General features: G+C 60.3%; 32 protein-coding genes and 1 tRNA gene. 27 read left to right on the plus strand and 6 right to left on the minus strand.

The window, feature by feature from the left end:
* Positions 1–290: 290 nt before the first annotated feature.
* Both HMPREF2919_RS08815 and HMPREF2919_RS08820 read left to right on the plus strand, forming a co-directional pair.
* Complete coding sequence (locus HMPREF2919_RS08815; protein ID WP_070667260.1) at positions 291–1,286, plus strand: HNH endonuclease; 996 nt, start codon at positions 291–293, stop codon at positions 1,284–1,286.
* 277 nt (positions 1,287–1,563) lie between these two features.
* Complete coding sequence (locus tag HMPREF2919_RS08820) at positions 1,564–2,931, plus strand: hypothetical protein (RefSeq protein WP_070667262.1); 1,368 nt, start codon at positions 1,564–1,566, stop codon at positions 2,929–2,931.
* A 384-nt stretch (positions 2,932–3,315) separates the two neighbouring features.
* On the opposite strand, the gene hrpA is transcribed toward HMPREF2919_RS08820, so the two are convergent.
* On the minus strand, positions 3,316–7,791 hold the full coding sequence (gene hrpA / locus HMPREF2919_RS08825; protein WP_070667264.1) for an ATP-dependent RNA helicase HrpA: 4,476 nt from the start codon (positions 7,789–7,791) through the stop codon (positions 3,316–3,318).
* 285 nt (positions 7,792–8,076) lie between these two features.
* Between hrpA and HMPREF2919_RS08830 the strand changes: the two genes are divergently transcribed.
* Entirely contained in the window at positions 8,077–8,538 is a 462-nt protein-coding gene (locus HMPREF2919_RS08830; RefSeq protein ID WP_044150579.1) for a helix-turn-helix domain-containing protein, read from the plus strand.
* A gap of 69 nt (positions 8,539–8,607) precedes the next feature.
* On the opposite strand, the gene HMPREF2919_RS08835 is transcribed toward HMPREF2919_RS08830, so the two are convergent.
* From HMPREF2919_RS08835 to HMPREF2919_RS08845, 3 genes are all read right to left on the minus strand, one after another.
* Entirely contained in the window at positions 8,608–9,852 is a 1,245-nt protein-coding gene (locus tag HMPREF2919_RS08835) for an alpha/beta hydrolase family protein (RefSeq protein WP_049350336.1), read from the minus strand.
* Between the two features lie 14 nt (positions 9,853–9,866).
* Positions 9,867–10,814, minus strand: a complete 948-nt coding sequence (locus tag HMPREF2919_RS08840; RefSeq protein WP_049350335.1) for an NADP-dependent oxidoreductase — start codon at positions 10,812–10,814, stop codon at positions 9,867–9,869.
* Positions 10,815–11,122: 308 nt separating this feature from the next.
* Positions 11,123–11,196, minus strand: a tRNA-Arg gene (locus tag HMPREF2919_RS08845).
* A 74-nt stretch (positions 11,197–11,270) separates the two neighbouring features.
* Here HMPREF2919_RS08845 and argS point away from each other — a divergent pair.
* The 9 genes from argS (at position 11,271) to HMPREF2919_RS08890 (ending at position 24,848) form a co-directional block, all read left to right on the plus strand.
* Positions 11,271–12,935, plus strand: coding sequence for an arginine--tRNA ligase (gene argS, locus HMPREF2919_RS08850; protein WP_070667266.1), 1,665 nt, complete (start codon positions 11,271–11,273; stop codon positions 12,933–12,935).
* A gap of 82 nt (positions 12,936–13,017) precedes the next feature.
* Positions 13,018–14,538 (plus strand): diaminopimelate decarboxylase family protein, encoded by a 1,521-nt coding sequence (locus HMPREF2919_RS08855; protein WP_070667267.1) that lies wholly within the window; start codon positions 13,018–13,020, stop codon positions 14,536–14,538.
* A 301-nt stretch (positions 14,539–14,839) separates the two neighbouring features.
* Entirely contained in the window at positions 14,840–16,129 is a 1,290-nt protein-coding gene (locus HMPREF2919_RS08860; protein WP_012903775.1) for a homoserine dehydrogenase, read from the plus strand.
* A 173-nt stretch (positions 16,130–16,302) separates the two neighbouring features.
* Positions 16,303–17,403 carry a threonine synthase gene (thrC, locus tag HMPREF2919_RS08865; RefSeq protein WP_070667269.1) on the plus strand — a complete coding sequence of 367 codons (1,101 nt, stop codon included), beginning with the start codon at positions 16,303–16,305 and terminating at the stop codon, positions 17,401–17,403.
* 122 nt (positions 17,404–17,525) lie between these two features.
* Positions 17,526–18,494 carry a homoserine kinase gene (thrB, locus tag HMPREF2919_RS08870; protein ID WP_070593477.1) on the plus strand — a complete coding sequence of 323 codons (969 nt, stop codon included), beginning with the start codon at positions 17,526–17,528 and terminating at the stop codon, positions 18,492–18,494.
* 511 nt (positions 18,495–19,005) lie between these two features.
* Entirely contained in the window at positions 19,006–21,174 is a 2,169-nt protein-coding gene (gene rho / locus HMPREF2919_RS08875; protein WP_049352983.1) for a transcription termination factor Rho, read from the plus strand.
* Positions 21,175–21,317: 143 nt separating this feature from the next.
* Complete coding sequence (gene prfA / locus HMPREF2919_RS08880; protein ID WP_049337341.1) at positions 21,318–22,400, plus strand: peptide chain release factor 1; 1,083 nt, start codon at positions 21,318–21,320, stop codon at positions 22,398–22,400.
* Between the two features lie 152 nt (positions 22,401–22,552).
* Entirely contained in the window at positions 22,553–23,461 is a 909-nt protein-coding gene (prmC, locus tag HMPREF2919_RS08885) for a peptide chain release factor N(5)-glutamine methyltransferase (RefSeq protein WP_049340673.1), read from the plus strand.
* Positions 23,462–23,642: 181 nt separating this feature from the next.
* Positions 23,643–24,848 carry an L-threonylcarbamoyladenylate synthase gene (locus tag HMPREF2919_RS08890; protein ID WP_049352981.1) on the plus strand — a complete coding sequence of 402 codons (1,206 nt, stop codon included), beginning with the start codon at positions 23,643–23,645 and terminating at the stop codon, positions 24,846–24,848.
* A gap of 162 nt (positions 24,849–25,010) precedes the next feature.
* Here HMPREF2919_RS08890 and HMPREF2919_RS08895 read toward each other — a convergent pair whose 3' ends face one another.
* Positions 25,011–26,012 (minus strand): NAD-dependent epimerase/dehydratase family protein, encoded by a 1,002-nt coding sequence (locus tag HMPREF2919_RS08895; protein ID WP_070667271.1) that lies wholly within the window; start codon positions 26,010–26,012, stop codon positions 25,011–25,013.
* Positions 26,013–26,441: 429 nt separating this feature from the next.
* On the opposite strand from HMPREF2919_RS08895, the gene HMPREF2919_RS08900 reads away from it, so the two are divergent.
* From HMPREF2919_RS08900 to HMPREF2919_RS08960, 13 genes are all read left to right on the plus strand, one after another.
* Positions 26,442–28,409, plus strand: a complete 1,968-nt coding sequence (locus HMPREF2919_RS08900) for a glycosyltransferase family 2 protein (RefSeq protein ID WP_070667273.1) — start codon at positions 26,442–26,444, stop codon at positions 28,407–28,409.
* Positions 28,409–30,367 (plus strand): polysaccharide biosynthesis protein, encoded by a 1,959-nt coding sequence (locus HMPREF2919_RS08905; RefSeq protein WP_070667274.1) that lies wholly within the window; start codon positions 28,409–28,411, stop codon positions 30,365–30,367. Before HMPREF2919_RS08900 ends, HMPREF2919_RS08905 begins: the two co-directional genes overlap by 1 nt.
* A 256-nt stretch (positions 30,368–30,623) precedes the next feature.
* Positions 30,624–31,913 (plus strand): MraY family glycosyltransferase, encoded by a 1,290-nt coding sequence (locus HMPREF2919_RS08910; protein ID WP_049358658.1) that lies wholly within the window; start codon positions 30,624–30,626, stop codon positions 31,911–31,913.
* A complete protein-coding gene (locus HMPREF2919_RS08915) occupies positions 31,913–32,479 on the plus strand; it encodes a hypothetical protein (RefSeq protein WP_052265079.1) in 567 nt (188 codons plus the stop codon). The genes HMPREF2919_RS08910 and HMPREF2919_RS08915 overlap by 1 nt, the downstream gene beginning before the upstream one ends.
* A 28-nt stretch (positions 32,480–32,507) precedes the next feature.
* Positions 32,508–32,768, plus strand: coding sequence for a hypothetical protein (locus tag HMPREF2919_RS08920; protein WP_049347487.1), 261 nt, complete (start codon positions 32,508–32,510; stop codon positions 32,766–32,768).
* A gap of 112 nt (positions 32,769–32,880) precedes the next feature.
* Positions 32,881–33,672, plus strand: coding sequence for a F0F1 ATP synthase subunit A (gene atpB, locus HMPREF2919_RS08925; RefSeq protein WP_049347485.1), 792 nt, complete (start codon positions 32,881–32,883; stop codon positions 33,670–33,672).
* Between the two features lie 143 nt (positions 33,673–33,815).
* Positions 33,816–34,019, plus strand: coding sequence for an ATP synthase F0 subunit C (gene atpE / locus HMPREF2919_RS08930; protein WP_005506461.1), 204 nt, complete (start codon positions 33,816–33,818; stop codon positions 34,017–34,019).
* A gap of 51 nt (positions 34,020–34,070) precedes the next feature.
* The gene (locus HMPREF2919_RS08935; RefSeq protein ID WP_049326923.1) at positions 34,071–34,628 is read left to right on the plus strand and encodes a F0F1 ATP synthase subunit B; all 558 of its coding nucleotides are present in this window, start codon (positions 34,071–34,073) and stop codon (positions 34,626–34,628) included.
* A complete protein-coding gene (locus tag HMPREF2919_RS08940) occupies positions 34,628–35,440 on the plus strand; it encodes a F0F1 ATP synthase subunit delta (protein ID WP_049347483.1) in 813 nt (270 codons plus the stop codon). The genes HMPREF2919_RS08935 and HMPREF2919_RS08940 overlap by 1 nt, the downstream gene beginning before the upstream one ends.
* Positions 35,441–35,627: 187 nt before the next feature.
* Entirely contained in the window at positions 35,628–37,253 is a 1,626-nt protein-coding gene (gene atpA, locus HMPREF2919_RS08945) for a F0F1 ATP synthase subunit alpha (RefSeq protein ID WP_049340655.1), read from the plus strand.
* 75 nt (positions 37,254–37,328) lie between these two features.
* Positions 37,329–38,270, plus strand: a complete 942-nt coding sequence (locus tag HMPREF2919_RS08950; RefSeq protein ID WP_049340654.1) for a F0F1 ATP synthase subunit gamma — start codon at positions 37,329–37,331, stop codon at positions 38,268–38,270.
* Positions 38,271–38,326: 56 nt separating this feature from the next.
* Complete coding sequence (gene atpD / locus HMPREF2919_RS08955; protein WP_005507810.1) at positions 38,327–39,790, plus strand: F0F1 ATP synthase subunit beta; 1,464 nt, start codon at positions 38,327–38,329, stop codon at positions 39,788–39,790.
* A gap of 2 nt (positions 39,791–39,792) precedes the next feature.
* Entirely contained in the window at positions 39,793–40,050 is a 258-nt protein-coding gene (locus HMPREF2919_RS08960) for a F0F1 ATP synthase subunit delta/epsilon (RefSeq protein WP_049340652.1), read from the plus strand.
* 261 nt (positions 40,051–40,311) lie between these two features.
* Here HMPREF2919_RS08960 and nucS read toward each other — a convergent pair whose 3' ends face one another.
* A complete protein-coding gene (gene nucS, locus HMPREF2919_RS08965; RefSeq protein ID WP_005506450.1) occupies positions 40,312–41,025 on the minus strand; it encodes an endonuclease NucS in 714 nt (237 codons plus the stop codon).
* Between the two features lie 227 nt (positions 41,026–41,252).
* Here nucS and HMPREF2919_RS09065 point away from each other — a divergent pair, with 227 nt between their 5' ends.
* Together HMPREF2919_RS09065 and HMPREF2919_RS08970 are read left to right on the plus strand one after the other, a co-directional pair.
* A complete protein-coding gene (locus HMPREF2919_RS09065; protein ID WP_080562540.1) occupies positions 41,253–41,579 on the plus strand; it encodes an ATP/GTP-binding protein in 327 nt (108 codons plus the stop codon).
* 84 nt (positions 41,580–41,663) lie between these two features.
* A partial coding sequence (locus HMPREF2919_RS08970; protein ID WP_070667276.1) for an alpha/beta hydrolase occupies positions 41,664–42,330 on the plus strand: 667 nt, incomplete at its 3' end.

Here is a 42,330-nt window from a genome sequence, read left to right on the forward strand (position 1 = left end):
ACGAACTTATGGGGGAGGGGCTGTCGCCTTCTCAATCTTTTGCTGGCTCCGCCGGGTCTACGTTCGTAGGGCGTGCATCTTACACACTTCCTCCGCGCCGTCGCAGGGGACCCGCCCTCGCTTCGCTTCGGGCACCCTGAGGGCGCATCCGGAAGGTGTAAGTCTGCCGCCGAACCTCTTCAATAGCTCACCGATATGATCAAATGCTTTGCGCACCGCCCCTACCTCCGATACCCTAATGGAGGAAATCTACACTCACAGATACACCGCCGTATCGCAAAGGAAAACCCGTGAAATCCTCCCTCAAAGGGTTTGGCATCTTCTTCGCCGTATGCCTCGCCTTCTCCCTCTGGTACGTCATCCTCGGCGTCGTCATCATCATAGTCATCGTGGGCATTGTCCTGACCATCCGCAAAAACCGGTACTTCACATCCCCCGAATTTCAGACGCACCGCCAACGCACCGCCACACTCGCCAGCGAATACAACGAAATCGCCAGCTACGTACACGACATCTACACGCACGGAATCTACGAACTCGGCACCTCCACCAACGGCATGTACAGCCACCTCGCCACCGTCGAAATTCAACAACCCAAAACCTGGCAGACACTGCTGCAGAAGAAGCCCGAAGAACGCCACCCGCACGTCTACAAGGCCTCCCAACAGGTCGTTCTCGAAGCCGAGCGGGACCCCATCGGCAACCTCACCAAATACTTCCACATCGAAGCCGACCTGCAAACCCTCAAAGACGTACAACGCCTCTCCGACGATATCGCGCGCCTTGAAACCGCAATCGATAACGTGCGACGCCGCGAAGAGGATATGATCGCACACATCAACCCGCCCCAGTTCATCACCAAGCAATACGCCAAGGAGTTCTGGGCCAAACTCAATGTCTGCCACGTGGGGCTGACCGTGCCATACCCCGTCTACCGCTTCGAATACGCCTCACCCGGCGGCAAAGAAAACCGCGCCGTCACCGTCACCCTCGACACCCCAACCCTCGATGCGCTCTCCGAAACCCTAGAACGCAAAATACGCTGGGCATGGCCCGAAGGTGGCAAACGCACCCTCCTGACCGCGCAGCTACGCCAACGCATCAAAGAACGCGACAACTACACCTGCCAAAACCCCGGATGCGGCAACTCTATCATGCGTGAACGAATCCTCATCCTCGAGGTCGTTCACAAGGTCCCGCTATCCGAAGGCGGTAACAACGAGCCCGAAAACCTGCAGACCCTCTGCTGGCGTTGCGTGCGCGGACGGAACCTGCGGCTCGCATAAAGCCGCACCTTCCGAAAGCGACATCAGGGTGCCCGCCCGGGCGCTCTCCGCAGTGAAGCAAGGAAGAGCGGAGCGTCCGGGGGCGGCGGGTTCCCCTGCAGGAGCGAAGGAAGGGAGCGGCGCGAGGTGTCCTAAAGCTCCCGCACAGTGGGCTAGCCAGGGATTTATGTTAAAGCTGAGGTTCAAGGTATGCTTTTCCTCGGCGTCCGGGCGCAGGCCTGCAGGCTCCCGCATCCGCGCCACAAACACATCACCCCACCCGAATAAAGGGCATACCATGTCTACATCTCTGACCCGCCGCAAGCTCGTCGCCGGTGCAGCCTGGGCGGCACCCGTCGTCGCCGCCTCCGCAACCATCCCCTCCTACGCGGCATCCGTCGCCGCAACCAACGACTGCACCCTCGCCGCGCACCCGGCGTACAACATCTCCGGCACCGAAGAAGGCACCAAGACCGTGCAGAGCTTCGCCGTGCCCAACAACGTCCACAAGCTCCGCTTCGAACTGGTCGGCGGCGCAGGTGGCACCAACAACCGCATGACCCCCGCCGGCTCCGGTGCGAAGGTCAGCGGCATCATCCCCGTAACCCCCGGCTCCACCGTACAGATCATCGCCGCGGCAGGCGGTATCGGTGACGGCTCCCTCACCCCCACAGCCGGTGGTGAAGGCTACGGCAACGGCGGCGCCGTACCCGCCTACACTATCCCCGCCACCATCACCGCGCAGGTCGACGCCAAGTACGCGGACCCGGCAAACTCCAAGACCCAGGCGTACGCTGCATCCGGCGGCGGCTCCTCCGCGCTGCTTATTGACGGCGTCGTCGTAGCTGTAGCAGGCGGCGGTGGCGGCGCGGGCATGACCACCTCCGGCGTGTCCTACGCAGACCCCTGGTACTCCAACTTCAACGGCCAGATCGACGCCGGTGTGGCACCCCTCGGCTCAGACGCATCCCCGCAGTTCGACGCAGCGGGTAGCGCCTCCGCAGCGGCAGGCTCCAACGGTACCTCCGGCTACGAAGTCTACAACGCTGAACGCTCCAAGGTCCTGACTTATAACTCCGGTTTCGGTGGCGCAGCGGGCGTTGGCGGTGCCGGTGGCGCGGCGGGCACCCTGCCGGCAAGCGGCCCCATCATCGGCTTTGAAACCACCAACAACCAGGTACTGTTCAGCCAGTTTGTTGCCGGTAACGCGGGCACGAGCGGCTTCGCGGGCAACGGCGGCGATGGTGCGGGCGCGTACTCCTACCAGCTGGATGAGAACCCCGCCAGCGTGCACGAGAAGGGCACCTACGAGGACCGTAGCTGGGACCTGGACATCTACCATGACGAGGGCGCGTACGCGCAGAACTTCAACGGCTACCAGTCCGTGGTGTCCGGTGGTGGCGGTGCAGGCTACGGTGGTGGCGGTTCCGGTGCGGCACAGTCTGTCTCCTCGATTGTGCTGACTCAGAAGTGGCTGAACAGCCCGACTGGCGTGCGTCAGGGTATCGGCTACACGATGCAGGGCGGCGCAGGTGGCGCGGGCGGCTCGTACATTGCACCGTCCGTGAGCGAGGGGGCGATTGTTTCGGCTGAGAACGCGCCGCAGTGGATGCGCGAGCGCGGTAACGGTTCGGTGACGGTAACTTTCTGCGAGGCGGCTGTCTAAACGCTTCTCCCGCTGAGAGGCGGTGTTCGTCCTCGCTCCTACAGGGGCACCCGCCCTCGCAGAGCTCGGGCACCCTGATGTCGCTACGGACGACACCGCCTTTCCGTGCTAGGTTCCCGGCTTAGCTTGCGCTGTGAACGGCAAAGAGCCCCCACACGATTACCTCGTGTGGGGGCTCTTTGCTTGTGCTGCAGGTGCAGCCGTGTTTTCCGGAAGCGCCCTCAGGGTGTCACCCCGGACGCTCTCCGCAGCGAAGCAAGGAGAGGACGGAGCGTCCGGGTGACGGGTGCCCCTGCGTAGGCGCGGAGGAAACATGCGGCGCACCTACACCTGAGTAGGAGCGAGGACGAACACCGCCGTCCGCACAACCGGTAGCCTCACAATCTAACGCTTGATGGCGTCTAGCGCCTCACGCTGAGCCTTCGCAATGCGCTTCTCAGACACCGTGTAGGCGGTACCAAGCTCCTGGGCGAAGAAGCTGACGCGTAGCTCCTCAATCATCCAGTTCACGCGGCGGAGCGCATCCGGAACGATGGTGCCGGCCGGCAGCGACTTGACCGCGTTATCGTAGGAATCCTCAAGATCCTGCACCGTGAGCATCAGCTGGTTGTCGCGGTGTAGGTTCGGGCCGAGCTTCGTCAGGCGCACCTGGGCGGCCTTCAGGTAACGCGGTAGGTGAACCAGCTGGTCGTAGCCGGTCTGCGCCACGAACCCGGGGTAGACGAGGTTCTCCATCTGTGCCTTCACGTCGGAGACGGCGTGCATGGTCGTCAGCGAGGTTGCCTTTTTGATTGCCTTCTTCAGCGCGGTGGCTTCGGAGAGGATTTCGGCGACGAGCTTGGTGACGTCGAAGACCGTCTCGATGAGTTCGGCACGCACGTGCTCGTAGAGTTCGCTGTATTCGGTGTGAGTGAAGATGGGGGTGTGCGGCACGAGGTGGTCGAGTGCCGCGACGGTGCAGTCGCGGATGAGTTCGTCGATGGAGCCGTGCGGGTTCTGCGTGAAGACGATTTTCTCCTTGTGAGAGAGGTGTTCGCTCACGTAGCGTACGGGCGAGGGCACCTGCAGTTGGAGCAGGCGGATGATGCCGCGGCGCTGTGCGTGGAGCTGTTCGGCTTCGGTAGGGAAGATGCGCAGGCCTACGCTGGTTTCTTCGTCGACGAGGGCGGGGTAGCCGTTGACCGCTTGAGTGGCGATGATGCGCTGTACCTTGCGGGGGATTTCTCCGTTGGGGAAGAGGTCGGCGGGGAATTCGGTGAGGCCACTGATTTCGCGTACTCCGCCGGATGCATCCGCGTTGGCAGGGGTACCCGGGCTCTTCGCGCCCTTCTTGGCAGAAGCCGCGGAGCTGCCCGAGCCGCCCGAGTTGCCTGATCCACCCTGCGCGAGCGCAACCATCTTCGCCATGGCCTCATCGGATGCGCCGAGGGAGTCGGCAAGGGCGCCGCGGATTTCCTTGTGTAGCTGTTGCTGCAGGGCTCGCAGGTCTTTGCCCTCACCCAGGATTTTGTTGCGTGCGTTGCGCACCTGGAATCCCATTTTCAGGTGTTCGGGCACGGCGTCCCAGTTGAAGGCTTCGGGCTCGACAACGACGCCGCGCAGGCGGCGTAGTACGAGTGCCAGGGAGGGGATGAGCTCGTCGGTTGCGGGGGAGTAATCCTCCTCCAGGGCGGCGCAGGCGGCGCGTGCCACGTCGGGCGCGGGCACGAAGTTGCGGCGAATCGCCTTGGGCAGCGACTTGATGAGCGCGGTGACGAGTTCGTGGCGCAGGCCGGGAATCTGCCAGCGGAACGGTTCGGGGTTCAGCTGGTTGAGGAACAGGATGGGTACCTGGACTGCTACGCCGTCGCGCTTGGCGGCGTCGGTGCGTGCGCCTCCCACGCCGGCGGTGGGGGCGTATTCGTAGCGCAGGTCGAGGGTCAGTTCGCCGCTGTCGGTGCGCTGCACCCACTGGCGGGGGAACTGCGAGTCGTCGTAGTCGGCGGCTTCCTCATTGATGAGCTTTTCGGGGTTGAAGTCCAGGTAGTTGTCGTCTTCGAGACGTGCCTGCTTCCACCACTTGTCGAAGGCGCGCACGTCGGTCACGTGGGCGGGGATGCGTGCGTCGTAGAAGGCGAAGAGCACGGAGTCGTCCACGCGCAGGTCGCGGCGGCGCAGGCGTGCCTCAAGCTCTTCAACCTCGGCGAGGGCGCGCTGGTTGCGCAGGTAGAACTTGTGCTGGGTGTGCCATTGGCCTTCGACGAGGGCGGACTGGATGAACAGTTCGCGGGCTGCGGCGGCGTCTACGCGGGCGTACTGTACGGGGCGGTCGGCGTAGATGGTCAGACCGAAGAGGGTGCCCTTGGCGTAGGCGACTGCCGCGCCGGAGCTGAGGGACCAGTGCGGTTCGGAGTATTGCACGCTGATGAGGTGCTTGCCGATTTCTTCGATCCACTGCGGGTCGATGGAGGCGTTGGTGCGCGCCCACAGGCGGGAGGTTTCGACGAGTTCGGCGGAGAGCACCCAGTCGGGGCTCTTTTTGAACAGGCCGGAGCCGGGGAAGATCGCGAACTTGGTGCCGCGTGCGCCGAGGTATTCGCGGGGGCCACGGTTGCGTCCCTTGGAGTCCTTTTCGCGTTCTTCCTTGGCGCCCACGTGCGAGAGCAGGCCGGATAGCAGGCTCTTGTGGATGTCGATTTCGTGGGCGGAGGCGTTGATGTCCCTGCCGCCGCTGGCGTGAATGTTGGCGGTGCGTCCCATTTCACGCAGCTGGGCGAAGAGGTCCTGCCATTCGCGGATGCGCAGGTAGTTGATGTATTCGCGGTGGCACATTTTGCGTAGCTGCGAGGAGGACAGCGCCGCCTGCTGCTCGTTGATGTAGTCCCAGAGCAGCAGGAAGGAGGAGAAGTCGGAGGTGTCGTCGACGAAGCGGGCGTGCATCGCGTCGGCTTCTGCGCGCACGTCGGCGGGGCGCTCGCGCGGGTCCTGGATGGTCAGGGCGGCGGCGAGCACCATCATTTCCTTGGCGCAGTTGCGGCGGCCGCCTTCAATGATCATGCGGGCCAGGCGCGGGTCCACGGGGAATGCCGCCATGGCTCGGCCGATGGCGGTGAGGGTTGCGCTATTGCCGCGGCCCTTGCGGGGGCTGCGGGGGCGTTCGGTGAGCGCGCCGAGCTCGCGGAGCAGGTTCACGCCGTCGTTGATAGCGCGGGATGCGGGCGGCTGCACGAACGGGAAGCGGGAGATGTCGCCGGGTTCGCGAACCACGCCGATTGCGATCATCTGTAGGATGACGGCTGCGAGGTTGGTGCGCAGAATTTCGGGGTCGGTGAACTCGGGGCGTGAGTTGAAGTCTTCCTCGGAGTAGAGGCGGATGGCGATGCCGTCGCTGACGCGGCCGCATCGGCCCGAACGCTGGTTGGCGCTGGCCTGCGAGATACGCTCGATGGGCAGACGCTGAACCTTGGTGCGCGCGGAGTAGCGCGAGATGCGGGCGGTGCCGGTGTCGATGACGTACTTGATGCCGGGCACGGTCAGCGAGGTTTCAGCAACGTTCGTGGCGAGCACGATGCGCGGGCGCGATCCGGGGGAGAACACGCGGTGCTGTTCGGCGAGCGAGAGGCGCGCGTACAGGGGCAGCACTTCGTAGTTCAGTCGCGGCGACTTGAGAACCATTGCCTCGATGGCGTCCTTGGCGTCGCGGATTTCGCGCTCGCCGGAGAAGAAGATGAGGATATCTCCGGGTGCCTCCTTGGAGAGCTCCTTGATGGCGTCGAGAATCGCGTCGGTGGGGTCGCGGTCTTCGGCCACTTCCTCGTCATCCAGGTAGAGCTCGTCGCCTTCGAGGGGGCGGTAGCGGATTTCCACGGGGTAGGTTCGGCCGGACACCTCAATGATGGGTGGCGCATCGTCGGGCAGAATCGCTTCGGCGATTTCGCGTTCTTCGGCGCTGAGGTTTTCGTCGACGATGCCCTTGCCCGGCACGTAGCTGGGGGAGAAGTGGCGTGCGAAACGCTCCGGGTCGATGGTCGCGGAGGTGATGATGACCTTCAGATCCGGGCGCTGCGGCAGGATGCGCTTGAGGTAGCCGAGGATGAAGTCAATGTTCAGGCTGCGTTCGTGCGCCTCGTCAATGATGAGGGTGGAGTAGCGGCGCAGCAGCTTGTCGTTCTGAATCTCGGCGAGCAGAATGCCGTCGGTCATGAGCTTGATAGCGCTGTGTTCGCCCACTTCGGAGGTGAATCGCACCTGGTAGCCGACGGTTTCGCCGATTTTCTGGCCGAGTTCTTCGGCGATGCGTTCAGCGACGGAGCGTGCGGCGAGTCGGCGCGGCTGGGTGTGGCCGATGAGGCCCTTCTCTCCCAGGCCCAGGTCGAGGCACATTTTGGGGATCTGGGTGGTCTTACCCGAGCCGGTTTCACCCGCGATGATGACGACCTGGTTGTCGCGGATCGCGTTCATGATGTCTTCGCGGCGTTCGCTGACGGGCAGCTCTTCAGGGTAGGTGATGACCTCGGGAATGAACGGCTCGTAGCGGCGCGGTGCCGGGCGGTTCTGCTGGCTGCTCTTGTTGTCGCCCTGCTGGTTGCCCTGCTTGCGGGCACGGTTGTTGGCGCCTGCGCGTCGATTGGAGCGGGAGGCGTTGGAGTTGCGTTCGGAGGCGCCGCGGGAGGAGTTCTTGCGGTCTGCGTTATTCTTCGGGGTGCTGTTCTTCTGTGCACCCTTTTTTACCGCATTGTTCTCAGTAGTTTTATCTGCGGTTTTTTCGGCGGATCGTACCTTTGCCGCGTGGATTGCGGCGGCCATGCTCGCCATGGTGGGGGCGGTGCGGGGGGCCTTAGAAGTATCTGCGTGTTTCTTCGTGGATTTCTGCTCAGACATATCCTATCCAGTGTACTCGCCTTGCCTGCGGTGGGCTTGGGGTGTGCTTTGTTTGTCATATTTGGGTTTGTTCGCGGGAACCCCGGGGTGGGCGGTGGCGGAATACAGGCCCCAAGAGAGCAGTTAATATACAATAAATGACATCAAATGCTATTAAGAGAGTTAATAATTATTCATCTGAATTTTATGCGCCGTAGATGCGAATTAACTGCGCTTCTTAACTTTCTTTCGATAGTTTCGTTCAACTGCTACAGTGGTGAATAACACAGTAACGAAGGAGTGACTATGCCATCACCAAAGACGTACCCGGCAACACGTGTTGCAGTGTTGGATTGCTACGAAGACGGACAGCACGAAGAAATTCACCACCGCTGCGAAGAACTCTTCCAAGCCCTCGTTCACGCGAGTCTGCGCACCCACTTCGACCGCCTCAGCGCCGAAGAAACCCTCTACCTGGTCACCGGCGACGGCGAGCGCGTACAGATTTCCCCCGAAATGTACGGACCCCTCACCTCCGTAGCGCGCGCATTCGCCGACCGTAAGGATGTCTGTGTGGTACGCCAGGACCGCCTCATGACCACGCAGGAGGCGGCAGACTACTTGGGCGTATCCCGCCCGACCGTTGTTCGCCTGCTGGAGCGCGGAGATATTCCGTTTGAGCGCATTAACACGCACCGTCGCGTTGCTTTTGATGACCTCGAACGCTACCGCCTTGAGCACGAATACGTGAACCGCCGCGTTCGCTAAACCCGCATCTGGTCGATTACTTTCTGATCAATCACTCGGGTCAGACAATACGGTTCAGACAGCGCGGTTCTAGAAAGCGCGGTTGAACTGAACAGCGCGGTTGAGAAATAGCAACATCTGCTGAACAATATCGGGGCTAAAACAGCGCGAATCCCCGTGTTCGGCATCCGGAACCAGCACCAAATCGGTAGGCACCTGCCGCGTGCGCAGCGCCTGATACACCCGCACCGATTGCTGGTACGGCACACACGAATCACTAATACCGTGCACGAGCATGAGGGCAGTGGCACCGCCGCTCACTCCCTGTGCAGAGGCACTGTCGACCTTTTCCACTTGTTTCTGGGGGCGTACCACATCAATAGGATGTGCACGCTCCCAGTTCTTTTGGGCACGCTCGATGCAGACACCCGGAACCGCCCGCTCGCCCTTGGAAACGTCGATAGTAGACGCATCTGCGGGCACCGGGTAGGTGCTTCCCAACAGTCGCCATTCGGCGCCATCATCCTCGGGGTGGTCGAGAGCATAGCCAGCCAGGGGACGGTCGGTGAAGATGGTCCTCAAATCGCTGACCCCGTAAAACGAAACCGCCGCCGCCACCTGCGAACTATGGGACGGGTAGGCGCTCGCCGCCCTGCCTTCAAAGTATTCGTCGTGCTCGGGTGCGCTCGCAGGATCCCCACCGCTACCGTCACCGGCGGCGGAATCTCCCGTATGCGCAACCATCATGCTCAGGTGCCCGCCGGCGCTTCCGCCCGCTACCGCGATGCGCTGCGGATCAATACCGAATTCGTGCGCGTTGGCGCGGAAGAAACGCACGGCCTCCTTCACATCGTGCAGGGCACCCGGGAAGAGTGCCTGATGTGAATACCGGTAGTTGATGGATGCGACCGCCCAACCTGCCTGCTGAAAAGCGGCGCGCATGAGCGCCTGCGTATTGGGCTGCTCCCCGCCAGGGGTGCGCAGGATGATGTCGCGTAGGGCCTGGTTGGTGCCGAAGCGCCAGGCGCCACCGTGAACCCACACCAGCAGCGGCGCGGGGGAAGAAGCCTCGACAGTTGAAGCTTCGGCAGTTGAAGAATCGGCAGCGGCGGGGAAGAAATCGTAGGCGAACGCCTCGCGAGTTACCGGTGACTGCGCGCCGTAGTCGGGTAGTGAGTGGGCATCGTAAAAGCCCGCCTCGCGGTAAAAACCGGAGCAGTACTCGGTGCCCTCAACCTTCGGCGCGCCCTCAGTGGTCAGTGCACCCTCTACATTCGGCGTGCCCTCAGTATTCAATGCGCCCTCAACCTTCGGCGCGCTCTCAGAAATCTGCATGAATCAGCACCTCGTTAGGGAACCAGTACGATCTTGCCGCGGGTGCGACCCGTCGCCACCAGTGTGTGAGCCTGCGCAGCCTGCGAAAAATCAAGCACCTGATCCACGTGCACCTTCAACAGGCCCAAGGACATGAGGCGGGCAATCTCCTGCATCTGCGCGCGGTCCGGGTGAACCGTCAGCCACTGCGCCTCGAAGCCGCGCTCACGCGCAACATCCAGCGGGTCGGGGCTGGTCAGCGTGACAATGCGGCCGCCGGGAACCAGCACCTCCAGCGAATCGAGGAAGGTCTGCTGACCGGTGGAATTGAGCACCACATCCATGGTCTGACCCAGTACGGTACGGAAATCCTCGGTGCGGTAATCAATAGGCTGGGCACCCAGCGAGCGCACAAACTCGTGGTTCGCCGCGGAGGCGGTCGCAAAAACCTGAGCGCCAGCCTGCGCCGCCAGCTGAACGGCGAGGTGACCGACGCCTCCGGCACCGGCGTGAATGAGTACGCGCTCGCCTTCCTTCAACCGCGCCACTTCGAAGAGCGCCTGGTATGCGGTCAGTGCCGCCAGGGGAGCGCCACCCAATTGCGCGCAGGGAACATCGGCGGGCACCTTCACCAGCTGATGCGCCGGGGCGAGAACATACTCGGCGTACGCACCGGCGGGGGAGGGAAAAGAAACAAGACCAAATACGCCGTCGCCCACCTTGAAACCCGTGTAGTCGCCGGCGGTAGCAACCACCGTGCCGGCAACATCCCAGCCGGGAACGAAGGGCTTGTACGACGGATCTGCCAGCTGAGCGGCGGGACCCAGACCCTTGCGGGTGGTCAGATCAATCGGGTTGACACCGGCGGCAACCGTCTTGATGAGCACGTGACCGCGCACCGGCGAGGGGATAGGTACGTTTGCTTCGTGCAGAACGCTTTCGTCGCCCCATTCGGTGAGCTGAATCTGGCGCATGGTGGTCATCGGGTTACCTCCGCTGTTGTGGCTTGAAGCCGTGCTGATGTGACGGGTGTGCGCGTTTTCCCATTCTCTCAAGGCTGTTAGCGTTGCCACAACAGGTAGGCGGGTAGTGTCCACCCTCTGAGGTTGAAGCCTGAGGTTGAAGTCTGAGGTTGAAGAGGGAGGTGGCGGGAACGGTCGCCCGGCGCAGGCTTTATGCACAACAGGGTGAGCGGCTCAATAAAGTTGAGTTGTTAAATAAAAAGGAGCCGATACCCGAACAATACGCCTCGGATATCGGCTCCCGTGTTCCCTCTCGAATAAGAACATCGTGCCCCTGAAAGGATTCGAACCTTCGACCCCCAGTACCGGAAACTGGTGCTCTAATCCGCTGAGCTACAGAGGCAACCCACCTATGGTATCAGATAAGCACTAGATAAAGGGTCAGGTACCTGCCAAGGCTTGCTAGAATAGTTTGTTATGACTCCTGAAGAACTCTCCGAAGCCATTGCGCTTGCCCTTGAAGAAACCATTTCCTCCGGCCAGCTGACCCTCGTGGAGGGCGCTGAACTGCCCGCCGTCCGAGTGGAGCGCCCCAAGTCCCGCGAACACGGCGACTGGGCAACCAACGTCGCTCTGCAGCTCGCCAAGAAGGTGGGCAAGAACCCGCGTGAGGCAGCAGCTCTTCTGGCAGAGAAGATTGGTGCCATCCCCGGTGTCGCATCCGTAGATATTGCTGGCCCCGGCTTCCTGAACATCACCCTGGACGCCGCAGCCGCTGGTGAGCTTGCCGCCACCATCGTTGAGGCTGGCGAAGCATACGGCCGCAGCGACAAGTTCGCCGGTAAGACCATTAACCTTGAGTTCGTCTCCGCGAACCCCACCGGCCCCATCCACCTGGGTGGTACCCGCTGGGCTGCCGTCGGTGATGCGCTCGCCCGCGTCCTTGAGGCTGAGGGTGCTAACGTCGTGCGTGAATACTACTTCAACGACCACGGCACCCAGATTGACCGTTTCGTGCGCTCTCTGATTGCCGCTGCCCGCGGCGAGGAGACCCCCGAGGACGGCTACGCTGGAGCGTACATTGTTGACATTAAGGACCAGATTCTGGCTCAGCGCCCCGACGCGCTTGAGGCTGAGAACCCCGAAGAGATTTTCCGCGAAATCGGTACTCACCTGATGTTCGATCAGATCAAGGAGTCCCTGGCGGCATTCGGCACCCACTTCGACGTGTTCTTCCACGAGAACTCCGTGTTCGAAGGCGGCAAGGTGGACGCCCTGCTCGACACCATGCGTGAGAACGGTCAGCTCTTCGAGGCTGACGGCGCATGGTGGATGCGCACCACCGACTACGGCGACGACAAGGACCGCGTGGTCATTAAGTCTGACGGCAACCACGCCTACGTGGCGGGCGATATCGCCTACTACCAGGACAAGATGACCCGCGCAGTAAACCCCGCCGACGTGGCGATTTACATGCTCGGTGCTGACCACAACGGCTACGTGGGCCGTCTGAAGGCTATCGCCCAGATTCTTGGCTACCGCGCCGACCAGATTGAGGTCATGATCGGTCAGCTGGTGAACCTGGTCAAGGACGGCAAGCCCGTCCGCATGTCCAAGCGTGCCGGCACCGTGGTCACCCTCGAGGACCTGGTCGAGGCTGTGGGCGTTGACGCGGCTCGCTACGAGCTGACCCGCTACTCGGTGGACACCCCCATCGACATTGACCTGGGCCTGCTGACTTCCAAGAGCAACGAGAACCCGGTCTACTACGTGCAGTACGCTCACGCACGTACCGCCGCTGTGGCACGTAACGCCGCGGAGGCTGGCGTGAAGGTTGAGGACGGCGTGGACACCTCCCTGCTCGACTCGGCTGCTGACGGCGAGCTGCTGGCTGTACTCGGCCAGTTCCCCGCTGCTGTGCGTGATGCCGCGAAGTTCTACGAGCCGCACCGCGTGAACCGCTACCTGGAGCAGCTCGCTTCGGCGTACCACAGCTGGTACGGTGTCTCCCGCGTCGCCCCCAAGGCGGACGAGGAAGTCACCGACCTGCACCGTACCCGCCTGTTGTTGAACAACGCGGCGCAGCAGGTGCTGGCTAACGGCCTGAACCTGCTGGGTGTGAGCGCACCCGAGCGCATGTAATACTCTCGTTTCAACCCCCGACCCGGTGCTACCGGGGCGGGGGTTGAACGTATGCCGGCAAGATAGCTAAGAAAGAGACACGATGAGCGAAGCCCGCGCCCTCTACGCCCCCGAATGGCTCACCTACCCCGAGCATCCCGAGGCACTGTCCCGCACCATCTGGACCGACTCCTTCACCCGCAATGAGCAGGGCGAGCTCTGCATTGACGGCATGACCGTCAGCGACCTGGTTGATGAGCACGAAACCCCGCAGTACGTCTTCTCCGAGACGACCTTCCGCGCCCGCGCCCGCGCCTACCGCACCGCTTTTGAGCAGGCTTTCGCCGCGCACGGTGCGAAGGTGAGCGTCTACTACGCCGGTAAGTCGTTCCTGTCCACTGCCGTGGCGCGCTGGGCGACCGAGGAAGGCCTGTGCCTGGATACCGCCTCCGGTGGTGAGTTGGCGTTGGCTCTGCGCGCACAGGTGCCCGGTGCGAACATCGCCCTGCACGGTAATAACAAGTCGGAGGCTGAGCTTGCCCGCGCGATCCGTAACGGCCTGGGCCGTGTGGTGGCTGACTCGGTGGATGAGCTCAAGCTCATTGAGTGCGTGTACGCCGAGCTTGCCGCCGAGCGTGTGGCTGAGGGCGAGGAGCCGTACGCCCCGGTTCCGGTGCTGATTCGCATCACCCCCGGCGTGCATGCCTCGACCCACGAATCCATTGCGACCGCGCACGAGGATCAGAAGTTCGGCATGTCCCTGCAGCCCGGCACCGCCGCGCTTGCTGGTCTGGATGAAGAGGAGCTGGAGCACTGGGGTGTTGAGTCTACCGATTCTTACGCGGCTCTGGCTGCCGCGATTCTGAATGCGACCGATTCCCTGGATTTCCGCGGTATTCACTGCCATATTGGTTCGCAGATTTTTGAGGCGGAGGGCTTCGAGCAGGCGGCTACTACCGCCCTGGAGTTCATGAACCGTCTCAACCGTGACCTGGGTGTGACCCTGCCGGAGCTGGACCTGGGTGGTGGCTACGGCATCGGCTACACCGAGGCGGATCACCCCCGCTCCATTACCGAGGTGACCGAGTCGATTGCCGCTTCCGTCGCGGCGACCTGTGAGCGCCTGGGCATGGCGATTCCGCACATGTCGTTCGAGCCGGGCCGTTCCATTTCCGGTCCTTCGGGTGCGACCCTGTACACGGTGGGCACCATTAAGAACGTGAGCATTGAGGACGAGAACGGCGAGATTCGCGTGCGCCGCTACGTTTCGGTGGACGGCGGTATGAGCGATAACGCCCGCCCGGTGCTGTACGAATCGGATTATTCGGTGACCCTGGCGAATCGTGCTCCGGCGGGGGAGCAGGTGCTCTCTCGCGTGGTGGGTAAGCACTGCGAGTCTGGCGATGTGGTGGTTCGTTACTGCTACCTGCCCGCTGACCTGCAGGCTGGCGATATTCTGGCGGTTCCGGCGACCGGCGCGTACTGCTATGTGCTGGGTTCGAACTATAACTTCTTGACTCGCCCGCCGGTGATTGCCACTGCTGAGGGTAAGCCTTCTCGCATGATGATTCGCCGTCAGCGTGAGGAGGATATGTTGGCGCTGGATATGGGGTCGGAAATCTAAGAACCCTGTCTGACATCATGAAAAGCCGTGAAGTTCCCGTTTCTACAATGCGTGCCGTGAGGTGGCGGTTGCGGGCGGGGCTTCACGGTTTTGCGCGTTCACAACATGACAGAAGATAAGGTTCACCTCATAACTGTGAGGGATACCTCATCTCAGAGAGTAAAAGTCGCAGCTTGAGGCTGCTGAGCCGTCCCCGCCTCTTGATAAAGTGGTTGTTGAGTGCGTGCTCTGCGCCGCATCCACACCGTAGCCCGAAGAGATACCGGGGCGAACCCGGAACAGACCGTAGAAAGAGACTATCGTGGCTGAAAAGATCAAAGTAGCACTGCTTGGTGCCGGTAATGTCGGTTCCCAGGCTGCTCGCATCCTGGTAGAGGATAACGCTGTCCTTGAAAAGCGCATTGGCGCGCCCGTGGAGTTGATCGGTATTGCTGTGCGCGATACTAATGCATCCCGCCACTGGAATGCGGACCCCTCGCTGTACACCACCGATGCTGACGCTCTCATCGATGCAGCGGATGTGGTCATCGAGCTGACCGGCGGTATTGAGCCGGCTCGCACTCGCATTCTGCGTGCTCTGAAGGCGGGTAAGTCCGTGGTCTCCGGCAACAAGGCGCTGCTGGCTAAGCACGGCGTGGAACTGCAGGCTGCCGCTGATGAGTCCGGTGCTCAGCTCTCTTACGAGGCTGCTGTTGCGGGTGCTATCCCGATTCTGCGCCCCCTGCGTGACTCCCTGGCTGGTGACCGTGTGACCCGCGTTCTGGGCATCATGAACGGCACCACCAATTACATTCTTGACCAGATGGACACCACCGGCGCATCCTTCTCGGACGCGCTGGCTGAGGCTCAGAAGCTCGGCTACGCGGAGGCTGACCCGACCGCTGACGTTGAGGGCCACGACGCCGCGTCGAAGGCTGCGATTGTTGCTTCTTTGGCGTTCCACTCGACGTTCACTATTGATGACGTGCACACCGAGGGCATTACTTCCATCACCGCTGATGATGTTGCTGCCGCGGATGCTGATGGTTACGTCATCAAGCTGCTGGCTATTTGTGAGCGTGAGGGTGAGAACGGCGCGAACATTCGCGTGAACCCGACCCTGATTCCTCGTCAGCACCCGCTGGCGGGCGTGCACGGTGCGTTCAACGCTGTGTTCGTTGAGGCGGAGAACGCTGGCGAGCTGATGTTCTACGGTCCCGGTGCGGGTGGCGCTCCGACTGCTTCGGCTGTTCTGGGTGACTTCGTGTCCCTGGCTCGTCGTCTGGTGCTGGGTGGTCCCGGTGTTCCGGAGACTTCCCACGCTCAGCTGCACGCAACCGGTCTGGATAACGTGGTGTCTCGCTACTCGGTGGGTGTTTTGGTGGAGGATCGCCTGGGCGTTCTGGCGAATATTACCCGCATCCTGACTGAGCACGGCATTTCTGTTGATTCTCTGCGCCAGTCCGCCCCGAAGGAGGGTGTGGCTCAGATTCGTATGGTCACCCACTCTGCGAAGGACGCAGATTTGCGCCGTGCGATTGCTGTGATTGACGCTCTGGACACTGTGCGTGAGGTGAACTCGGTCATCCGCGTGGAGTCCGAGAAGCACTAGGCACTGAGAAGCACTAGGCGCTTAGCGCTAACTGATGTGCGGCACGCGCCGCTCACTAAACGTGCGATGCTCGCGTGTAGAAGCATCGCTCACGAACGAACCCGCGTACCCGCTACCGCGCCGGACCCATGGGAGGATCGGCGGGCGGGGCGCCAAGATTGAAGGAGAAGCCAATGGCACACGTGTGGCAGGGCGTTATCAATGAGTACCGTGACCGTCTGCCCTTCGCAGACGATGTGAAGGCTGTGACCCTGGGCGAGGGCGGCACCCCGCTGATTCACGCGCCGGCACTGTCTGCTGAGACCGGTAACACCGTTTACCTGAAGTTTGAGGGTATGAACCCGACCGGTTCGTTCAAGGACCGCGGTATGACCAGCGCGATGACCGCCGCTAAGCGTGACGGCGCGAAGGCTGTTGTGTGTGCTTCGACCGGTAACACTTCCGCTTCGGCTGCTGCGTACGCTCTGCAGGCTGGTATGCGCTGTGCGGTGCTGGTTCCGGACGGCAAGATTTCTATGGGTAAGCTGTCTCAGGCTATCGCTCACGGTGCTGACATCATTCAGATTGACGGCAACTTCGATAACTGCCTGGAGATTGCTCGCAAGCTTAGCGAGAACTACCCGGTGTTCCTGGTGAACTCGGTCAACCCTTACCGTATTGAGGGCCAGAAGACCGGTTCGTTTGAGGTTGTTGACACCCTGGGTGACGCTCCCGATTACCACCTGCTGCCGGTTGGCAACGCGGGTAACATCACCGCGTACTGGAAGGGCTACAAGGAGTACTCGGAGCCTTACACCAACCGTGACGGTAAGGTGCTGGAGCCGGTTGCGACCAAGCGTCCGATCATGTGGGGCTTCCAGGCTGCTGGTGCTGCACCGATCGTTGCTGGTCACCCGATTGAGGCTCCTGAGACCATTGCGACCGCGATCCGTATCGGTAACCCCGCGTCGTGGGAGAAGGCTGAAGCTGCTCGTGATGAGTCTGGCGGCGTGATTGAGGCTGTCACCGATGAGGAGATTCTGGAGGCGCACCGCTGGCTGTCTTCCCGCGAGGGTGTCTTCGTGGAGCCGGCTTCGGCTGCCGGTGTTGCGGGTCTGCTGAAGAAGCACCGCGCCGGTGAAGCTCCCGAGGGTAAGACCATCGTCATCACCGTGACCGGTCACGGTCTGAAGGACCCGCAGTGGGCTCTGCAGGCTGTGAACGGCGTGAAGGTTGAGCCGACTAAGGCTCCCTTCGACGTGGTTGCTGTGGCAGATATTCTCGATTTGCACTAGCCTATTCATACTACGTTGTGCACTCCGTCCCGATTTTTCGGGGCGGGGTGCACCTGCATGACAGCCCTTTTTGTATCTTTCACCTATTCACTCATTACGTCACCGATCGCGAGGTTCTTCTCATGTCTTCCCTGCATATTTCTGATATTCCGGTGGGCGCGTCCGTTAAGGTCCGCGTTCCCGCTACGAGCGCTAACCTGGGTCCCGGCTATGACAGCATGGGTTTGGGTCTTGGCTTCTATGATGAGCTGGTTGTTGAGCGTATTGAGTCCGGCCTGGAGTTTGAGCTCAGCGGTGAGGGTAGCGCGGATGTTCCTCGCGACGAGAGCCACCTGGTTTTGCAGGCGATGAAGGCTGGTTTTGCGGCGGCTGGTTTGGATGAACTGCCGCCGGTGAAGCTGATTGCTGATAACAAGATTCCGCATTCTCGCGGTATGGGTTCTTCGGCGTCGGCTATTGTGGCGGGTGTGGCTGCGGCGAGCGGTCTGCTGCCGGAGGAGCACCGTCTGAGCCGTGAGCAGATGCTACAGGTCGCCTCCGATATGGAGGGCCACCCGGATAACGTGGCTCCGGCGATTTACGGCAACCTGTCGGTGTCCTGGGGCGAGATGGGCAACTGGAAGACCTTGATTATTCCGGTGCATCCTGATGTTCACCCTGTGGTGGCTGTGCCCGATTATGAGGTGTCGACGAAGCTTGCTCGTTCGCTGATTCCTGAGGAGATGCCCCACGTTGAGGCGGTGGCGAACTCCGCTCGTGCGGCGTTGCTGGTGCGCACTCTCTCTGATGCTCCCGAGTACCTGATGGATGCGACCGTGGATTACCTGCATCAGGGGTACCGCGTGACCGCGATGGAGCCGTCGGCTGCGCTGGTTGCGTACCTGCGCGGTCAGGGTTTTGCGGCGGTGATTTCTGGTGCTGGCCCGACCGTTTTGATCTTTGCGCGCGGCGATGAGCAGGTGCGACAGGTTCAGGACGCTATTGCCGAGTTTGAGGCGACCCACCCTAGTAGCGTTATTGCGGATCGCCGCCTGAACTGGCGGGTTCTTCCCCTTGAAATTGACACTGAAGGTGTTATAGTTACTCAGTAGGACGTTATTAGTTCGTCCTACGTTGAGGTTCGCCCGTCGTTCAATGTAGACCGTCGATACTATCCTTCGTAACGTACTTCCGTTTCCCCTGATGCCTCAGATGCTTTTTGTGTCTGAGCGGGAACCGGCAAGGTTCGGGGGAGTGCCTTTGGGATTCACGTCTTCTTTATTTCTGACGCATAGGGAAGACTTTTCTGAGGGTTCGGTTTCGCGGCGGGTGCCCTTTCAAAGTGACCAATCCATCCTCTTCATCTCGCGTAGATGGTTTGTATAGATGATGGTTTGGGCTTGCCCACATTTGTGATAGAGCGCCTTATCTTCCGTGTGTGCTCGCTGTGTCTGAATCAGCGGGTACGGTAAGAGACGCGAACCGCCTCCAGCGCGGTTCGAGGGAGTCGAAGGTGCAGACTGCTGTTTTCTTTCGGCAGTGTCTAAACCTTTGACCGCGCTATAGCGCCCGCCCGATCTTTATTCTGAAGATTTTCAGGGCTTATAACCAAAGGAATTGTAGTTGGCAAAGAATATTGTTGTCACCGATGAGTACGGTACGGCAGCTGCCGCACCGGAACTTGCAAACTTGAAGGTCGCGCAGCTGCGTGTCCTCGCCCAGCAGCTTGGTATCCGCGGCTATCTGAAGTTGAAGAAGGCCGAGCTGGTTCAGGCTCTTGAAGAGCATCAGCGTGGTGGCGCCGTAGCCGCTCCTGCTGCGCCCAAGTCTGAGGCACCTAAGTCTGAGGCTGCTGCTGAGTCTGCCCAGACTCCCGCTGCTGAGACGACTGAAGAGTCTAAGCCTCGCCGTACCCGCCGTACTCGCGCCCAGAAGGACGCCGAGGCAAAGGCTGAGAAGACCGAAAACGCTGAGGCTACTGAAGCCCCCGCTGAGGGCGCTGAGAAGGCTGAAAAGTCTGAGAAGCGAACCCGCTCTTCCCGTTACGAGACTCCCGCTCAGAAGCGTGCGCGCGCTCGCCGTGCCGCTGAGGGTGAGGACGCATCGGCTGAGAAGTCCGAGAAGACTGAGAATAACGAGAAGCCGGAGAAGCGTACCCGCCGCACCCGCACCCGTAAGGACGAGAAGCCCGCTGAGCTTCCTCCGCTGGATGTGCGCGCTGAACTGGCTGCTGAGCGTATTGGCGAGCGTGCGGAGCAGGTTGACCTGCCCGGTAACTCTGCTGAGCTGAAGGCTACTACCGCTGACGGCACCGCGAGCCTGGACAGCCTGAACGCTGCCCTGGACATGACTTTTGGCACCCCCGACGGTGAGAAGAGCTCGAAGCGTACCCGCACCCGTGAGCGTCGCCGCGACCAGGATGGTGAGCGTACCGAGCGTCGCACTAAGCGTGACCGTCAGGCTGAGCGTGCAGAGCGCAACACTGAGCGTAGTGAACGTGCCGAGCGTAAGGCTGCTGAGCGTGCAGAACGCGCAGAGCGTGCCGAGCGCACCGAGCGTACTGAGCGCCGTTCCAAGCGCGACCGTCAGGCTGAGCGCACCGAGAAGCAAGCTCGCCGCCGCGAGGAGAACGAGCCTCGCCTGAGCGAAGACGATGTGCTGGCACCGATTTCGGGTGTTCTGGACATTCTCGACAACTACGCTTTCGTGCGTACCACCGGCTACCTGCCCGGCACCAACGACGTGTACGTCTCCCTGGCTCAGGTGAAGAAGTACAACCTGCGTAAGGGCGACCACGTGCTCGGTGCGATTCGCGTGCCGCGTGAGGGTGAGTCGAGCAGCCGCCAGCGTTTCAACGCGCTGGTTCAGGTTGAGGCGATTAACGGTCAGAGCGTTGAGGAAGCAGCGAACCGCCGCGTCTTCTCGAAGCTGACTCCGCTGTACCCCAAGGAGCGTCTGCGCCTGGAGACCACCCCGAAGAAGCTGGGCACCCGCGTGGTGGACCTGGTGTCCCCGATTGGTAAGGGTCAGCGTGGTCTGATTGTGTCCCCGCCGAAGGCGGGTAAGACCCTCATGTTGCAGTCCATTGCGAACGCGATTACCGTGAACAACCCGGACGTGTACCTGATGATGGTCCTGGTGGATGAGCGTCCTGAAGAAGTGACCGATATGCAGCGCACCGTCAAGGGTGAGGTTATCGCCTCGACCTTCGACCGCCCGGCTGAGGATCACACCACTGTGGCTGAGCTGGCTATTGAGCGTGCGAAGCGTATGGTGGAGCTCGGCTACGATGTGGTCGTGCTGCTGGACTCCATGACCCGCCTGGGACGCGCATACAACCTGGCGGCTCCCGCATCCGGTCGTATCCTCTCCGGTGGTGTGGATTCTGCCGCACTGTACCCGCCGAAGAAGTTCTTCGGTGCTGCCCGCAACATTGAAGAGGGCGGCTCGCTGACCATTCTGGCTACCGCCCTGGTTGAGACCGGCTCGAAGATGGATGAAGTGATCTTCGAAGAGTTCAAGGGCACCGGTAACATGGAGCTGCGCCTGTCCCGTCAGCTGGCGGATAAGCGTATCTTCCCGGCGGTTGATATTAATGCTTCTGGTACTCGCCGCGAGGAGAACCTGCTCTCCCCGGATGAGATCAAGATTATGTGGGGTCTGCGCCGTGCCCTGGCGGGTATGGAACCCGAGCAGGCTCTGGGTGTTCTGACCAACCAGCTGCGTAAGACTGAAAGCAACGTGGAGTTCCTTCTGACGGTTCAGAAGAACGGTCTGCGTCTGGTCGACTAAGGCTCGTATCTCACGCGCCCCACCTCCTCATTGTGGGTGGGGCGCGTGAGCCGTTCGTTTTGTGCATCCCCGTTGTGAGGGGTGTGAGATGTCTAGTGCCTGCCCGTGCGGCGTAAAGTGCGGGAGATGGAAGAGAGAACAGAATGTTTGAATCTATTCAGGTTCTGCTGGATGAGCACGCTGACCTGCAGAATCAGCTGGCTGACCCCGCCGTGCAGGCGAATCAGGGTAAGGCACGCCGTGTGGGCCGCCGCTACGCGGAGCTGACCGGTATTGTGACTGCATACAATAAGTACACTTCGCTGAAGGATGACCTTGAGGCTGCTCGCGAGATGGCTGATGAGGATCCGGATTTCGCGGCGGAGATTCCCGGTCTGGAGGAGGAGCTGGAGGTTGCTCAGGAGAAGCTGCGCCGCCTGCTGATTCCGCGTGACCCGGATGATGGCCGTAACGTCATTCTTGAGGTGAAGGCTGGTGCCGGTGGTGACGAGGCGGCTCTGTTCGCTGGTGACCTGCTGCGCATGTACATGCGTTATGCCGAGAACAAGGGCTGGAAGACTGAGATTATTTCTTCGACCAGCACCGATGTTGGCGGTTACAAGGACGCCCAGATTGCTATTAAGGGCTCCTCGAATGAGCCGGCTGAGGGCGTGTGGGCGCACCTGAAGTATGAGGGTGGCGTGCACCGTGTGCAGCGTGTTCCGGCGACTGAGTCTCAGGGCCGTATCCACACCTCCGCTGCCGGTGTTCTGGTGTTCCCCGAGGTGGATGAGCCGGAAGAAATCGAGATTAACCAGAACGACCTGAAGATTGACGTGTACCGTTCTTCGGGCCCCGGTGGCCAGTCGGTGAACACCACCGACTCGGCGGTGCGTATTACCCACCTGCCCACCGGTATTGTCGTGGCGATGCAGAATGAGAAGTCTCAGCTGCAGAACCGTGAAGCTGCAATGCGCGTGCTGCGTGCGCGACTGCTGGCTCACCAGCAGGAGCAGATTGACGCTGAGAACGCGGCGCACCGTGCTTCGCAGGTGCGTACCATGGACCGTTCGGAGCGTATCCGTACCTACAATTTCCCAGAGAACCGCATTGCGGATCACCGTACCGGCTACAAGGCGTACAACCTGGATGCTGTACTGAATGGTGACCTGGAGCCTGTGGTTCAGTCCGCTATTGAGATGGATGAGGCGCACCGCCTCGCTCAGGTGGGCCAGGAACAGAAGTAGTTCTGTGCAGACGTAGGTTCTGTATATAGACTCTTGTCGATTCACTGAATCGACGTGAGATGTTGGTGAGGGGCTCGCCGCTACGGCGGTGGAGCCCCTCACCTGTATGCCGCGATAGGCTTTGAGCCGTTGAGAGATGAAAAGGAGAGCTCATGAAGGTGAATGTGCACGACCCCCGCGGGGAAGAACTCGCGCAGGTACTCACGCGCGCCACCGCGGCACTGGCGCAGGTGCCCAGCCCCCGCGTGGACGCCGAGCTCCTCGCCGCGCACCTGCTCTACGACGGCTCACGCTCACGCCTACAGCACGCCGCGCTCATGGGGGAGCGGCTCACCCCCGCACAGGTCGCAGAGTACGAGGCGCTGGTCGCCCGCCGCGCCTACCGCGAACCGCTGCAGCACATCACCGGCTCCGCTCCCTTCTACCGCCTAGAACTGGCAGTCGGACCGGGCGTGTTCGTACCCCGCCCCGAGACCGAGCTACTCGTCGAAGAAGCCCTCAAGGTGCTGACCGCACGCACCGATTCGACAACCGGTCAGCTGCGCATCGTCGACCTGTGCACCGGCTCCGGGGCTATCGCGGCGGCAATTAAGAGCGAACTGCCGAACGCCCAGGTGTTCGCGGTGGAACTCTCCGAAGACGCCATCCCCTACACCCGTAAGAACCTGGAGCCGCTCGGCGTACACCTGGTTCAGGGGGACGCCCTCACCGCCCTGCCCGAACTTTCCGGAACCTTCGACGCGGTGCTCTCGAACCCTCCGTACATTCCGCCGGCGAACGTACCCGCCGACCCGGAAGCCGCCCTGCACGACCCGGACATGGCTCTGTACGGCGGGGGAGAGGACGGCATGCAGATGCCCTCCGCGATTGCCGCCCGCGCCTTCGAACTTCTTACCCCCGGCGGTCTGTTCATCATGGAGCACGACGACACCCAGGAAGAAGCCGTCGCCGAGCTGTTGGCACGTGTCGGCTTCGAGGACTGCTACCCGGTGCGTGACCTGAATAATCGTCCGCGTCATAGCGTCGGTTATAAACCGCGCCCACTAGAGCCTTTAGACTAGTAAATGCACCACCTAGCCCGTGCCGGGCTGCATGAAGGCAACGCGTCCGCCCCAGTAGTCAGCTCAGTAGCCAGCTCAGAGCCGGCGAAATACGGTGAACCCCCGGAAGAGTGCTTCCACATGGCGCGTTGTGGGTGCCGGTGTCTCGCCGCATCCAGAAAAACATGAGAGAATAAGACCCGTGACTGCAAAGCTGTACCCCGTAACGACTGAAACTGAGACCCGCGAGGCCATTGAAGCTGCCCGCGAGGCGCTGAAGGCGCACGACACGATTGTGATGCCCACCGATACCGTCTACGGTATTGCCGCCGATGCTTTCTCGCATCAGGGCGTTGCCAAGCTGCTGGCAGATAAGGGCCGCGACCGCACCATGCCGCCGCCCGTGCTGATCTTTGATCTTGCTGCGCTCGCTGGCGTGGTCGACGACGTTCCGGACGATATTTACGATCTGGGTGGTCGCTTCTGGCCCGGCGCGCTGACTATCATTCTTCACGCGTACCCGTCGCTGAGCTGGGATTTGGGTGAGACCCGCGGTACTGTTGCCGTGCGTGTTCCCGATGACGAGTTCGCCCTGAAGCTGCTGACTGAGCACGGTCCGCTGGCGGTTTCGAGCGCGAACAAGACCGGTCAGGAAGCCGCACTGGACGCACAGACCGCCATGGATTCTCTGGGCGAGGACGTTGCTGTGGTGATTGACGGTGGCGCTCGTCCTAAGCCGCTTGAGTCTGAGCCGAATGAGGACGGCGTGGTTGTGGTGACTGAGCGTGACCCGGCACCGTCCACGATTCTGGATTGCACTTCCTTCCCCTACGTGGTGGTTCGTGAGGGCGCAATTTCGGTGGAGGAGCTGCGCGAGGTCGTTCCGACCATTCTGACTCGTGCGGAGGCTGACGAGCAGGCGGCTCGTAAGGTTGAGGAAGCTGAGGCTGCTTCTTCCGCGTCGTCTGAGTCGACTCCTTCTGAGCGTGCTCTGGATGAGCAGGCTGACCTGGATGAAGCGTACGAGCAGTGGGACAGCACCCACACTGTGAGCGGTGAGCCTGCTCGTCGCGCTTCGGCACCGGTGGCCGGTTCTGTCGCTGCGTCCCTGCTGGGCGCTACTTCGGCTCTGTCTTCTGCTTTCAGCACTGGCGTGGACCAGGAGCGTTCGCGCGGCTACCGTGACAACACTCCGAAGCCGGTTCGTGCGGATGAGCCGCAGACTCACCCAGTTCCTGCTGATACTGCTCGCGCGCTGGTCTTTGGCGCGTCGAAGATTGAGACTGCCTCTAAGGATGAGGCTAAGTCGGCAGAAGCTAAGACTGAGGCTACCAAGACTGAAGCTGAGGCAAAGGTTGAGTCTGAGGCAAAGACCGAGCAGAAGGACGCCCCGGAGGATCACCTCTAAACCTCTGCGAGTTATAAAGCTCGGAGCATAAAAACGTATAGGGAACCCCCGATATATCGTTCAGATATATCGGGGGTTCCCTTTCGTTATGAGTCCTACAGGTTATGCGCTCCTGGGCTGCGTGCCTCAGGTTGTGCGCTGCTAGGGGCGCACGTACGCTACCTAGTTCTTGTCGAAGCGGCGGTCCTTCTTCTTACCCAGCGCGGTGTGGGCGTTGCGCAGTACTTCACGCACGCGCGGGGTGGGCAGAAGGTTGTTGTCACGTGCCCAGGAGTCGTCGATGCCCTGGCCGAACCACATGACCTCGACCTTACGCACGGATCCTGCGAACTTGTCATTCATCAGCTCGGAGACGGTGTAGCCCGCCTTGACGGCTGCGCGGCAGAGCCACTCGGGCAGGCGGTGCGGGTGGCGGCGACCAGCGTCCACGGATGCGGAGGCAACGGTTGCGCCTTCCCAGGGCTGCAGCACGATGGTGGGTAGCTCGCCGGGGAAGGTGCCGAGCATGACCACGAATTCTGCGAGGGCTTGCACGCTGGAGACCGGGGACTTGCCGGTGCCTGCACCCGCAACGGATGCGAAGGGGGAGGAAGCTATCTTGGCGAAGAGTTCGGTGGTGCGTCGGCCTCGGCCCTGCACGCTGGTTGCGCGAAGGATGCACAGTTCGGGTGCGCAGTCGGGGTGCTCTTCGAGGAAGTAGTCCTGCAGGTCGAGCAGCGCTTCTTCGCCGAGTGCCTTGGAGAAGGAGTAGGCGCTGAACGGGTTGGTCTCTTCGGAATCATCTAGCACGAGGCGCGGGCCCTGTACGGCTGCGGAGGAGAGGTGGATAACGCGGCGCACGCCGGTGCGCTGTGCGGCGATGGCGATTACGGCGGGAAGCAGGGCGTTTGCGCCGACGAGCGGGGGCAGATCCTGCATGTTGGGTGCTGCGAGGCCTGCTGCGTTGACGACGACCTGCGCGCCGGCGAAGGCTTCTGCGAGGGAGTCGATGATGCCTTCAAGCTGGTCTGCTTCGTCGATGATGCTGTCTACGTCGAGGGCTCGGGTTGCGAGTCGAGGTGCCTCAATGGGGTCGACGCTGATACCTTCTGCGTTCAGACGCGCGACGATGGAGGAACCAACGAAGCCGCTGGCGCCAATGACTTTCCACTTGGATTCGGACATCTCTTTTACCTCTCACGAGCCCGCGTACATTGCGGGGAAAAATGGGGTCATTTCAACTTTCCCATATTTGAACAGTTTATGGGGAATTTGTGGGGTTTTATTCGGTCTCTGATCGTTTTTTCGCACGGGGTGCACAGCGCAAACACAGGCTGTGAAGCTGATAGCTTGATGGATACCCAAAAATGGGTGTGCCGGTACGTCCGCTATGCGGATAAATCAACTGAATTCGGTTGTTTATTTGTCATAAAGTGCGTCTTTTGAGGTGATGGTTCACTCTCTAGTGGAGACCGCAGGTAGAATATTTTCTTTGAGTGATATATCCACACGGTTGAATACCGCGGGCGCGAGAAACACCATAAGCGCCCAGCTCGGTATGGGTATATCGCGTACCGGCTGATTCAGGCGCATCGCGCCGCGGAGGGAGAACTTATGGCAGAAAAGTACAGCGACGTGACCGCTTTTGCCCAGCCTTCTTCCGATCAGTCTTCTTCTCATGATTCTTTGAACGAGTATCCCCGCACGGTCGCCGTGGTGGTGACTTATAACCGTGAGGACCTGCTACCGAAGACCCTCGCTGGTATAGCTTCTGGTGAGCGTGTGCCTGCGGCGGTGGTGATTGTTGATAACGCCTCCACGGACGGTACTGCCGAGTATCTGCGCACCCTGGACTATGAGCTGCCGGTGGATTGTATCCGCCTGGAGAGCAATATGGGTGGTGCTGGCGGTTTCGCGGTGGGTATTGATCGCGCTCTGGAACGCCATAACCCGGATCTGGTGTGGGTTATGGACGATGACACCGAGCCGACCGAGAACACTCTGTCGGAGGCGGTTGCCGCCTGGTTGAACTATTCGCCGGTGCCTTCGCAGCGCCCCGCGGTGGTTGCCTCTCGTGTGGTGTGGACGAACGGCGAGGACCACCCGATGAACACTCCGCGCACGATGTTTGCGGCGGGGGAGCAGCGTCATGCTCGTGCGCAGGCGGTGGGTGCCCGTCCGATTCGTAGCGCCTCGTTCGTATCGATTCTGATGGATGCGCAGGCTATTCGCCGTAACGGTGGTTTGCCGATTGCTGAGTTCTTCATCTGGAATGATGACTTCGAGTTTTCGACTCGTCTGATTCATCACCGTGACGGCATTGCGGTGCCTTCTTCGGTGGCTAAGCACCACACGAAGACTTTTGGTACAACGAACGCTGACCCGGGGCCGCGTTTCTATAACGATGTGCGCAATAAGCTGTGGGTCTTTACCCGTTCGCGTACCCTGAACCCGCTGGAGAAGCTGCTCTACGGTGGCTCGTCGGCGCGCCTGTGGATTTCTACTGTTCTGCGTACTGATGACCGCCGCACCTACCTGGGGTATTTCCTCAATGGTGTGCGTGATGGTTTGCGTGCGCCTCGCCCGAATGCTCAGGTGCTTGAGGGCATTTACCCGCTGACTTTCCCCGGCCGCTACGGCGTGCCGGCATCCGCTGAAAGCCCCGCTGATTCTGAGAAGGCGCGTGGTTGCGTGAGCTCTGTACCCGATTTCTCGGTGCTGATGAGCGTGTACGCGAAGGAGAACCCCGCCTATCTGGACCAGGCGTTGGAGTCAAATCTTCTGAACCAGACGGTGCGTCCTTCCGAGCTGGTTTTGGTGAAGGACGGTCCGCTGACCCCCGAGCTGGATGCCGTGGTGGACCGCTGGGTTCAGCGCGCCGAGAACCTGGATTGCCCGCCGATCCAGGCGGTGGAGCTGGCTCAGAATGTTGGTTTGGCGGAGGCACTGAACGCCGGTCTGCAGGCGTGTTCGTATGAGCTGGTGGCTCGTGCTGATTCTGATGATCTGTCTGAGCCGACTCGTTTTGCGCGTCTGATTCCTGCCCTGGTGCAGGGCGGCTACACGGTGCTGGGCTCTGCCATGCTTGAGGTGAATGAGAGCAATACTGCGGTGGAGTCGACCCGCGAGGCGATTGTTGATTCTGCGCGTCTGCTCAGCGCGATGGATTCGCGTAACCCGATTTATCACCCGTCCGTGGCGTTCGTGAAGAGTGCCGTGCAGCAGCTGGGCGGTTACGAGTTCGTGCCCGGCGCTGAGGATTGGTGGCTGTGGATGCGTCTGCGCGATGCCGGCTATCGTCTGGGTAATATCCCTGAGGCTCTGGTGCGTTACCGCGTGGGTGCGGGCGCGTACACGAAGCGCGGGGGAGTGGACGCCTGGTTGCAGGATGTGGCGATTCAGCGTCGACTGTACACCGGTCACGGTATTTCTAAGCTTCAGTGGGCTCAGAATATGGCGGTGCGGAGTGTGTACCGTTTTGTTCCTGAGCAGGCGCGCCGTTCGGCGTTTCGTGCGTTGTCGTCTTTGACGGCTCGTGCTTCTTCTCGTTCTTCTGGTACCGCATCTGAAGGAGGCATGTAGTGGCTCAGTTGAAACCTCACGCTCATGTGGTGATGCAGAAGGCAGCTCAGCGCGGCACGATGGTGACGGAGGGTGACTCTGGCACGATGCTGGTGAACCGCCTGTATGAGCGTAAGCCGTGGTGGCTGATTGCGCAGGCGCTGATTGATTCGAGTGCCTGGGTTCTGGCGGTTTTGTTTGCGTACATGCTCCGCTATAGTGTGCTGCTCAGTAACGGTTCGGTGTTCGATATTATTCACCCGGCGTCGTTGACGATGACCGCTACGTTGGCTGTGGTTCTGCACCTGGTCATTGGTCTGGCGGGCGTGAAGATTTATAACGGCGTGTATTCGTACGGTTCGTTTGACGAGTCGTGGCGTGCCGGCGCGGCTGCTTTGAGCGCGGGTGCGGCGTTGACTGCTTTCTCCTTTGTGGATGAGCTGTTGGGTCTGCCGCATATTCCGCATAGTGTGCCTGCGATTGCGGCGGCATTTAGCCTGATTATGATGGCGGGCGCCCGCATGGCGAAGCGTGTGTACACTGAGCGCGGTGCTGTGCGTGAGCTGACGGGCGAGCCAGTGATTGTGTACGGTGCCGGCTTTATTGGCGGCATGGTCATGGATTCGATGCTGCACGATGAGGAGGCGAAGCTTCGCCCGGTTGCGGTCTTCGATGATGACCAGTTGAAGGCTGGTACGAAGTTCCACGGCATTTCGGTGATTACGACTTACCGTGAGCTGGAGCAGGTGATTCGTGAGTCGGGTACCCGTAAGATTCTGGTGACGATTTCGGATATGTCGGAGGATTACTTCGAGTCCTTCTGCAACCGCATGCGTAAGCTTAAGGTTGAGGTTCAGCGTATTAGTAGCGCGAATGCTCGACTGATGGGCGAGCGTCTGATTACCGCGAGCGATAACGACCTGATGCGCGTGATTCGTGGCGAGATTAACTACGATATTGACCGCGATATTCTGCGTTCGTACCTGCACGGTAAGCGTGTACTGGTTACGGGTGCGGGCGGTTCGATTGGTTCTGAGCTGTGCCGTCAGATTAGCGAGTTTGAGCCGGAGACCCTCATGATGCTTGATCATGATGAGACTCTGCTGATGGAAACGAAGGTTTCGATTACTCACGAGTCGAGCCTGGACGATGACCGCATCATTCTGGCTGATATTCGTGAGGGCGATAACCTGCTGGAGATTTTCCGTGAGCGTCGCCCCGAGGTGGTGTTCCACGCTGCGGCGTTGAAGCATGTGTCGGCGCTGGAGGCGTACCCGCAGGAGGCGTGGAAGACGAACTCCCTGGGCACTTTGAACGTGCTGCGTGCCGCGGAGGCGGTGGGCGTGAAGACCTTCGTGAACGTGTCGACCGATAAGGCTGCGGATCCGAAGACTGCGCTGGGTCAGTCCAAGCGTGTGGCGGAGCGTCTGACTGCGTACTTTGGTGAGAAGACCGGCAACACCTACGTGTCGGTTCGTTTTGGCAACGTGTTTGGTTCGCGCGGTTCGATTAAGCCGCTCTTTACGAAGCAGATCCTCTCGGGTGGTCCGATTACCCTGACGGATAAGCGCGCGACCCGTTACTTCATGCTGATTACCGATGCCTGCTTGCTGGTGATGCTTGCCGGTGCGATTGGTCGCCCGGGTGAGGTCATGGTGCTGGATATGGGTCAGCCGGTCAAGATCCTGGACGTTGCGAAGGCGATGCGCCAGGCGTATGAGCGGTATGACGTGGAGATCAAGGAGATTGGTCTTCGCAAGGGTGAGAAGCTGGATGAGGCTCTCTTCGGCGGTACCGAGAAGCTGGTACCTAGTGAGGAGAACCGGTATATTTCCCGGTCGAGTGCTCCGGCGCTTGACCCTGATGAGCTCGATTATGAGCTGTGGATTCAGAACTATCGGGAGCACAGTGGCTATGAGCGTCATGGCCTGGAGCGTGCCCCTGATCCGCGTACTTTGGCGGATGCGCAGACGTTCTAATCTTTAGGGAATGACATCGGATGCTGCACTTGCGTGGCGGGTGCGGTATCCGGTGTTTTCTCTTTCTCGGGTGTAGAACATTTCAGGACGCAGAATATGCAGAACGTATGGAGAGAATCTGTAATGTTTAGTCCCGGGCTACTGAAGAGTTCTATAGAATACGAAGTAAACACACACACACTACGCACACATCGTCCCTTAGCTGCAATTCTGGAGCTTGCGTCCAGGGGAGCGGCGCCAATGCCTTGGAGCTGGTATGACCTCCTTTTCTGAGCTGTTGAGCATTTTTGCTCTTGCTTTTGTTTTGGGTGCCCTTTTGCCGTTTGCGGTGCGCCCGATTTTGCACCGCTACAACATGGTGGATGTTCCTAATGAGCGTTCTTCGCATACTGCTCCGACCTACCGCGGTATGGGTTTGGCGACTGCGGCTGCGACCTTTGTGGCGTTTGTGGCGGCTACCCTGTTCGGCTGGACGTACCGTTCTGCTGAGTCTTTGCAGCTGGCGGTGACGATTGCCGCGGCGATTCTGTGTGCTCTTGCCCTGGGCTGGCTTGAGGATATTCGCGGCGTGAGCATTGTGCGTCGTGCGGGCCTGCAGCTGGTGATTGGCGTACTGGTGAGCGTGAGCTTTGCGACGGTGCAGGGCACGAACATTCTGCTGCTGATTCTGGGCGCGATTTTTGTTGCCGGCTACATTAACGTGGCGAATTTTATGGACGGCATTAACGGTATTTCTGGTGCTCACGGTCTGGTGGCTGGTTTGGCGTATGCGCTGACCGGTTGGATGGTGAACCTTCCGTGGCTGGCTTTGGCTGGTGTGGCTGTTGCCGGTGCTTTTGCGGCGTTCCTGCCGTGGAATGTGCGCCCTGGTAAGAACGTGTTTTTGGGCGATGCGGGTTCTTATGTTTTGGGCGCGGCGCTGGGCACGTTGGCTGTGGGCGCGTGGTTTGCGGATGTTCCGTTCCTGTTGGCTTTTGCTCCGCTGATGACGTATCTGGCGGACGCGGGTACGACTCTGTTCCGTCGTTTTATGGCGGGGGAGCAGTGGTACAAGCCGCACCGTACTCACACTTATCAGCGTCTGACGGATGTTGGTTTCAGCCACCTTGGTTCGACCGCCGTGGTGACCGGTACGACCATTCTGGTGTGGGTGCTGCTGGCGTTTGCCTCTGATTTGTTTGCTTCGGGCGCCGTGCTGGCGGCTGTTGGTGTGGTTCTTGTGGCTCTTGCCGTGCTGGTGGTGTACCTGCGTATGCCGCAGCTCTTTGGCGGTGAGGCACCTACTTCTGCGATTGACCTGTCGAAGCGCTTTGCGGCGGATTCGAAGGGTTCGGCGCCGAAGGCGAAGTCGGCAACTGCAGAGCCTGCTACCGGCTCTTTGACCTCGGCGACTGGCGTTCCGGCGACTCCTGAGAACGTAGAGCCGACCTCGCTGCATCCGGAGCCGATCATGCCGGATTCCGTGAAAGACCGTGCAGATAGCTCTTCTGCTGCTCGCTCCTCTGTTCAGCCTTCTTCTCATCGCAACCGTGGGGAGAAACACTAATGGCTTCTGAGCAGCCTAAATCTCAGGCTCCTGCAGAGCCTCTCTGGAGGCGCGTGGTGGACGTTCTGTGGTATCCGCCGGCGGAGCGCAAGAAGCAGCAGAAACACCGCCGAGAGCGTGCTCAAGCAGGTTTGAAGGCCTCTTCTTTCGAGAGTCAAGAGCTTTCCTGGAAATTTTTGTTCTACAGGGTATCGGCTTACTCTCTGCTGGCTTGGTTGGGCGGTATGATGAGTGCGTACCTGTTTGCGGGCCCCGTGGGCGCGCTAGGAATAACATTGGGCTTTCTGATAATCTATATATGCTTCACTCTGGGCGTATTGGTTATGTTGGTTGCTCCCATTTTCGACTGGGGTGTACCCAAATCGCTGGTGGTGAGCTACCTCGTGAAGATTGCTCTGCTCGGTCTGGTATTGATGTTTGTGCCGTTCCCCGAGAATCTGAGGCACGGTTGGACTCTCGCAGGCGCATGTACCGGCGTGATTCTGTGGATTGTTATTGAAACAGTTAGCATCGCACGACTGAGAATTTTGTACTTCGACACCGACTCGGAAGACCATGGTCGGTAACACGATCGGTGTTTGAAAGGAAAAACGTTTGGCCGAAGAGAAGAAGTGGTGGGACGGAGATAAAAAGCTCCGCACCACCGGAGAATTGGTGTCTGACGGAGGTCTCTCCGGTGCAGTCATGTCGATTCTCTATCTGATCATCGGTGTAGCAGTGTGGGGAGGCATCGGTTACCTCGGTGACCTGGTCTTCTCCACCACCTGGCTGGTGTGGGTTGGCGTCTTGATTGGCGCTATTGGAGGTTTGACCCTCGTCTTTACCCACATGACCAGGCAGAATAAAGACCGTTAGGTCATTGAACGCGGACCGCCAGGTCACACATTCATCCATGTAGTTAGCATGTCAGTCGTTTATAGGCAGACATGGGCTCTTGATAGCCACTAGTAGCAAGAAAGGACTTGCTTTGATCGAGAACGGGTTGATCCTCGCGGAAGCCTATGTGCCGCCGACCCCCGAAGACATGCATCTGCCACCCTTCTTCACCATTGGTGATTTCGCTTTCGGTAAGCAGAACGTACTGATTCTGCTGTCCGTGGTGATTATCGCGGTCTTCTTCCTCACCGCAGCACGTAAGCGCGCCATGGTTCCCGGCAAGACTCAGTTCATCGCTGAGTCCGGCTACATGTTTGCTCGTAACTCCCTCGGTAAGGAAACCCTGGGCGTACAGCACTACAAGCCGTTCGTGCCGATTCTGTTCGCCTCCTTCTTCTTCGTTCTGGTGAACAACCTCTACGGTTCGATTCCGTTTGTTCAGTTGCCCACCTTCTCGCACCCCGGTAGCGCCTACGCGCTGGCTGGCGTAGCGTACCTGACCTGGGTTGGCGTTGGTATCAAGCGCAAGGGCCTGGGCGGCTTCTTCAAGGACATCACCATGCCCTCGGGTCTGCCGGTGTGGATTTACCCCATCCTGATCCCGATCGAGTTCTTCTCGAACCTGCTGATTCGTCCCGCAACTCACGCGCTACGTCTCTTCGCGACCATGTTCGGTGGTCACCTGGCGCTGATGGTTGCATCCAGCATGGTGACCTACATGGTTGAGACCCTGGGTGGTATCGGCTACCTGGCTGCTATTGCTCCCGGTGCTCTGGGCCTGTTCCTGTACTTCCTGGAATTCATGATTCAGTGCATCCAGGCTTATGTGTTCGCTCTGCTGCTGGCTGTGTACCTGCAGGGCTCGGTTTCCGAGGGACACTAAACTCTCTAGTTTTTTAGGTTTTCGCGTTCGTCATTGGGCGTGAATAAAGCAACCCACACGTTCACTGTGCGGGCTATTAACTCAAATCAAACTCTGTTCGGTCCGGGTATGTTCCCGGTCGAACACTGTTGAAAGGAAAAATAATGGTTGGTTCCATCACTGCGGTTGGCTACGGTCTGGCAGCTATTGGCGGCGGCATCGGCGTGGGTCTGATCTTCGCGGCATACATGACCAGCGTTGCTCGTCAGCCCGAGTCCCAGAAGACCCTGCAGCCCATGCTGTTCCTGGGCTTCGCACTGGTCGAGGCGCTGGCAATTCTGGGCCTGGTTCTCGTCTTCATCAAGTAACCGGCTCTGCCACATCCTAAACGACCCATCCCATAGAACAGGATTCCCTCCATGATTTATCTGGCAAGCGAAGGGGGAGCGGAGGCAACTTCGAACCCCCTGATTCCCGACGTCGGGGAAATTGTCATTACCCTCATCGGATTCCTGATCCTCTACTACATCGTTGCTAAGTACGTTGTCCCGGCGTTCGAGAAGATCTACCAGGACCGTAAGGAAGCAATCGAAGGTGGCCTTGCCAAGGCCGAGAAGGCACAGGCAGAGGCTGCAGCGGCTCGCGATGAGTACACCCAGCAGCTCGAAAGCGCTCGACTGGAGGCTCAGAAGATTCGTGAAGAGGCACGCGCAGAGGGCGAGGCAATCATTGCCGATGCTCGCGAGCGTGCAACCGCTGAGGCTCAGCGCATTAGCGATAATGCAGCAAAGGCTATCGAGGCAGAGCGTGCGGCAGCAGCAGTGTCCCTCCGTTCCGAGGTTGGCACTCTTGCTACGACCCTTGCCGGCAAGATTGTGGGCGAAGCCCTCAACGATGATGAGCGATCGGCCCGTGTGGTAGATCGTTTTCTTGCTGACCTTGAAACCGAGAAGCAGAACGCAGGTGCGGCTCGGTAATGGCAGGAGTATCTACTGAATCACTGAGCAAGGTGGAAGAGGTGCTGGAAGCTCACGCTTCCCTGCAGCCCCTGAACCTGGCGAGCGAGCTTTTCGCTGTGGTTGATGTTCTCGACCACAACGGCACCCTGCGCCGTGCTGTCACCGATTCTTCGCGTGATGCAGCAGCACGTCAGGGTATCGCTAACACCGTCTTCGGCGGCAAGATCTCTTCTCAGGCTATGGCTGTGCTCACCAGTGCGGTGGCTCAGCGCTGGTCCGATGATGCTGATCTGGCGAATGCCCTGGAGCGTGCAGCAGTGCTCGCCGTGACCGCATCGGCTCAGTCTCGCGGTGGCGTGGACGCCCTGGACGAGGTACTCAACGAACTACTCACCTTTGTGCGTACCGTTGATTCCAACGCTCAGGCGCAGGAAGCGCTGTCCGACCATCAGGCAAGCAAAGAAGCAAAGAAGAAGCTCGCCGTGGCGCTCGGTGGCCCCGCCACCACCGCCGAAGGTGTGCTTCTGCTCGAACGAGTTGGCTCCAACCCCCGCGGCCGTCACGCTGCACGGGTAGCCGATGAGTTCGCAGAAATCATCGTCACGCGACAGAACCGTTACATTGCGCGAGTAACTAGCGCGATTGCGCTGTCGCAGGCACAGCTTGAACGTCTCGGTCGCACGCTCAACGCCGTGTACGGCCGTGAGCTGAAGCTCGACGTTTCGGTGGACCCCGCCGTTCTGGGCGGTCTGCGTGTTCAGGTGGGCGACGAGGTGATCGACGGTACCGTCGAGACCCGCATGTCCGACCTGGCTCGTTCCATCGGCTAGCGGCTCAAGCTAGCGACGCTGAACCGTTCGTCGCAACGGTGATTTAGAAGATACCTCGGGTAGCGGGTGCGTGGCAGATGCCTCCTTCGCAGAAGCGGCGGCATTGCCCGCCCGTTCAACCCGAATTGCAAGTTTCGGTTGGTTCCGTTGACGGAACGCAACCACAATGAGAGAGCAGGGACACAAGATGGCCGAACTGACCATCAATGCCGAAGATGTCCGTAATGCGCTGAACGAGTTTGCAGCGTCTTACGAACCCGGCAATGCAGAACGTGTTGAGGTGGGTCGAGTTGTATCGGCCTCCGACGGTATCGCTCGTGTCGAGGGCCTTCCCTCGGTTATGGCGAATGAGCTGCTTCGTTTCGAAGACGGCACCCTCGGCCTCGCACAGAACCTGGATACCCGCAATATTGGTGTGATCGTCCTGGGTGACTTCACCGGTATTGAAGAGGGCCAGGTCGTACACCGCACCGGTGAGGTCCTCTCGGTGCCCGTTGGCGACGCGTACCTCGGTCGCGTTGTTGACCCCCTGGGTAACCCGATCGATGACCTGGGCCCCATTGAGGCTGAAGGTCGCCGCGCACTGGAGCTGCAGGCTCCCGGCGTGACCCAGCGTAAGTCGGTTCACGAGCCGCTGCAGACCGGTCTGAAGGCAATCGACTCGATGATTCCGATTGGTCGCGGTCAGCGTCAGCTGATCATTGGTGACCGCCAGACCGGTAAGACCGCTATTGCGATCGACACCATTCTGAACCAGAAGGACAACTGGGCTTCGGGTGACCCCAACAAGCAGGTTCGATGCATCTACGTGGCTGTTGGCCAGAAGGCATCCACCATTGCAGCTGTCCGCCACACCCTTGAGACTCGCGGCGCGCTGGAGTACACCACCATCGTGGCATCTCCCGCATCCGACGCAGCAGGCTTCAAGTACCTGGCACCCTACACCGGTTCGGCTATCGGCCAGCACTGGATGTACGGTGGCAAGCACGTCCTCATCATCTTCGACGACCTGTCGAAGCAGGCAGAAGCATACCGCGCTGTGTCCCTGCTGCTGCGCCGCCCGCCGGGACGTGAAGCATACCCCGGTGACGTCTTCTACCTGCACTCCCGCCTGCTGGAGCGTTGCGCTAAGCTCTCTGACGACCTGGGCGCAGGCTCGATGACCGGCTTCCCGATCATTGAGACCAAGGCAAACGACGTTTCCGCCTTCATTCCGACCAACGTCATCTCCATTACTGACGGCCAGATCTTCCTGCAGTCCGACCTGTTCAACGCTAACCAGCGTCCGGCAGTCGACGTCGGTATCTCCGTCTCCCGTGTTGGTGGTGCCGCACAGACCAAGGCTATGAAGAAGGTCTCCGGTACCCTGAAGCTGGAGCTGGCACAGTACCGTGCAATGGAAGCGTTCGCAATGTTCGCATCCGACCTGGACGACGCTACCAAGGCACAGCTGACCCGCGGTTCTCGCCTGACCGAGCTGCTGCGTCAGCCGCAGTACACCCCGTACGCAGTTGAAGAGCAGGTTGTCTCCATTTGGGCTGGTACCTCCGGTCACCTCGACGACATTGAGGTTTCCGACGTGCTGCGCTTCGAGGAAGGCTTCATCGAGTACCTGCGTCACAAGACCTCGGTACTGACCGATATCGCTTCCTCCGGCAAGCTTGAGGATGACACCGTTGCAGCTCTGAAGTCCGCAGTTACTGACTTCAAGCAGGGTTTCAAGTCTGAGGGCAGCAGCCACCTCGTCGACGCAGGTCACGAGGAGCACAAGGCAGCTCGCGATAGCGACATCACTCAGGAAACCATCGGTTAGCGATTAGTCCTCGCCTTCTCCCCGCCTCAGCTATGAGGCTGGGGCGGGGCAGAAAGCAAGGAGAAAGGAAGCTCTATGGGAGCCCAGATTAGGGTTTACCGACAGAAGATTGCTTCGACGTCGTCTATGAAGAAGATCTTCAAGGCGATGGAGATGATCGCGACCTCCCGCATTAACAAGGCTCGTAACGCTGCTCAGGCAGCCGGCCCTTACGCGAACGCTCTGACCCGCGTGGTGACTGCGGTTGCGACTCAGCACGGTATTAAGCACCCGCTGATTCACAAGCCGCACGAGTTCGGAACCTACGAACACCGTCGCTCCGCAATCCTGGTTGTTACCAGTGACCGCGGTCTGGCAGGTTCGTACTCCTCCGCTATCCTGCGTCGTACCGAATCTCTGATTGAGAGGCTGCGCTCTAACGGCCAGGAGGTACAGCTGTACCTGGTTGGCCGTAAGGCAAAGGCTTACTTCGAGTTCCGTGAGCGCCCCTACGCCCGTGCGTGGGAGGGGCACACCGATGCACCTCGTGTTGAAACTGCCGTCGAAATTCGTGACGCGCTGCTCGAAGCCTACGACCTGCCCTTCGAAGAGGGCGGCGTGGACGAACTGCACATCGTATACACCGAGTTCAAGTCGATGGTTGTTCAGGAACCCAAGATCCTGCGCCTGCTGCCCATCCACGTGGGTGACGCAAAGGCTATGGGCGAGGAAATCGTTCCCGACCAGGAACTGACCAAGGCTGAGTACGAGCAGGCGGCATCCTTCGAGTTCGAGCCCTCCGCCGAGGAAGTGCTCAACGCGCTGTTGCCGCGCTACATTGCATCGCGTATCTTCTCCTGCCTCCTGCAGGCAGCAGCAAGTGAGCTGGCATCCCGCCAGCGCGCGATGAAGACCGCAGGTGACAACGCTGAGACGCTGATTACCAAGTACACCCGTTTGATGAACAACGCACGTCAGGCGGAAATTACTCAGGAGCTCTCCGAAATCGTGGGCGGCGCAGACGCCCTCGGCTCCTAGTACTTGTACGCCAACGAAGCCATCAACTGTCCAAACTTTCTAAGTAAGTGAGAAATATGACTGCCACCTACAACGAATCGGTCTCCGCACCGACTCAGGGCGCAACGGGTCGTATTGCCCGCGTCATCGGCCCCGTGGTCGACGTCGAGTTCCCCGCCGGTCAGGTCCCCGAGATTTACAACGCTCTGACCACCGAGCTGACCCTCGACGGTCGCACCCGCACCATCACCTTCGAGACCGCACAGCACCTGGGCGACTCGATCGTTCGCGCTATCTCCCTGCAGCAGACTGACGGCCTGGTCCGCGGTCAGGCTGTAGTCGACACCGGCGCACCGATCTCCGTCCCCGTTGGTGACGGCGTGAAGGGCCACATCTTCAACGTTCTCGGTGACGCACTCGACGTGCCGAACTCCGAGATCAAGGCTGACACCTACTGGCCGATCCACCGTGCCGCTCCCGGCTTCGCAGAGCTGGAAGGCTCCACCGAAATGCTGGAGACTGGTATTAAGTCCATCGACCTTCTGACCCCCTACATCAAGGGCGGTAAGATTGGTCTGTTCGGTGGTGCAGGCGTGGGTAAGACCGTGCTGATCCAGGAAATGATTACCCGTGTGGCTCGTAACTTCGGTGGTACCTCCGTGTTCACCGGTGTTGGCGAGCGTACCCGTGAGGGTAACGACCTGTGGGTCGAAATGGAAGAAGCAGGCGTTCTGAAGGACACCGCTCTTGTGTTCGGCCAGATGGATGAGCCCCCGGGAACCCGTCTGCGCGTGGCACTGACCGGTCTGACCATGGCGGAGTACTTCCGCGATGTTCAGAACCAGGACGTGCTGCTGTTCATCGACAACATCTTCCGTTTCACTCAGGCAGGTTCTGAGGTTTCCACCCTGCTGGGCCGCATGCCCTCCGCAGTGGGTTACCAGCCGAACCTGGCGGACGAAATGGGTCTGCTGCAGGAGCGTATTACCTCCACCCGCGGTCACTCCATCACCTCCATGCAGGCAATTTACGTGCCTGCGGATGACTACACCGACCCGGCGCCGGCAACCACCTTCGCGCACCTGGATGCGACCACCGAGCTCTCTCGTGAAATCGCATCGCGCGGTCTGTACCCGGCAATTGACCCGCTGTCCTCCACCTCCCGAATTCTGGACGCACAGTACATCGGTCAGGAGCACTACGACACCGCAATTCGTGTGAAGGCTATTCTGCAGGAAAACAAGGAACTGCAGGACATCATCGCGATTCTGGGTGTGGACGAGCTCTCCGAGGAGCAGAAGATCGTCGTGGCACGTGCACGTCGTATCGAGCAGTTCCTCTCCCAGAACACCTACACTGCAAAGCAGTTCACCGGTGTCGAGGGTTCGACCGTTCCGCTGAAGGACACCATCGAGTCCTTCCAGATGATCTGCAACGGCGATGTCGACCACATCCCCGAGCAGGCGTTCTACAACATTGGTGGTATGGACGACGTTATGCGCCGCTACGAGGAAATCAAGGCACAGACTGGAGCTAAGTAATCATGGCTCTGAAAGTTGAAGTTGTTTCCCGCGAACGCGTCGTGTGGACTGGCGAAGCGAAGTACGTTCGTGCACGCTCCGTCAGCGGTGACCTCGGCATCCTGCCGGGCATGATCCCCACCTGCACGCTGCTGGCACAGGACGGCGAGCTGCTCATTGAACCCGTTGATGGTGAGCCCATTAAGACCATCCTCAACGCAGGTTTCTTGACCGTCTCGAACGATCACGTGACCATCGTTGCAAAGCACGCACAGATCTAAAGCTGGTTCCCCTCAGCGGGAATTAGCCACTGTGTACACCTCGCCGGTGTTCCACCCTGAAAGGGGAGGGGCACCGGCGATTGGTGTATCCGGGGGTAGATTGTTTACGCAGAACGAGAGTGTGCACAGAAAGAACGCGTGCGCCGAAAGAGCGCGGGCAGAAAGATGATGGGCTGAAAAGGGGCGCCTCCCATGGTCGGGAGGCGCCCCTCAAGCTATGTGCAGCTGCTTAGCCTAGAGCCGTTTAGAACAGACGGTCAGCTAGAACAGACGGTCAGCGGAGTCGTCCACGCCGCGCATCGCATCGTAGTCCAGGCTCACGCAGCGGATACCGCGGTCCTCAGCCAGGGTACGTGCCTGCGGCTTAATCGTCTGTGCCGCAAATACGCCGCGCACCGGTGCCAGCAGCGGGTCACGGTTGAGCAACTCCAGGTAACGGGTCAGCTGCTCCACACCGTCAATATCGCCCACACGCTTGAGCTCAACCGCCACGGAGACGCCGTGCGCATCCTTCGCCATGATGTCTACCGGACCGATAGCGGTCGGGTACTCGCGGCGCACCAGCGAATAGCCCTCACCGAGAGTGTGGATCTGCTCTGCGAGCAGACGCTGCAGATCAGCCTCCACACCGTCCTTGATGAGGCCGGGATCAACACCCAGGTCGGTGGCGTGCTCGTGCTCAATCTTGTAGATGCGAATCATGAGGCGGTCATCGCTCTTAGCTGCCTGAACGGTCCACAGCTGCTGAACATCGGACTCTAGGTCCTCACGGATGCTCTGCGGAACGTCCTCACGCTCAGCCACCAGCAGGGAGCAGGGAGGGCTCATCCAGTTCAGAGGCTTGTAGGAACCGCCGTCGGAGTGAATGAGGACGGAGCCGTCATTCTTGACCATCAGCAGGCGGGTAGCGCGGGGCAGGTGGGCGCGGAGGCGGCCCTCATAATCTACGGAGCATTCAGCAATGACAATACGCATCCGTCCACTCTAGCAGGTACGAGTGTTTGGCTCTAGCAGGTGAGGGTATGAGATAGGGAACCTGAGCTTGGTACAGGTCGCGGACGGGGCACAGCAGGGAAGTACGGCACAGAGCGGGGGAGTACCGCCTCAACATGAGTACCACGCCAGTATGTGGAAGAGCGTAGAGCGAACAGCGGCAGGACCGATAGGTAGAGATAGCTGAGCGGCGCGGTAGAATAGGGCTCATGGCACGTAAGAATCATCCCGGCAGGCGAGCATCCGGCACCACCAGCGATAAGTGGCACCGTCAAGCACCCGCAGGGCGTGATATCAGCAGGATCCTCGACCCTGCGCCCCGATTGGAACGTGACCGATACGGTGACTGGCTGGTGCAATACATTCCCGCCGTCAACGCCCAAAAAACCTACACCTGCCCCGAATGCTACCGCCCGATTCCGCCCAGAACAGCGCACCTGGTGGTGTGGCAAGAAAGCCACACGATGGGCCGTAGCCGCGCCATTGACGAGCGCAGGCACTGGCATCAGCATTGCTGGCGCACCCGCCGCAAATAGGCTGAACACTGCACTTGAGGTGCAGCCTAAGACTACATTCTTGACCAAAACCACATTCTCGAATCCATTTCTTGAAGGAACGCAATGAGCAACACCGCCGATATCACCCGCGAGCAGGAATTCGATCCCGCCCGCTACGTCTTCAGCACCGCCGCTGAGCCCACCCCCATTAAGGCACGTACTGTGCTTCCGGCACGCCGCGAGAACTTCACCGTCACCACCGCGGACGGCAAGCGCCTCGTCGGTGAACTCGCCCTGCCCGAAGGCGAAGTCAAGGCAACCCTGGTGACCTTCCACCCGCTGCCCACCCACGGCGGCTACATGGACTCGCACGTGTACAAGAAGGCTTCCTTCCGCCTGCCGGCGCTGTCGAACATCGCGGTGCTGCGTTTCAACACTCGCGGCACCTCCTCGATTCGCGGCACCAGCGAAGGTGTCTTTGACGGCGGCTTTGCCGAGAAGAAGGACTTTGACGCAATCCTGAAGTTTGTACGCGAGCGTGCCCTGCCGAACCCCTGGCTGGTCGGCTGGTCCTTCGGCACCGAGCTGGTGCTCAAGTACGCGCCCGAATACGCGAACGAGTTCACCGGCGCCATTCTGCTCTCCCCGCCGTTGCACCGCGTGCACCCGGCTGAGCTGGACGAGTGGAACAAGATCTCGAACCCGCTGTACGCGCTGGTGCCCGAGCATGACGACTACCTGCAGCCTCCGGCAGCGCGTGAGCGTTTCGCGGCTGTACCGCGTACTCGGG

The organism is Rothia sp. HMSC068E02, assembly GCF_001813565.1.
GTDB lineage: Bacteria > Actinomycetota > Actinomycetes > Actinomycetales > Micrococcaceae > Rothia.

Coding starts and splice junctions, on each gene's coding strand:
- HMPREF2919_RS08855 (WP_070667267.1), top strand. CDS start 13,018: ATGAGCGAAGCCCGCGCCCTCTACGCCCCCGAATGGCTCACCTACCCC.
- HMPREF2919_RS08895 (WP_070667271.1), bottom strand. CDS start 26,012: ATGTCCGAATCCAAGTGGAAAGTCATTGGCGCCAGCGGCTTCGTTGGT.
- HMPREF2919_RS08960 (WP_049340652.1), top strand. CDS start 39,793: ATGGCTCTGAAAGTTGAAGTTGTTTCCCGCGAACGCGTCGTGTGGACT.
- thrC (WP_070667269.1), top strand. CDS start 16,303: ATGGCACACGTGTGGCAGGGCGTTATCAATGAGTACCGTGACCGTCTG.
- HMPREF2919_RS08830 (WP_044150579.1), top strand. CDS start 8,077: ATGCCATCACCAAAGACGTACCCGGCAACACGTGTTGCAGTGTTGGAT.
- HMPREF2919_RS08915 (WP_052265079.1), top strand. CDS start 31,913: ATGGCTTCTGAGCAGCCTAAATCTCAGGCTCCTGCAGAGCCTCTCTGG.
- HMPREF2919_RS08840 (WP_049350335.1), bottom strand. CDS start 10,814: ATGACCACCATGCGCCAGATTCAGCTCACCGAATGGGGCGACGAAAGC.
- argS (WP_070667266.1), top strand. CDS start 11,271: ATGACTCCTGAAGAACTCTCCGAAGCCATTGCGCTTGCCCTTGAAGAA.
- nucS (WP_005506450.1), bottom strand. CDS start 41,025: ATGCGTATTGTCATTGCTGAATGCTCCGTAGATTATGAGGGCCGCCTC.
- HMPREF2919_RS08950 (WP_049340654.1), top strand. CDS start 37,329: ATGGGAGCCCAGATTAGGGTTTACCGACAGAAGATTGCTTCGACGTCG.
- HMPREF2919_RS08935 (WP_049326923.1), top strand. CDS start 34,071: ATGATTTATCTGGCAAGCGAAGGGGGAGCGGAGGCAACTTCGAACCCC.
- hrpA (WP_070667264.1), bottom strand. CDS start 7,791: ATGTCTGAGCAGAAATCCACGAAGAAACACGCAGATACTTCTAAGGCC.
- HMPREF2919_RS09065 (WP_080562540.1), top strand. CDS start 41,253: ATGGCACGTAAGAATCATCCCGGCAGGCGAGCATCCGGCACCACCAGC.
- HMPREF2919_RS08820 (WP_070667262.1), top strand. CDS start 1,564: ATGTCTACATCTCTGACCCGCCGCAAGCTCGTCGCCGGTGCAGCCTGG.
- thrB (WP_070593477.1), top strand. CDS start 17,526: ATGTCTTCCCTGCATATTTCTGATATTCCGGTGGGCGCGTCCGTTAAG.
- HMPREF2919_RS08900 (WP_070667273.1), top strand. CDS start 26,442: ATGGCAGAAAAGTACAGCGACGTGACCGCTTTTGCCCAGCCTTCTTCC.
- HMPREF2919_RS08835 (WP_049350336.1), bottom strand. CDS start 9,852: ATGCAGATTTCTGAGAGCGCGCCGAAGGTTGAGGGCGCATTGAATACT.
- atpD (WP_005507810.1), top strand. CDS start 38,327: ATGACTGCCACCTACAACGAATCGGTCTCCGCACCGACTCAGGGCGCA.
- HMPREF2919_RS08940 (WP_049347483.1), top strand. CDS start 34,628: ATGGCAGGAGTATCTACTGAATCACTGAGCAAGGTGGAAGAGGTGCTG.
- atpA (WP_049340655.1), top strand. CDS start 35,628: ATGGCCGAACTGACCATCAATGCCGAAGATGTCCGTAATGCGCTGAAC.
- atpE (WP_005506461.1), top strand. CDS start 33,816: ATGGTTGGTTCCATCACTGCGGTTGGCTACGGTCTGGCAGCTATTGGC.
- prmC (WP_049340673.1), top strand. CDS start 22,553: ATGAAGGTGAATGTGCACGACCCCCGCGGGGAAGAACTCGCGCAGGTA.
- prfA (WP_049337341.1), top strand. CDS start 21,318: ATGTTTGAATCTATTCAGGTTCTGCTGGATGAGCACGCTGACCTGCAG.
- HMPREF2919_RS08910 (WP_049358658.1), top strand. CDS start 30,624: ATGACCTCCTTTTCTGAGCTGTTGAGCATTTTTGCTCTTGCTTTTGTT.